We start from the raw sequence: 55,733 nt of genomic DNA, 5'->3' as shown, positions 1-55,733 counted from the left end.
GAAGGTGAGCAGGGTCCGTACGTCGCCCTCGACCGTGGCATCGCCCCGGGCGATCGCGTCGGCGAAGGTGGTGGTCCTGCTCATCACGGCGTCCAGGACGGTTCGCGGCAGCCGCAGCGTCACATCCGGGTCCTCGCCGCGCGGTGCGCCGCCGCGCATCGGGGTGAGCGCGCCGTTGGACAGCAGAACGGTCCAGGTCTCGGCCGTGCTGGAGCTCCCCGGCGGCGCGGGCTCCGGTGCGGTGATCTCCCAGCGCAGGAGCATCCGGCCGGCCGCCGCCGCACGGGGGCCGTTGATCCGGACGGCCATGGACCGGAAGATCTGCTCGACCGTCAGGGCGGCGATGATGTCAGGTGCTCCTCGGGCGGGAGTGCCGCGTACGCCTTCTCGCAGCTCCGTCGCGCCCATGAGGTAGAAATTGCGCCACGGGCCGCACTCCGCCCCGTGGCCCAGTTGCTCGAAGGCCGAGGCCTGCAAGGCGATGGCCGCCACGTGCCGGGGCTCGGCGAGCAGCACATGGCTGAGCACCTCCGCGGTCCAGCGCAGGTCACCGGCTTCGAACGACGCCCGGGCCTTGTCGACCACCGCGTCCGCCCCGCCCATGAACGCGACGTACCGCTGCGCCCCCTCCCGCGGCGGGTGCTGCCACAGGTGCGCGGGGTTGCCGTCGAACCAGCCCATGTACCGCTGGTAGACCGCTTTGGCGTTGTGACTGAGCGAACCGTAGTAGCCGCGGATGTGCCAGGCACGCTCCAGCGCGGGCGGGTAGCGCAGCTCCTCCGCGATCTCCGCGCCCGTAAGGCCCGCGTTGATCAGCCGTACGCACTGGTCATGCAGGTAGGCATAGGCGTCGCGTTGCTCCTCCAGGAACCGCACGGCCCGGCCCTGTCCCCAGGTGGGCCAGTGGTGGGAGGCGAACACCACGTCGGTGTCGTCGGCGAACAGGGCCAGCGTCTCGGTCAGATAGCGGGCCCAGGCGCTGGGGTCACGGACCAGTGCTCCCCGCAGGGTCAGCACGTTGTGCAGGGTGTGGCAGGCGTTCTCCGCCACACACAGGACGCGCAGTCCGGGCAGGTGGAAGTTCATCTCGGCCGGGGCCTCGGTGCCGGGGGTGAGCTGGAAGACCAGGCGTACGCCGTCGACGGTCTCCGTCTGGCCGGTGGTGGTGATGTCGAGGGTGGGTGCGATCAGCGAGATGCTGCCGAGCGAGGTGGTCTGCCCGAGGCCGCAGCCGATCTGCCCCTCGGGCCCCTTGGGCAGAGCGGCCCCGTACATGTATCCGGACCGGCGTCCCATGGCCGGTCCCGTCATCACGTTCTCGCCGGCGGCGTGCTCCAGGAATCCGGCGGGAGCGATGACCGGCACCCGGCCGGAGGCGGCTTCGGCCGGGTCGATGATGCCGCGTACCCCGCCGAAGTGGTCCACGTGGCAGTGCGTGTAGACGACGCCCGTCACGGGGCGCTCACCACGGTGGGTGCGGTACAGGGAGAGGGCGGCTGCGGCCACCTCCGTGCTGATCAGCGGGTCGACGACGATCACTCCGCGTCGGCCCTCGATGAAGGTGATGTTGGAGAGGTCCAGGCCCCGCACCTGGTAGACGCCCGGTACCACCTCGAACAGGCCCTGCCGGGCCACCAGCCCGCTCTGCCTCCACAGCGACGGGTGCGCCGTTGGCGGGCAGTCCTCCTCCAGGAAGGCATAGGCGTCGGCGTCCCAGACGAGGCGTCCGGCGGCGTCGTGAACGGTGCCCGGTTCGAGCCGGGCGATGAACCCCCGGGCGGCGTCCGCGAAGTCCTCTTCGTCGTCGGGGCCGTGGCCAGGGGAGGGGTGGTCCTGCGAGGGGTGGTCCTGCGAGGTGTGGGTCATGGTTGCTGTCCCGTCTCGGTGCGGGGCCGGATCCGGCCTCATCAGGCGAGCGTCACCAGCGACTTGGCGATGCCGTTGCGCTGGATCTCGGAGGTTCCGGTCAGGACACGGAACATGCGCATCTTGCGGAAGAGGTACTCGATCTCGTTGCCCTGGGTGAGCCCGTCCTTGCCGTGGATCTGGACGGCGTGGTCGAGAACGCGGAACGCCGATTCCGCGACGAACAGCTTGCACATGAACGCTTCCGTGCGGACATCGGATCCGCTGTCCAGGGCGCCGAGAGCGGCGTAGGTCATCGAACGGGCCGCGTAGAGATCGGTCGCCATGTCGGCCAGCTTGTGCTGGATGGACTGCATCTCCATCAGGAGCCGACCGCCCGCGGCCTTGCGCGTCAGGGCCCGGTCGCGGGTCAGCTGGAGGGCGCGGCGGGCGGCGCCGATGGCGGTGGGGCAGTGCAGCAGCCGGTTGTTCGTCACCCGGCCCAGCGCGATCTTCAGGCCCTGGCCTTCTTCCCCCAGGAGGTTGGCGGCCGGGACGTGGCAGTCTTCCAGGATGATGTCGCTCTCGATGTGCTCGCCGGACATCGGGGTGGCGCCCTCCACCACACGGCAACCGGGGCTGTCCAGGTCGACCAGGAACGCGGAGAAGGAGTTCTCCGTGCCTGCCGTCCTCGCCACGACGATCGCGAAGTCGGCGAAGGGCCCGGCCGAGCTGAACACCTTGTGGCCGGTCAGGCGGTATCCGTCCCCGTCCGGTGTGGCGGTGGTGGTCATGGACCGTACGTCGGAGCCGGCGTCGGCCTCGGTGAGGGAGAAGCAGCAGGCCCTTTCACCACGTACGAGGGGCAGCAGATAGGTGGTGAGCTGGTGCTCCGTGGCGTACTTCAGGATGTCCCCGGCCCGGAGAGGTCCGCCCATGTCGCCGAGCACCGAGTGTCCGAGGACTCGTCCGCAGGCGCCGATCTCCTCCTTGAGCGCGGCGAGCCGGACGTTGCTGAGGGCCTGGCCCCCGTACTCCTCGGGGAGGTGGATGCCGTAGAAGCCCAGTTCGCGACTGCGCTGCCAGACGGGTTCGAGGTCGGCTCGGGTGAGCCGGGTCTCACGCGTGATGCCCCGTTCCCGCTCGTAGTCGGCGAGTTCACCGTTCAGGTAGGTGCGCAGACGGTCGACGAGCCCGGCGAGGTGCGGGTCGTCGTAGGTGGGGCGGAACGAGAAAGTCATGTGCGGTCTCTCTTGATGAGCCTGATGAGGGTGGGTGATGGTGTATCAGTGCACGCGTCGGTCGGCGCCGGCCCAGTAGGGCTCGCGCACGGCCTTGCGGTCGAGCTTGCCGTTGCGGTTGTGGGGGAGCGCGGTCACGAACTCCACCGAGCGGGGCTTCTTGAAGCGGTCGAGGCGCATGGCGCAGAAGTCGGTCAGTTCCTGTTCGCCGACGTGCTGTCCGGGGCGCGTCACGACGACGGCCTTGACCGCCTCGCCCCACTTCTCGTCGGGCACACCGACCACACAGGCCTCCTGCACGGCGGGATGTTCGTACAGGGCGGTCTCGACCTCGGTGCTGTAGATGTTGAAACCACCGGAGATGATCATGTCCTTCTTGCGGTCGACGAGGAACAGATAGCCGTCCTCGCGCATGAAGGCCAGGTCACCGGTGTGGACCCAGCCCTCGCGGAAGGTCTCCGCCGACAATTCGGGAGCGTGCCAGTACTCACGCACGCAGTCGGGACCGCGCACGATGACTTCCCCGATCTCACGTGGAGGCAGTTCGCTTCCGCGCTCGTCGACGACACGGACCTCGGAGTCGTACGCGGGACGCCCGCACGACCGGAGGAGTTCCTCGTCCTCGGTCACTCCCCGCAGGACGTCCGCACTGGAGAGGCCGGCGACCACGCTGGTGGTCTCCGCAAGACCGTAGCCCTGGGCCACGACCGGCCCGAACAGGGCGACGGCGTCGCGCAGCCGCTGAGGCGAGACCGGGGCCCCGCCGACGCGTACGCTCGTGAGGCTCGACAGATCGCGCTCCGCCGCGCTCGGGTGGGCCAGCACCATGTTGAGCATGGCCGGCACGAGGAACGTGGCGGTGATCCGCTCCCGTTCGACGGCATCGAGGAAGGCCTCCGCGCTCCACGTCGGCAGGATGTGGGTGGTCGCGCCACCGAACACACCGGCGAGCAGCACCATGCCGGTGGCGTGGGTGATGGGCCCGCAGGCCAGATAACGGGTGTCGGGGCCGGGCCGGGACTCCTCGCTCATCAGGGTCTTCCGCATGTTCGCGAGGCGGTTGCCGAACGTCTGCACCGCCGCTTTGAGAGCGCCGGTCGAACCCGAGGTGAAGTTGAGTACGGCCGGCTCGTGTTCGGTGGTCTCGACGGCGACGACGCTGTCATCGCCCTCGGCCAGCAGGTCGGCGTACGGGACCGGCCGGGGCCTTGCGCCCGGTCCTCCCTCGGCGACGGTGTCGAGCAGCACGGGCAGGCAGCCGGTACCCGCCGCCTCGATGGCGGCCAAGGCGTCCTCCCGGTGCGCCGCGTCGAACACCAAGACGCGGACGGGAGCGTCCCGGAGGATGTGCTCGATCTCCGTGCGGCCCAGCCGGGCGTTGACCGGCACCCGGATCAACCCTGCCTTGTAGAGGGCGAATTCGACCTCCACGAGTTCGGCGCGGTTCCACGCGAGTGACGCCACGGCTTCCCCGGGACGCAGCCCGCGCCGCCGCAGCGCGGAAGCCAACCGGTTGGCGGCGGTCTCCAGCCGGTCGTACGACCAGGTCTGATCCCCGCATACGAGCGCGGGGTGAGCGGGCCAGTGGCGGGCGCTGCGTGTGAGGTACGTACCGAGGTTCATCGGGCGGCTCCAGGGCAGGCTGTAAGTTTCCGGACAGTTTGTTCAGTAACGGTGGGACTGTCAAGGCTTCCGTACACTGAGCTGTCGCCCCCACGGCAGGGGGCCCGGGCACGGCAAGGAAATGGGGGACGGCGTTGGCCGAGGACAGGCGCGTCCGCAAGACGCGCAAGGCGCTGCGTGACGCTCTGGTGGAACTCGTGATCGAGCGGGGGTTCACCGCCCTGAGCGTCGAGGACATCACCCAGCGGGCCGACGTGGGCCGCGCGACCTTCTACAGCCACTTCCGTGACAAGGACGAGCTCTTCGCCCGGGTGACCGCGGACCTCCTGGCCGAACTCGACGTCCGGCTCCGTCCGGCGGTGCGGGACAGTGCGGTGGGCTTCACCGGTAAACCCATCCTGCAGATGCTGCGCCACGTGCAGGACGAGCGCGACCTCTACCGGATCGTGCTGCGCGGGGAGGGGGACGGCAAACCGCTGCGGATGTTCACGGACTCCTGCGCCCGCGTCGCCGCGCAGGAGTTCCGTGGCCGGTCCGAGCGGAACGCGGTCGAACCGAGGATCGATCCCGACCTGCTGGCCAGGGCCTGGGTGGGCGAGCAGGTCGGAGTCCTGCAGTGGTGGGTGGAGCAGGACACGCCCCCCATGCCGGCCGAGGAGGTCGTACGCATGCTGCTCGACCTCGCCCTGCGCGGCCGCTACTGGGCCACGGGCTTCGACACGCCCGCCTGACGAGGTGTCGGAGCGGGCGCCTCTGCGGGATTCAGCCTTCGGGCGTCCCGCTCGGGATGGATGGTGACGATCGCCAGCAGCCCGCACACGGCCATGACGCCCGCTGACAGCAGGAACGCCACGGTGTAACCGGCCGTCTCCGTGGTCGCGTTGTCGACCAGGTGGCCGGTCAGGTACGGCACGAAGAGGCCCGGCAGGGTCCCCGAAGCGGCTACGACACCGAAAACGGCGCCACGGCGGCCGTCCGGCACGACCGTCGCCGTGGTGACGTAGTGCAGCGGGAGGGCGACCGCGTGACAGCCGAACGCCAACGCGATCAACAGGAGTTGCGCCGGCTCTCCCGCGGCGAAGGGCAGCAGGGCCAGCGCGCCGCCCGCGACCAGGACCGCCACACCCTGCGGGATGCCGTCCGCACGCCTGCTGGACACGCCCCGGCGCTTGAGGCGGTCGACATAGGCGGGCACGGACAGCAGGAGTATCAGGCTGACCACCGACACCCCGCTGACGACGGTCGAGGCGCCGGTCGCGGTCATGTCCATCTGCGTCTGCAGGTAGACCGGCAGCCACGCGCTGGACAGGGCCAGCGCCCAGTGGGACCCGAAGGCGCTGAGGATGCCGCCCGTCACGGTGCCGTTCACCAGCAGGGCCCTCAGAGGCGGACCCGCCGCGCGCGGCGGACGGCCCGCTCCCTGAGCCGGCTTCCGCTCCCCGTCGACGGGCCCGTCCTGCCCCACGAACGGCCAGATCAGGCACCACGCGGCACTGATGAGCGTGAGGGCCACGAAAGCCGAACGCCAACCGTGGTCCACGATGAGCCAGGTCAGCAACGGGGCGGAGACTGCGGTCCCGAGCGCGGCGCCACCGATCTGCAGCGCGGACGGCAGGCCCCGCCGCCCGATCGGGAACCACTTGTACAGCGCGTGCATGGACATGGAGGCCGCGGGACCCTCCGCCATGCCGAGCAGGACGCGCCCGGCGATCAGCGAGGGCACGGCGGCCACCAGCAGGACCGGCAGTTGGGCAACGGCCCAGAGTGCGGCCATGGCGAGGAGCAGGGCGCGGCTGGAGATCCGTGCCGAGAAGAGCCCGACGACGAGCCCGGACACGCTGAACAGGAGGTAGAAGGAACTGGAGATCAGCCCGTACGTGCTCTTGCCGATGCCCAGCTCCTCCATCAGCGGCACCGCCGCGAGACCGAGGACGGCCTTGTCGGCGTAACTGATCATCATGAAGACCACGATCATGACGAGGACCACCCATGCCCGGCGTTCGGGGCGGGGCGGCACGTGTCCGGGCCGGGGCGACGATTCGGGGGGCGCGGTCGTGGTGGAGCGTGGCACGGGACTCCTTGCGGGCGCGTGAAGCGTAGTTCCAGCAACTGGGCAACTGAGTGACCGAGTAACTGAACAAGCTGTCTATTAACTTCCTGTTGGTTCGGCAACGTAAACGGCTCAGGCGGGAAGGTCAACGGTTCCGTGCCTGGGTCAACAGGAATCTCTGGGGCAAGCCCCAGCCGGTCGGACCTCGCCCGCCATCCGCCCGCGCCGTCACGCGCCGGCTCCGCACCCGCCCCGACGCCGTGCCCGAAGCCGATCAGATCCAGCTGAAGGCCGTCCTGGCCTCGGTCTCCATGGCGACCAGTTGCCGGCTTGGATCGAGGCGGTCACCTCCGCTACCGGCCTGCCCGGCCTTCGTCGCTTCGCCCAGCACCTCGATACCCATGAAGAAGCTCAGAGGCCGCACCACCGACGAGGTCGACAACCGCTCGACCGTCTCCGGCTCGGTCCGGCCGGGCCGACGGTCACGGGGGCCGTGCTTCCCGGCGCCGGGAACACGAAGCCCCGGCGCTCGTCGCGGCCGAGGTGGGCTACGTGCCCTTCGACATGCTGAGCTCGGAGTGTGGAGGCGTCCTTGATACTGATCGTCTCCCGGCAGCCTCGCGCTCGCGAAGTGCGGCACGCCGCGTGGCCGACGGCGAGAGGCTGCTCCGACCACGCATCCACCACGCATCCACCACTCAGCCGCCGCCGGACGCCGGGGCGCGCGGCACCGTAATGCGCGGCACGCCCACCTCCAGCAGCGGCGCCGATTCGCGGACCGTTCGCTTGAGCTGGGGGGCACGACCAAGCTCCATGGATCCGGCTGCCCCGGTTGACTTGCTCGCACGAGGCGATGCACGCGGCTGCGCCGTCGAAGTCGTCTTGCACGGCGAGGTTCTAGTACGGAAACCGGGTGTCCGTCGCCAGCACCCGGCGAGCCGACGCAGTACCCGTCCGTGGCAGGGGCATCGCCCTGCAAGGCGGGCCGGGACCACGCGTCTGGCATTCATGTCCCGCATGTGAATGTGGCAGATCTCGAACCGCACCCTGCCAGAGTCATCCCGGGGGGTGAACTGTTTCCGGACGGTCATCTTCCGTATGTCGACCGCCCTGTTATGCCTGTACCGGCAGCTAGTTAGAGCACGCCGCCGCAGAATTCCTTCCGGATCACCAGCGCCCCGAACATCACCTACGCGAAGTGGGACGTCGAACGCTTCGAGACCACCAGCACCAGTTGGATCAACGTTCCCGGCGCATCGGTCGACCTGCGCCTGGGGCAGGGAGCCCCCTCCTATGGCGCGATCTTCGTGGCCACCTTCTCCGCGGAGGCCCTCTGCAGCGACACGAACGGCAACGGGCAGGGAGTGCTGAACGCCACCGTCTTCTTCGGCGACCAGCAGGCCGAGCCGCTCAGCAACAACCACCGCTACATCACCGCCCGCGGCAACCCGGAATGGTCCAGCCATACCCTCATCCGCGTGGCCCGGTTCGAACCCGAGTTCACAGAGCGGCCGGTCAGCGCCCAGGTCAAGCTGCGTGTAAGCGAAGGAGACTCGGGCGGCGTGCAGAACTGGGTCCTGAAGATCGAGCGCTACAACCTCTGACCGCTCGCCCAGGGTGGCCACAGCGCCGCCGACCCGCCGACCCGCCGACCCGCCGATCCGGCGATCCGGCGATCCGGCGCGATTCGAGTCGACACGTAGGCGAAGCCACGATGGGCGCTGAAGAGCGCGGCAGCCGACGCGGGCCTCCATGAACCGCGTCGGCCAGCTGCTTGAACGGCGTCGGTATCAAGGCGCCGGATCGGTCCCTCCGTACGGTCGCGTCGTCCGCGCCCCTCGCGCCCCGGTCCGGTGAACCCGGGCGCGACGATGGCGCGAATGGCGTGTCTCCGCCTGGCCGTTCGGGCCGCCCGGTCGACCACCACGCTCACGGTTGCTACGAGAGCCACCTGAGCATCGGCAGTGGGACCAGTGGATCCGGATGCCGATGGCGCGGCTCCGTCAACCGGGCCACGCGGCCCCCCTATAACCAGTCCGCCGTAACCCACGCGGCCCAAGACTGATCGTTTCTGCTCCTCCCGTCCGGGTGGCGATGACCTCGCCGCACCCTTTCTTCGGCGCCTGGCGGAACAGACTTGGCGTAACTCTCACAGAAGGAGCTCCTCATGCGTCGTCGCACCTCCGTGGCTGCCGTGCTCAGCGCCCTTGCCCTGCTCGCTGCCACCCCCGGCTCCGCCTCTGCCGCCACCGGACAGTTCCGCTACACCTACACCACGGGCGAGGGCTACGAGGCCGTCGGGTTCCTCAACAACCCGCCGAGCAGGGAGTGCATCAACCTTTTCGGTGTCGGCTCCGACGACCTGGCGCCCGGCCACTCGCCGAAGAACCGCACCGACGCCGTCGCCACGGTGTTCCTGAACGCCGACTGCCAGGGCGACTCGTTCTTCTCCCTGCGCCCGCACACGGGCGGCGGATCCGAACGCCTGAAGGTGCGCTCCGTCGTCTTCTCCTGAGCTTCCTCGATCCCCGAGCACCGGAGGCCGCCCTCCGGCGCTCCAGGGCCGGCTCGATGCCGATCTGCTGCTCCACTCGGTGCCCTTGCGGGCAAGGCGCTGCCGGATACCGCGGGAAGCGAGCCGGCACCGCAGGTGGGCGTAGTTGTACCGGCAGGTGCCGGCCGACAGGGTCGCAGCCGAGCTCAACAGCCGCCCCCCGTGAGGTGCTCGGCTGGGAAACCCCCGCTGAGCGCCTGGCCAGGTCGCCAGGTCACTGTAAAACCCCACCCGTGGCCTTTGCAGGCCACGGGTGGGGTGCGATGAGTTCGAGGTCGTCAGACGTCGTACAGGTTGACTGTGACCGACCCGTCGGCACCGCTGATGGTGTACTCGCCGGGCCCTCTCACGGGCACACAACCAGCGGCCAGTTCGTCATCGGCGTTGATGCCGGTGTCGTCCTCGTCCACGAAGGCACACACCTCGGTGACGGGGTGATCGGCGTACCTCATCTCGTACGGACCATGGTCGGGGTAGCGCGGGAGGGTGGGTGTGTTGATGCCGACGTCCGGGTGCTCCCAGAGGGCGGTCTTCTGACCCCAGGGCGCCTGCACCCAGACCTTTCCGTAAGGCTCCGGCAGGTTGTTGTTGTCCTGTTCCTGAGGGTTGGAGAAGTCGATCGAGTACAGGGCGGGTCCAGGTGCCGCTGCCTGTGCCGAGGTGGCCGCCCCGCCGAGCAGCAGCAGTGCTGTCGAGGCAACGGCCGCCAGCCGGCCTACGGACTTAAAACGCATCCCTCTCCCCTTTCACGGAATGTAGCCAAGTGACTACAGAACGGAGCCTAAGGGGCGGCGGGAGCGGATCGTCGGGCACGATGGCTAAACCACTCAGGGGACTGACCCCGAAGCTCACCTTGCACGCCTTGCACGACTTGGGCGCCGCCCGGCGCAACGCATGGTTCTCGCGCAGCTCCTACGACGAGGCTGGCAACTACGTGGACGCGGCCGCGTAGGGAACGACGTGGGCGCGGGCGCGGAGGTACGTCCTGACGCGCACGGAACTCGCTCGCCTCAGGGCGGCCAAGTGGCCCTTCGCCAGGGCATTGAGCCGTTTCCAAGCCGGCGTGTCTGACCGCGAGTTGGACAATCCTGCGCAAGGGCGGAGCTCCTGGTAGGCGGGTTCTCGACCGAGATCACCCGTGTCCGCCAGGAGCTTCGCGTGCTTGTCCATCCGTCCTCGATCGATCTGTCCAGCCGCACTCTGTGCCCAGCTCGCCGCCGGGTTCGGCATCGGGATCGCCACCGTCTACCGCTACATACGGGAAGCCGTCGAGGGCAGCACGGGATCATCGAGGCCCTGGCCGATGCGGAACTCAAATGCTGGGCCGACAAGGCGTATCAAGGCGCCGGCGGACCCGTCCGCGTCCCGTTCCGAGGCCGCCGACTCAAACGATGGAAGCGTCGCCACAACACCACGCACGCCAAGATCCGCTGTGTCGGTGAACAGGCCATGGCAACCCACCAGTCCTGCGCTTTTGGACGCGGTCGGGGCGGCCGTCGCCAAGTGGGAGGACTTTCGCGTGGTAGCTGCGGCGAAGGATGTCACCGTTCTTGCTCATGCTGTCGAGCGCCTTCTGCGTCACATCGGCCAGAGCCAGAGCAGCGTCAGCGGTGCGCGGCGGAACATCTTGCCCTCACCGGGGCAGGCTGCCACGTGCTCGTGTCGGCGTCCGGCCGTTCCAGGCGCGCCGGTGCACGCGAGGTCTGCCGCTCGCAGCCGTCCCACTAGCCGATTTGCAGTATCGGCAACGTCCTTTTGCCTCACCGACCCCGGCTGAGTGAATCTTCCTGGCATGAACGCCGACCAGTCCGTGGAAGTGATCGTCATCGGTGGTGGTGCCGCCGGTCTGTCCGGGGCATTGACCCTGGCCAGGGCGCGCCGCTCCGTGGTGGTGATCGATTCAGGGGAGCCGCGCAATGCGCCGGCTTCCGGTATGCGTGGATTCCTCTCGCGCGATGGCATGCCGCCCCGCGATCTCGTCGCTCGTGGGCAGGAGGAGGTGGCCCGCTACGGCGGCAGCGTGGTGCCCGGTCGTGTGGTCTCGGCCGAGCGCGTCGACGGCCTGTTCGAGGTCACGACGGAGGCCGGCGAACGCTACGGGGCCCGGCGGTTGCTGGTGGCCACGGGGCTGACCGACGAGCTGCCTGAGGTGCCCGGTCTCGCCGAGCGGTGGGGACGCGATGTTCTGCACTGCCCCTACTGCCACGGGTGGGAGATCCGCGACCAGAGCTTGGGGGTGCTGGGGACGGGACCGATGTCGGTGCACCAAGCACTGCTCTTCCGGCAGTGGACCTCCCGCATCACCCTGTTCCCCGCCGACCGCATCGAGGTCACCGGTGAGCAGCGCGAACAACTGACTGCGCGCGGCATCGACGTCGTGGAGGGCGCGGTGGCGGCCATCGAGGTGGGCGAGGACCGGCTGACCGGGATTCGGCTGGCCTCCGGCCGGCTGGCCGAGGTCACGGCGGTGGCGGTGAGTCCGCGGATGCGTGCCGGAAAGGTGCTGACGAGCCTCGGCCTCGACCCGGTCGAGCACCCGATGGGAGTCGGCGAGCACATCGAGGCCGATGCGACCGGCCGCACTGCGGTGCCAGGCGTGTGGGTGGCGGGCAACGTCACCGACCTGGCCGCCCAGGTCGTCGGTGCGGCGGCGGCCGGCAACGCGAGTGCCGCCGCGATCAACGCCGATCTGGTGGCGGAGGACACCGGCGTCGCCGTGGCCGCGCTGCGGCGCGCCCAAAAGGACCGGGGGCAGGCGCGGAACCCGGGCTGTTAACGCCCGTCCAGCCAGCCCTGACCCCGCCGCGAGCCCCCGCTCGCATGCCGGTTGTCCCCGTAGGACCGGGCAGCTCTCGAAGGGCGGCCCCCACTCGAAAAGGAGAAGACATTGTCCAGCAATCCCCTAGAGGACGGCATCGCCGAATACGACAAGTGGCGCGTAAGCCGGTGGGAGGAAATCGCGGGCCCGGAGGGCAAGGCGCAGCTCGCCGTCCACGAGCCGATCACCGGGCCGGACCAGGTAGTGCCCGACGTACCGGGCCGGTGGAACTCCACCGGCGTCCCGGGGAGCCTGAGGCTGACGGTGGCTGTTGAGGAGGGTGTCCTTGTCGGTGGGCAGCCGGTGGACGGCACAGTGGAGCTGACCACAGCCAGCCGCCTGACCTTCCCCGGGGGCCGGCGCGGCACCATCGAGGAGATGCGGGGCTCTCACGTCCTGGCCGTGTGGGACCCCTCTGCCCCGACCTCCGCCGGCCTGCGCGGGATCGCGGCCTACCCGTGGGACGCCCGCTGGATCACCGAAGCCGAGTACCGCCCGGCAGAAGCCGGACGGAACATCGAGGTGACCCGTACGACCAGTCCGCCCGTGCGGGACGTCTTCCCGGCCGCCGGTAACCTCGTCCTCGACCTAGAGGGTGAGCGGCACATCCTTCATGCGCTCGTCGCCGCCCCCGGCATCCTCCTGGTGCCGTTCACCGACGGCACCAGCGGCGCGGACACGCCCGCCATGGGCCGGTGGCTGATCCTTCCCACGCCGACGGACGGCAGCGCCCGCATCGACTTCAACCGCGCCGTCCTGCCGCACCACGTCTTCTCCGCTGCCTTCCCCTGCCCGCTCCCGCCCGACGGGAACCACCTGCCCCTGCGTATCGAAGCGGGCGAACGCGCCCCTGATCTCGCTCAAGGGGACGACGGCGCAGAAGCCTCTGCCGCCGCGCACAACGTGAAAGGAAACGCCATGACATCAGATGAGAAGATCCGAGACACCGCCATTCGCTACCTTCGGCAGTGGGAAGTACGGGACTACGCCGGCATGCGGTCCATGTGCACCAACACCGCGACGGTGTGGCACAGCGACGGCAGTGGCGAGCAGACGATCGACGAGAACATGGAACTGCTGAAGCAGCTCGCCGCCAATGTCGACACACTGCGGTATGACATCGTCCGGCAGTTCCACCACGGCGAACAGGTGCTTCAGCAGCAGGTACTGCACCTGACCATGACCGACGGATCCCGCAGCGATGTGCACGCGGCGATGTACTTCCGGTTCGACGACGGACTCATCGACCGTATCGAGGAGTACTTCAACGTGGTTCCGATCGCCGCGTCCACGCCCCAAGGCCGTGACTGACAAAAGAATCACGGTCGGCGTCCCGGACCCGCCTGAGCCTTAGGGCGGCACCTCGTCACGAGCCTCCGTGACCACCGGGACACCCGCGCCCTCCCGGGCGACGACGGGTTAGTCCACGCTTGAACATACCCCCCGGGGGTATAGCTCCGCGATGTCCCGCGGAGACCGCCGGGGGTACATCACTGAATAAGGAGTCGCAGCCGTGTTCTTCGTCGACACCCTGGAGTTCGAGGGCCTGGGCAACCGCAGCTACCTGGCCGGTGGAGCCAAGGACGCGGTCGTCATCGACCCGCCGCGTGACATCGACCAGGTCATCGCCGCCGCGGCCCTGCGCGGGGTACGCATCGCCTACGTCGCCGAAACCCACGTACACAACGACTACGTCACCGGCGGCCTGGAACTCGCTCGCGTGACCGGGGCCCGCTATCTGGTCCCGGCCGCGGCGTCGGTCGCCTACGCCCGCACCCCGGTCGCCGACGGCGACACATTCACCGTGGACGAAGGCTTGGTGCTGCGGGCGATCGCCACCCCGGGGCACACCCCGCACCACACCTCCTACGCCCTTCAGGAGGACGGACGGGGGGTGGCGGCATTCACCGGCGGGTCTCTGCTGATCGGTACCGTGGGCCGGCCGGACCTGGTCGAGCCTCGGCTGACCGAGCAGCTGGCTCGCGCCCAGCACGCCTCCGCCCGTCGTCTTGCCGACGAACTGGACGACGAGGTGCCGGTGCTGCCCACCCACGGGTTCGGCAGCTTCTGCTCCTCCGGGCAGGCCGAGGGGGAGACGACCACGATAGGCAAGGAGCGTGCGACCAACGACGCGCTGACCCTGGACGTGGCCACCTTCGTCGCCGAGATACTCGCCGGGCTCGACGATGTGCCTGCCTACTACGCGCACATGGGCCCAGCCAACGCGGCAGGCCCGGCTCCCGTCGACCTGACTCCGCCGAGCCCTGCGGACGCCGGCCAGATCGCCTCACGCCTGGCCGCCGGGGAGTGGGTGGTGGACCTGCGCGCCCGGGTCGCCTTCGCGAAGGGGCATGTGGCCGGGGCGTTCAACTTCGAGGGCGGGGGCAAGCTCGCCACGTACTTGGCCTGGCTGATTCCCTGGGGCAAGCCGGTCACCCTGCTGGCCGACACCCCCGAGCAAGTCGCCGACGCCCAGCGGGAACTGGTACGGGTCGGTATCGACCGCCCGGCCGCCGCGGCCACCGGCGACCCCACGACCTGGATCAGCGCCGGGGAGCGGCTCTCCTCCTTCCCGCGCGCCAGCTTCGCCGACCTCGCCGAGACACGTGAGCGGGACGAGCCGGTGGTGCTGCTGGACGTGCGCCGAGAATCCGAACGCGCGGGCGGCTATATCGACGGCTCGGTGCACATCCCGATTCACCAGTTGCACGGCTCACCAGTTGCACGGCCGCCTCAACGAGGTGCCGGACGGAGTGGTGTGGGTGCACTGCGCCAGCGGGATGCGCGCGGCCATCGCCGCCTCCCTCCTCGATGCAGCCGGCCGTGACGTGGTCGCCGTCGACGACGACCTCACCGCGGTCACCGACGCCCGCCTCACCCTCACCCGCCCCGACGGCACCCACTGAGCCCCTCGACCCGCACCACCGGCACGGAGATCGCAGCATGTTCTCGCTTCCGCACCGCGGCCCCGGCCGCCTCACCCCCCAGCAGGCCCACCAGCACACCAGCAACGGCCAGGCCGTGCTGCTGGACGTGCGCGAAACAACCGAGTGGAGGGCAGGGCACGCGCCCGGCGCGCTGCATCTGCCGCTCAGCCGCCTGGCCACCGGCGCTCAGCTGCCCCAGGCCGCGCAGGGCAGGCCGGTGGTGGCCATCTGCCGCTCCGGACACCGCTCCCAGCAGGCCGCCAGGCTCCTGGCCGCCCGCGGCGTGGACGCCCGCGACGTCACCGGCGGCATGACCGCATGGACCCGCGCCGGGCTGCCGGTCACCGGCGAGGACGGCAGCAGCGGTGTCATAGCATGAGCGCTTTCATCCTCGCCCTCGCCGCCGGGGCGCTGGTCGGGTTTGCGCTCGGCGCGCTCGGCGGAGGCGGCAGCGTCCTGGCCGTACCGGCCCTGGTCCACCTGCTCGGCTTCACCCCGGCAGCCGCCACCACCGCCAGCCTCATCATCGTCACCGCCACCTCGCTCACCGCCCTGTACACCCACGCCCGCACCGGTAACGTGCGCTGGAAGGCCGGAGCCCTGTTCGCCGCGGCCGGACTCCTGCCCGCCGCCGCAGCAGGAGCCGTTGCAGCTCGCCTGCCGCAATCCTTGCTGACCGCCGCGTTCGCCGCCGTCACAGCCCTTGCCGCGGTGACGATGCTGCGCTCCGGCCGGATCGACGGCGGCCGCACCACTACGGTACGGCCGGCGAAGGCCGCTGGGACCGGAGCCGTCCTGGGCGCGCTGACCGGACTGCTCGGTGTCGGCGGAGGCTTCCTCGTCGTCCCCGCCTTGGTCACCGTGCTCGCCCTCGAGATGCAGGCTGCCGTCGGCACCAGCCTGCTGGTCATCTCCGCGAACTCACTCGCCTCACTGGCCACGCGAGGGACCACCACAGCCGGCGTCGACTGGGCGTTGATCGCCCCCTTCACAGGGGCGGCGATCCTGGGCGCTTGGGACGGCAAGCGCCTGGCTGCCAAGGTCACTGGCACCCTGCTGCAGCGCGTCTTCGCAGTCGTACTGCTGGCCACGGCCGCCTTCATGGGCATTGACGCCTTCACCTGACCGACGGCAACGGCCCACGAGGACCCAGGCGCCGGCCGCTCAAGCGAAGGAAGCACCTTCTCCAGAGCGGCCCACCTCTGCTCCCGGTCGCCGGACGCGGAACTTGACGTTGTCGAGGGCGGCACCGAGGTATTTCACCCACTCGGCGTGTCGGAGGCGGAGTCGATGCGCCGATGGGAGGTCCCGACGGACGACGAGGAGTGGGCCTTAGCAGTGCATTTCCCCTCGCTGCGTAGCTGGGCGTCCCGAAGGGCGCCTGCCGGGTGATTGCCCGGGTCAGGCGCCCTTTTTCGCGTCTAAAGATTGACGGGGTCAGCTCCGCTGGTCTGGCGGCGGCACGGTGAGTGGTGAGGGATTGCGGCTGAGCCAGTGGTGACGGTGGTGGCGAACATGGTTGTTGTGGATGTAGTGCCATCAGTGCCGTTTGAGTTCGGTGAGCAGGCGGCCCGCCACATGTCGACGACCGTGAGGTCGTCGGTCAGGACGTACGCTCCGGCGTCGAAGACGGCTGACCTCCGCTCGAGCGGAGGTCAGTCGATGCAGTAGTCGAGCACGATATCTATGGCTGCGGGCGTGGGCATTCGTCTGCGGCTTCGCCGCTGCTTGGGACGAGCCGTTGACCGAGGACGACGGCACGCCGGCAGCGGAACTGGCGCGAGCCGAGGCGACGCTCGGCTGCTCCCTGCCGGTCGCGTGCGCGAGTTCTACACGCTCCTGGGTACGTGGTCCGGCCTGATCGCCAACCAGGATCCGCTGCTGCCGCCCGCCGAGATGTTCGTGCATGACGAATGCGGCGGTGTCCTCGTCTTCCGCAGCGAAAACCAGGGCTGCGCCTTCTGGGGCGTGCGCCTGCGCGACCTTGATCAGGACGATCCGCCGGTGCTCGTCCAGGCGCGGCACGGCTGGGTGCCGTTCTTGGACCGGGTGTCTCTGGCCTGCGTCGAGCTTGTACTGAGCGAGGCGCTGTTCGGCGGTGGAGGCCGGCTGTACAACGCGTGCGAGCTGCCGGCGGATCTGCTTGGGGTGGTGCCCGAACGCTTCCAGCGGGTCGCACTGCCCGACTATCCGATGTGGACGGGGCCGGAGGACTTTCCAGTGCGTTGGTTCTTCGCACCGGGACCGTTGCTACGCCAGGACGGCTTGGGCGCCCACAGTTGGCTGCACGTTCGGGGCCGGACCCGGGCCGATCTGGAGGCAATCTGCGAGACCGTTCCCGGACGGGTGGTCCTGGGATACACCGAGTCACTGGACGCCGATCCGCTGGCCTTCTGAACCGTCATGATCCGGGCCTGTTGAGACGTCTCCAAGGGCGAAGGTCTGCTCGACGACGTAGCGGAGCGTGTCCAGGCCCTGGATGTTCGGGGCCCCCTTGCCGGAGATGACCGGCAGGATCCGGCGCGTGCGCAGCTCCTTGCGGTTGGCGTTGGAGTCGTAGCCCTTGTCGCCGAGCAGGGCCTCGGGGCGTCTGCGGGGACGGCCGGGGCGGCCCGCGACGGGCGGGACGCCGTCGACCAGGGCGAGGGTCTGGTGACGTCGTCGGCGTTTGCCGCGGTCGTGACGACCTTGAGCGGAGTGCCGCGTCTGTCGCAGATCAAGTGGTGTTTGCTGCCCGTCTTCCGCCGGTCGACCGGCGACGGGCCGGTGTCGGAGCCCCTTTTTCGCGCGGATGTGAGAGCCGTCCACGCAGGCACTCGACCAGTCGAGGCGGCCGGCCGCGGACGACGGCCTTGCGCGTGACCCTTGTGACGGTCGTGGCCCAGCGGCGGGCATGAGCGGCGAGCGCCAGGGATTCCACCCATCCGTCAGTGCCGGCATGCAGGGGCGTCCAACGAGAGGCGTCAATACCAAACGCACCGTCGGGACCGATCACGAAGCTGTAAGCCATGGTCACCCGGCAGTCTCCTGCCGGGAACGACCAGCCTTCTGCGGGCATCTCCTAGGGGCAGTCGGTGTCCAGGACGCGCGGACCGCCCTCGTAGAACGGGGCCGGCGGCAAGGCGAGGCCGCCCCAGCGGTCCTGGAAGGCAGTGGCCCGCTCGATCTCCGCAGCGGGGATCCCGTGCTTGATCCACGTATCGCGGTGTCGCCGTATGCCCTGCCGGCGAACACGGATGCCCTCCGTCTCGAGAAACCGCTGGGCCCTGCGGCTCAGGCAGGCAGGCGCGACCGGGACGGACGATACGGGCTGGTCAGCCATTACCGCTGCTCGCCGTCTCCGGCGTGGGCGTGGCCGTGTACTCGCAGCTGGAACTCGGCGAGGCCACCCAAGAGAACTGGAACCGGGTGATCGGCGGCATCCTCGGCATCCTCGGCATCGACCCCACCGACCTGATGCGCCGGGCGCTGGCCAACCTCCGTCCCGAGCCGTCCATCGTGGCGGCCGCGGAGCGCGCTCGCGCTGCCGGGATCAAGGTGGCGATGCTCTCCACCAGGATCGGCTTGGAGCCCTACAACCCGTACGAGCCGTTGGGGACGTGGGAGGACGCGTTCGACGCGGCAATCCTGTCCGAGCGGGACGACCACGCCGAGAACCTGCCGCCGGCCGAAGCGCTCGGCATCCGGACCATCCATCACACGACGGACCCCGATGGGACGGCCGCGCAGCTCGCGCCCGTCCTTCTCCGGCAGGTCAGCCGACCTCGCGTAGCGCTGCCGGGCGCCGCCGGGACCGAACCACTGCTGTCAGAGCTGGCGCGGGGTGCGTAGCTGGGCACCTTCGCCATCGCAAAGGCAGGTAGTTGTCACCCACCCCGCCACGTGTTCGCCAGCCGAACGAAAGATAGCCAGTGGGGCTGATTTGCTCCGCTATATACGGCGCACCATACGTGGGCATGAGCGCCTAATGGGCACTCTGTGCGCCCTCCCGGTGCCCATGGGTGACGGGAATGATGAGCGCACCGCACATGAACCAGGTGATCCGCGGTCCCCTGTCCCTCGGACGGGCGGACTGACGGCGGAAGGAGTTCACGGTGTTGCTTCTCATCTCCCCGGACGGTATCGAGGAGGCTCTCGATTGCGCGAAGGCGGCGGAGCATCTCGACATCGTCGACGTCAAAAAGCCTGACGAGGGCTCTCTGGGAGCGAACTTCCCCTGGGTCATCCGGGAGATCCGTGACGCGATACCGGCGGACAAGCCAGTGTCTGCGACCGTGGGGGATGTCCCGTACAAGCCCGGCACGGTGGCTCAGGCCGCACTCGGCGCGGTCGTCTCCGGCGCCACGTACATCAAGGTCGGCCTTTACGGGTGTACGACGCCCGACCAGGGCATCGAGGTCATGCGCGCGGTCGTCCGGGCGGTGAAGGACCATCGTTCCGATGCGCTCGTCGTCGCTTCCGGCTACGCCGACGCCCACCGGGTCGGCTGCGTCAACCCGCTCGCCCTGCCCGACATCGCCGCCCGTTCCGGAGCCGACGCCGCCATGCTCGACACCGCGATCAAGGACGGGACGCGGTTGTTCGACCATGTGCCGCCGGATGCCTGCGCTGAGTTCGTCCGGCTGGCTCACGCTGCCGGCCTGCTCGCCGCTCTCGCGGGCAGTGTCAAGCAGGTCGACCTCGGTCCGCTGACCCGCATCGGCACGGACATCGTCGGGGTCCGCGGAGCCGTTTGCGAGGGCGGCGACCGCAACGCCGGACGGATCCGGACCCACCTGGTGGCCGCCTTCCGGGCGGAGATGGACCAGCACGCCCGGGAGCCCGCAGCCGGCGTCACCACCGTGAGCTGACCGCCGGTATGCCCGTCGCCGAGCCCCACCATGTCCCCGGACGCCGGGCCGCGCGTTTCCCCGTCGTCAATCCGGCCACGGGGGACGATGAGGCCCCCGGCCGGCAGCCGGACGTACTGGAAGCCGTCGCCGACCGGGCCCGCCGGGCCTGGCGCGGCTGGCGCGCCGACTCCGCTGCCCGCACCGGCTCTGGCGGCCGGGGCCCCGGCGGTGGCCGATGGCCGGCGGCTGGCCGGGCCGGGATACTTCTTCGCCCCCACGATCCTCACCGACGTCCCGCCCGACAGCCCGGTGGTAACCCGGGAGCAGTTCGGGCCGGTCCTGCCGTACCGGAGCCTCGACGAAGCCGTCGACGCGGCCAACGGCACCGGCTTCGGACTGGGCGGCTCCGTGTGGAGCACCGACCCCGATCGGGCCGAGGCGGTGGCCGAGCGGCTCAATTGCGGCACGGCCGGGATCAACCACCACGCCGAACTGTCCCTCGCCCAGCCTTCGCAGGTGTCGAGGACAGCGGTGTGGGCGTAGCGGGCGGACCGTGGGGGCTGTACGACAACCTGCGGCCGTTCGTCATCCACCGCTCGCAGGAGGCGTGACGATGAGGTTCCAGGCAGCCGTACTGCGCTCGTACGAGAACCCGTTCACGGTCGAGGAGGTGGTTCTGCGGACAGAGCCCGCCGTCGGCGAAGTCCTGGTCGAGATCGCGGGCTGCGGGATGTGCCGGACCGATCTCGCGGTCCGGCGATCGGCCGGTCAGAGCCCTCTGCCCGCAGTGCTCGGTCACGAAGGTGCCGGGGTCGTGGTGCGGAGGGGAGATGGCCCGGACACCGCGATCGATGTCGGTGACCACGTCGTGCTGAGCTTCGACTCCTGCGGGCACTGCCGGAACTGCCGCGGAGCGGCCCCCGCTTACTGCGACTCCTTCGCTTCGCTCAACCTCTTCGGAGGGCGCAAGGAGCAACCGCCACGGCTCACCGACGCGACCGGTAGAGCGCTGGCCCCCCGATGGTTCGGGCAGTCCTCGTTCGCCGAGTACGCACTCGTGCCGGTCGGCAACGCCGTACGGGTCGACCCCGCACTACCGCTCGAACTGCTCGGTCCCCTCGGCTGCGGTTTCCTCACCGGCGCCGGAGTCGTGCTGAACACCTTCGCTGCGGGTCCCGGCGACACCCTCGTGGTCTTCGGCGCGGGAGCGGTGGGCCTGGCCGCAGTGATGGCGGCCACCGCCGCCGGCGTGCTGACCGTCGCCGTCGACCGGCATCCTGAGCGGCTTGCTCTGGCCGAGCGGTTCGGCGCGACCCCGCTGCACGCCGCCTCACCCAGCCTGCCCGAACGGATCCGGCGACTGACCGACGGCGGCGCCCAGCACGCACTGGACACCACGGCCTCGCCCCCGCTCATCAACAAGGCGCTCCGAGCCTTACGCCCCACCGGCAGTCTCGGCCTGGTGGCACGCCTCCACACCCCGCTGCAGCTCGAAGCGGGCACACTTGACCGAGGCCGCAGCATTCGCCACATCTGCGAAGGCGACGCCGTACCCGCAGTGCTGATCCCCCGGTTGATCGGACTGTGGCAGGCTGGGCGCTTCCCTTTCGACGAGCTGATCCGCACCTATCCGCTGGACGGCATCAACGAGGCCGAACGCGACTGCAACGCGGGCCGTGTGGTCAAACCCGTCTTGCTCCCGGAGAGGACAGGCCGATGAGCGAGGCACGCGGCACCAAGGACTCACCCTCTCCGGCAAGTGAACATCCCGCATCCCCCGCTTCCGCCAACGGAGGAAGAATGGCCGGTACGACGCCACAGCACACGGACGTGGACGGCGTGGACGAAGGTGTGGGCCTGACCGCGCTCCTGGTCGCCGCGGCACGGTCGATCGAGACCCACCGCAATGACAGCTTGGCGCGGGACTCCTACGCGGAACACTTCGTTCGCGCGGCCCCTGCCTGCGCGGACTGGCCAGTGCGCATCGAGCAGGTCCCGGACGGGGACAGCAACCCGCTGTGGGGGCGGTTCGCCCGCTACTTCGGCCTGCGGACGAGAGCGCTTGACGACTTCCTCCGCCGGACGGTCGGTGCGAGCGCCCGCCAGGTGGTCTTGTTGGGGGCGGGGTTGGACACCCGTGCCTTCCGGCTGGATCTTCCGTCCGACTGCGTCGTCTTCGAGATCGACAGAGTGGGCGTGCTGGCCTTCAAGCAACAGGTGCTCACGGACCTCGCGGCCGTCCCGCAGGTGAAGCGCGTCCCCGTTCCGGTCGACCTGCGCGCGGACTGGGTCAACGCGCTGACCACCGCCGGCTTCGACCCGGCCGCACCGAGCGTCTGGCTGGCCGAGGGACTCCTCTTCTACCTATCGGGCCCTGCCGAGACGCATCTCATCGACATGGTGGACAGGCTGTCCAGCGGAGGCAGTGCTCTGGCCTTCGAGGCCAAGCTGGAAAGGGATCTGCTGGCCTACTACGACAGCCCGATCTACACGGCGACGCGTGAACAGATCGGCATCGACCTGCTCCACCTCTTCGACAAGGGGCCACGACCTGACTCAGCGGGCGCCCTGATGGCCAAGGGCTGGTCCACCTCGATGTACACGCCCTTCGACTTCACCCGTCGGTACCGACGTGGCCCCCTCCCCGAGCCGAACGACGCGCTGGAGGGGAACCGGTGGGTATTCGCGCACAAGTCCCGGCCGTGACGCTGACGCGCGGTGTCAGACGGTCCCGACAGACACTAGGTGGTCGCCCGGGATTCCGGCCTTGTCCGGCGCGTAGTAGTCCTCGATGCCGGCGGCCCACGTAGCCACGGTGATGCGGTCCTCGGCGTCAGGGGCGAAGGCGTCGAAGAGGGCGTGGATGTTCGGCTCCTCGAAGCCGATCGCAGTCATCAGCGACACGAAGAGGGGGCGCTCGATCAGACCGTCCCCGTCGGGGTCGCCGAGTACGGCGAGCGCCTCGGCGAACTCGGCGATCGTGGGACTGAAACGCTCGGGGTCGAGCACGAACGGACGGAACTCGTCCACGGTGAGCACACCGTCGCCGTTGGCGTCCAGTTCAGCGGCCAGCGTTGTCCAGTAGCGGCGGAACGCGGCTCGGATGGCGGCCTTGGCGCCGTCGTCCGACGCGGCCGCCGCCTCTAGGACACGACCCGTCATCAGGTCGAAGTCGTCGGAGCCGATGACTCCGTTGCCATTGGCGTCGAAGAGGGAGAAGACCAGCTCGACCCGCTTGGCGGCCTCAGTTCGCATTTCCATCACCTGTCTTCTGCGGCCCGCAGATTACGGGCCTGTTCAATGAGTGCCTCTGCGCGACCGTGTTGGGGCACACGGGAAGGTTGCCGACCCAGCGCGTGTAACGGCCTTGACCCATGGAACCGCTATGAAGAGCCGCAGGTTCTCGATCTTCGCTTCTGGTGACAGAAGGACTGCTGAATGAGCGTGTGTGACAAGTCGGATGCCTCGCCTGTGATAACCAGACCGCTTCGGCCGATCCCATTCGCCGGCTCATCCGAGCCCGCCGGCGACAACTCCTGGGCTTTCGGCTCAGATCACGTCCGCCTGATCGGACCGGACTGCGAGAGGTTCGCGCAGGCCGGCGCGGTGTGTCGGCCGACGAGGCGTTCGACAGCTTCGGCCAGGTTGTGCGCCGATGATTTGCAAGGGGTGCAGGACCGGTTCGGTGGGTGTGGCCAGGCGCAGCCATCCGCCGGTCTCGGTGAAGGATTGGTGGGCGAGGAGGAAGACGTTGATGCCGCTGGAGTCCAGGAAGGTGACCCGCCGCAGGTCCAGCACGACACGGGGGCACGGATCGTCTACATCGTCCAGTATCTGACGCAACAGGGCACCGCTGTGGTGGCCGATCTCTCCGGCCGGGGCAACACATGCACGCCATAGGTGGCGGTCGCAGTGATGGTCAGCCCACCGGGGCCTGTGAATAATGCGGTTCTGTCGTCTCTGCCTCGGCCATGGCACCGGTCCTGGCACAGCAGCCCCGGACCCGTAAGGGCACCCGCGGAGCTGCGACCGACCGGCAGGGCCGGCGTCATATACGCCGCCGCGCGTACCCGTGAGTAGGCAGCTCGCAGGCGCGTAAAGGCTGAGCGGAACGATGGTTTCAGATCCTGACCAAGGCGATACGGTCCCTCACTCGTACGGGGAGGGCTGGCAATCCCCCGGTGGCCTCGGAGAGCGGCTCGTCGTGCATCGCCCGGGCTCGCCGTGTGGCCGTGGCCTTAGACCTGGGCGCCCGTCAGGCGGGTACCAGTCTGCGAAATCCTCGTCACACCACAGCCCATCGAGGCGGTCACGCACCCATATCGCCGTCGTGCCGTCCGGGTTGCTCGCCCGGGCGGGCCGCGCAGTCATCGGGACTACCCGAGCACGCCCGTTGGTCATGCTTCCGCACCGCGAAGCTCCAAGATCCCCGACGGAGCCCCAAGTCAGCGGCTTTCCGGAAGTGGATCTTTATGTGAGCTGCCTTACTCAGGAGGTAATCGTCTCGGCCGGACTGTGCGGGCTAGGTTGGTGATCTCGTCGCGTGAGCAGGACGCTGACCATACGGAGGGGCCAATCATGTCCATAGCCACATCTACGAACACACGGACCGTGGTTGAGGAGTTGCTGCGCAGGATCGGTGAGGGTGACCCCGAGCGCATCGCCGAGCTGTATGCCGAGCGGGGCGACTGGAAGCTGAGCTGGCCGGAGTCCGAGCACGGTCGAACTGCCACGCCGTGGATCCGCCATCGGTCCACCCGGGCCGACGCGGCCGCCCACTACCGCGAACTTGCCGAGCACCACGTACCGGAGCAGGTGGCGACTGAGGTTGAGCGCATCCTTGTCGACGGAAACGACGCAGTCGTGATCGGCGAGATTCGCCAGACTGCTCGGTCCACCGGACGTGCGTATCACGCGCGGTTCGCTATGCACCTCACCTTCGAAGACGGCTTGGTCACCCGGCACCATATCTACGAGGACAGCCTCGCCGTCGCCCAGGCGTTCGATGCCGAAGATCAGCGAGGGCCATCCGTATGAGCATGAGGGCCCTGGTCGCAGCCACTCGTTGATGGCTGCGACCAGTACGGTCGCTTCGTGGCGGACGGCGAGCTTGTCGTATCTCGTGGCTATCGCGCGATGCCGCTTGAGGCGGTGGTTTCCGCACTTCACCGCGTGGCCTTCTTTGTAGTCGGCCTTGTCGAACGTCGGCGGCCGGACGCCGTGAGAGTCACGTAACGAAGGACACCCAGGGGGAGCGGTGCACGCCAAGTAGTTCCGGTCTCCCTGGGAGGTGTCGGAAGCCTGCCAGTACAGGCCATACCAGCGGCGCAGCGGTGATCAGTTGTCGAGCCCGTCCTCGAGGCAAGGAGCTGGCCGGGGCCGGCAAGCTGTGCCGATCGGCCCCGGCCAGGCCCGTACGAAACCACGGCCAGCTTGGCGGGGTCTGGGCCGATGAGTGGCACCGCTGTGTCAGGTACGGGGGCGCTATCGAGCATCTCCGTCACGGCCAACAGCAGATAGCCCGGCAAACGAACTGTTTATCGCGAGGCGTCCAAAAAGCGAAAGCTCTACCACCACAGTAAGTCCGGTACACAAGACGCGACGCGAGCAGGGGTCGCAGACACTTGGCATCGAGGCAGCAGGCTGCCGGGTGGTGCGGCGCCGTCACGGGGTGCCGGTGGAGGAGCCCAGCGCGGTACGGGATCGCAACCACGTTCCTGCGGTCAGGAGTTCTGCCGCAGGGTGTGGGAGGGAGAGACGCCGTAGGCGGTGCGGTAGGCGGCGGCGAAGCGACTGGGCTGGAGGAAGCCCCAGCGGGCGGCGATGGCTGTGACGGTGGCGCCTTTGGCCGGGTCGGCTGCGCGCAGTGCGGCGTGGGCCTGGTCCAGGCGGCTCCGCCGCAGGTATGCCATGGGGGTGGTGGCCAGGTGCCGACGGAAGGCGTACTGCAGGGCACGGGTGGTCACGTGTGCGGCGGCGGCGATGTCGGCGACGGTGATGGGGGCGTCGGCGTGGCTTTCCATGAAGGCGATGGCGCGGCGTACGGTGGCCGGGTGGGCGTCACGGTGGTCGGTGGCGGTCGGCTCGGTCAAGGCGGTGCTGGGGAAGGTGGACAGCACGGTGGCGGCGAGCAGTTGACAGGTGGTGGAGACCACCAGCGGCTGCTGGCTGAGTGCCGGGTCAGCGCCAGTGGTGTCGCTCAGATAGGCAATGGTGCGCTGCAGATGCCGGCCGGCCGCTGCTGAGACCGGCCGGTGTCCGATCAGGCGTACTGGCTCTTGTCGGCGGCCGGGGGCGGTGGCGGCCACTTGGTCGAGCAACAGCGGGTCGATGTCCACCATCGTGTAGTCGAGGTCGCGGTGTTGTCCGGAACAGGGCTCGTCGGGCTGGGCGAACAACACCATGTCTCCCGCGCTGAAACTGCCTTCCCAACGCCCGGCACTATGGCGGAGAGCCGTGCCTGCGTGCACACTGCCCAGGACCAGCGTCCCGGTCGGGTCGACGGCGTATTCCAGCTCGAAGCCGAAGTCCACCTCGCTCAGGCTTACGGGCCCCAGCTCCGTACGTGCGATGCGCGCCCTCGGCCTTTCGCAACAAGTTTGCAGATGCATGCGTGCGTAGGCGCCGCTCAGGTAATCCTGAACGATGTCCAGGTCGACACTGTCCAAAACTGTGGCCATGCCGTCTCCTCTCTCACGCTGCTGCTACAGCCGGCTGCCGCTCAGCCGGCCGACGGTGTTGTCAATCCGCAGCAGTGCCCACTCGACTCCGGCCTGACACCAGAGTCTGTCTGTCCTACTGGTCTCCAGCGTCGGCACGGATGTTGGTGGCTAGGCTGCGCAGGTCATACTGCAGCCCCTGGCGCCGGGCCCATGTCCATGGCCTGGAGCAATTCGTCAGTGTTGTCACTGGGTCGGAGTGTGCTCATCGCCCCACTTTGTTCAACCGTCCCTGCCGGTGGCCATACCGCGAGGTCAGTGAGCTGGGCGCTGTCGTGAGCAGAGTGTGAGGACGCCGTACCAGACGCGGCACACGCCGGACTGCCCGCAGCGGACCATCATGCAGATCGACGGGGAGGAGAGCTCCCAGCGAATCAACCCTCCCTGGCTCTGACCAGCGCAACTAATCCTCGCTGGCACGAATTCGTGCCCATCAAAGCGTCGACAGACAAACCAGGAGTCTCCGGCCGCAGCAGAGATTCGGGCTGCTCCGTCCGCCCGGCACGGTGAGGCCGGACGAGTGCGCCATCCCAAGGGCGATGGTGAGCGACACGCCTCAGGCGTGGGAGAGCGCGAAGGAAACCAGGAACCCGGACACGGTGATCAGTCCCATGGCCAGATGCGCGTTCTCGAATGCTTCCGGGATCATCGTGTCGGCCAGCATGGCGAGGATGGCGCCCGCGGCGACGGCTGTCACCGCTGCCACGACAGCGATGGGCAGTCCTCCCACGACGGCGTAGCCCAGCACCGCCGCCAGAGTGCTCGCCGCTGCGATGGCACCCCACACGCCGAAGACGTATCCCTTGCCGCGTCCGGCCTTTCTCATCCCTGCCGAGCTGGACAGCCCTTCGGGCACATTGCTGATGAACACGGCGGCCACCGTGACCATACTCACCGCACCGCCGTCGAGGAGGCTGACTCCGATGACCGCCGACTCCGGGACGCCGTCGAGCAAGGCGCCCAGTGCCAGCGCCATGCCGGAGCCGGACTGCTGTGTCTCCGACGGCTGTGACTGGCCGTGCCCGGACCTTTTGCGATGCTGTGCCCCGCGGCGAGCCAGTACGACATTGCCGAGGGTGTACGCCATGGCTCCGGCCACCGTACCGATCGCTGCCGGGGCCAGGCCTGCTTGCCCGTAAGCCTCGCCGACCAGCTCGAACGACACGGCCGACAACAGGACGCCAGCGCCGAAGGCCATGACGGAGGCGATGATTTTCTGCGGAACATGCAGTCCGTAGCCGATCCACGCACCGACGAGCAGTGCGGAACCCGCGAACAAGCCCCATGCTCCCGCTTGAACTACTTCAGGCATGCCGAAGGTGTACCCATTGCCGCTCCTCCGCCCCATGCGAACCGGCATCCGGCCCACACTGTCTCGCAGGCTGCCCGCTTGCCGGCCTGGAACCACGCCGATCCCGGGCGGTCCTCCCAATCCGCCCGGCGATGCCTGACCGGAAAGCCGCGCTCTGACCGGTGGTGGTGCCTGCCATCGGTTTGACCACAATCATCGTGGCGGGGGCCCGAGGCTGGAGCGGCATCGGCCTCCAGTGCATCAGTGGGACCGGTGTAGGCCGACACCCGCAGGGTGCTCGACGACGAGACCCCGCTTCCGGACGGGGCCCGTGCCGGTGCCCCGGGGGGGGGAGAGAGGACAGCTCCTCAGGTTCGTCCCCGTCGGAGCCGGGGAGCGCGTGCTGCTGCGCTGACCGGCCGTCAATCAGGCAGCGGCCGGTCGACGTCGTCAAACCTGAGCTCGGCCAGGGGATGATCTTCCCGTCCGCCACCGCCTGGTCCGCGGCAAGAACGGCCTTCCGTCGCCACCTCATGCGGCACGGCACCAACGCCGTCCCTTCTGGACACCGCAACACCCTCGGCGTCATCTTCCGCAACGCCCGCTGAGTCCCCCTCCGGCCGCATGACGGCAGCCGAAGGCTGAAGACCCTCGAACGCACCCAGCTCCGCCCCCTTACAGGGGGCGGAGCGAATTCCTCGCCCGGGTTCGACCTGTGGAACCGGTCAGGATCGCTCCGCCGCGGCGAGGAGAGCCAGGGCGGCCTGGCAAGCCAGCTCACCCGCCCGCGCGGAGCTGTGATGGTCGGCCACGACGGTGGCACCCTCCGCAAGAATGAGCAGTTGCAGCGCGAGGCGGTGCGGATCGTCGGCGCCTGCTCCCTCGGCGATGCCGATGAGCAGCTCGAGGTAACGCTCGACGTGGCGCGCGGCGATGGCGCGGACGGCGTCAGTGTGGTGCTGCGTGGCAGCGTTAATCAACGCGCAGCCGCGGAATTCAGGACCGTCGTACCATCCCTGGAGAGCCCGGAACAGGGCCGTGAGCTGGTCGGCAGGACGGTCTCCGCTCGATGAGACCGTATCCGTCAGCCAGTGGATGACCCGGTCGCTTCGCGTGTCGAGCACCGCGTGCACCAGCCCGTCCTTGGTGCCGAAGTGCCGGTAGAGCGTCTCCTTGGACACGCCAAGACGTGCGCAGAGCTCCGCCACCCCGATGCCGTCCAGCCCTCGCTCGTACAGCACCTGGGTGGCCGCGTGCACGATCTTGGCGCGGGTTCGCTCGGGATCGATGGTCGAACCTTTGGCAACAGGCATGAGGTGATGGTACCAACCGGTTCGATCGTCGTGCTAGCCTCAGATGGTACTGATCGGTTCGATCCCTGGAGTGGGTATGACCACCGCCGCACCACTGGCCTGGACCGCCCTTCTGTGTGCTGGCGCGGCCGTGCTTTCGGCGATCCCGGGCAGGCCGGAACCCCGCACAGCTGCTCTCGACGCTGAATAACCGTGCGGTTCTCGCAGCACCACCGTGGGAGGAGAAGAGCCTATGACGACGAATCTTTCGCACTCGCGGCCCCAGTGGCACGAGGGTGAGGAAGCCATACACCGGCTTCTTGAGGTGCCGTACGAATTCAATCCCACGGCTCCCGGGCTGCCTGTGGAGTACGTGCCCTGGATGACGCGGAGCCCTCTCATCGCACTGGGAGCGGTCGACCGGAACGGCCGCGTATGGACAACAGTGCTCGGCGGGCAACCAGGTACCACGCTTCCCTTGGCCAGAGGCGTGTTGAAGGTGACTTCGCTGGCTCACATCGCACACCAGCCCGGGGGACAGAGTGCGGGCACGCTCGGATATGACCCGACACTGGAGGCGCTTTTCTCCGACGATGACGGCCACATGCACCGAGCAAACAGCGAGGAGCAGGACAGGGACGGGGAAGCGCACGACCGCGACGGGATCCTCGTCAGGCACGAGGACGGGGGAAGGCTGGCCGCCGGCCTGGTGATCGACCTGGAAACCAGGACACGGGTCAAGATTTCCGGGAGGGTGCTCGGCGGAGCTGTTCTAGCCAGGCCGTCGGAGAAAAATACGGCGGCCTGGAGGGCCAAGGGGCCTGCGGAAGTGCAGGTCGCCCTCGCTGTGGACGAGACGCTGGGGAACTGCCCGAAATACCTCAACAGGAAAACGGTCCAGCCCCATGAGGCATCTCCTCACCTGGTCAGCGACCGGCTCCCACTGCCGCCTGAAGCGGTGCGACTCATCGCCAAATCCGACCTGTTCTTCATCTCAAGCAGGCACGGCGCTGAGAGCATGGACACCAACAACCGAGGCGGGGCTCCCGGGTTCGTGCGAGTACACACGAACTCCGACACGGACGGTGTCGTCCTGGTGTATCCCGAGTATTCAGGGAATCGCCTCTTCCAGACATTGGGAAACATCAAGTCCGACCCTGCCGTGGGAATTACCTTTCCCGACTTCGAAACCGGCGACGTCCTCTACCTGACAGGACGGGCAGAGATCTTGGCCCGCGCCGACGCCACATCCATGATCCCGCACAGCAAGCTCGCTGTCCGCGTGCGGGTGGAGGCAGCTCGATTCGTGAAGGACGGGCTGCCGTTCCGTGGGCAACTGCTGGACCAGTCGCCCTACAACCCGCCGGTACGCAGGTTGGCTCACGAAATCAGCGGAGCGGAGTCTGGTTCAACCGACAACGTCGACGCGGACGGCCGACCGGTGGGGAAAGCGACGGCGACATTGATCCGCGCACACCATCTGACGCCGACGATCTCGCGATACACCTTCCGACTCGCCCCCGATCTGTCCACCCCACAGTCGAACGCAGAGTTCCAGCAGCTCGAACCATGGCGCGCAGGGCAACACGTCACCCTTGACTTCTCCGCCACGCTCGATCGCGGATGGTCACACATGCGCGACCACGACCCCCGGTCACTCAACGACGATTACATCAGGACCTTCACCATTTCGAGCCCAGCGCTTCCCACCCGTGAAGCCCTTGAAGCACTTGAAGGCCTTGAAGCCCTTGAAGAATGCACCGCGGGAACGGAACATCGTGGGCCGCTGAGCGAGGCCGAATTCGACGTCACTGTTCGGAGGAACGGGCCAGTCACGTCACTCCTGGCCAAATGGAATCCCGGTGCGCCGCTTTCCGCCACCGTTTTGGGCTTCGGTGGCGAAGAAGAGGTGAGATACGCCGAGGCAGCCAAGGGGCCGCACACCGATGACGACATCATCGTGGTGGCTGCTGGAGTAGGAATCACACCTCTCATGGCGCAGGCGCAGCCCGTGCTGGATTCCGGCCGGAGGATGAGAGTCCTCTGGAGCCTGAAAGCGGATGACCTGCCGCTAGCAGTCGACGTCCTGGAAAAAGTAGACGGTCTGGGAGCGGTAACAGAGCTGTTTGTGACCCGATCGGTCGACGGGAAACAAAACGCAGAAATCGACAGGATCCGCCGGCTCGGCACAGTGGTAAGCACCCGGCGCATCCAGAAGAACGACGTTCTGACCAAGAGCACAGCGGGTCGGCGGCGGTTCTATGTGTGTACAGGTTCCGGCCTGCGGAGATCGGTCCTGGAATGGACGGCAGGAGAATACCTGCGGTTCGAGAAGTTCGACTACTGACATAGGCCCGGTCAACCTCCCCCGGAACCCGTCCACAGGGTGGGTGAGGCCAGTTGGCGCCTCGCCTTCGCCCATCCCGGGAACACCGCAGGCCCCGTTCTCGAAACAGCAGAAAGGCAGAGTTGAGATGACTACGTCGCCGCCGCAGCCGGGAGCCCGAATCGTGGGCGTAGGCCACTTCCAGCCCCCGCGGGTGGTGAGCAACGACGAGATCGCGCGCATGGTCGATACCAGCGACGAATGGATCAGACAGCGCGTCGGGATCGTCAGCCGGCGCTTCGCGGACACTGAGTCCGTCGCGGACATGGCGTCCGAGGCAGCCCGCGCTGCTCTCGCCGATGCCCGTGTCCATGCTGAAGAAGTCGACCTGGTGATCGTCGCGACCTGCTCGAATGTGAACCGCTCACCCAGTACGGCGGGGAGAGTCATCGAGTCCCTGGGCCTGACGGACGCAGCAGGATTCGACGTCAATGCCGCCTGCTCCGGATTCGTCCACGCACTGGAGACTGCCCGGCAACTACTCGCCGGCGGCGCCACGCGCACCGCCATCGTAGTCGGCGCCGAGCGGATGACAGACGTCACCGACTTCACCGACCGCTCCACCTGCATCCTCGTCGGTGATGGCGCAGGTGCCGTTGTCCTCCGCGCGAGCGCGCACGACACATTCGGACCCATCGTCTGGGGCACCGTGCCCGGCCTCGCCGACGCGGCGCGCATTGAAGCCCCGGAGGGCACTTTCGCTCAGGAAGGCCGCAAGGTGTTCCGCTGGGCGATCACAGAAGCCGCCCCTCACGCCAGAAAAGCGCTGGAAGCCGCGAACCTCCGCCCCGACCAGCTCGCGGCGTTCATCCCGCATCAGGCAAATCTCCGCATCGTCGAGCACCTTGCCGACCAACTTCAGTTGACAGACGCGGTCATCGCGACCGACGTCCAGGAATCGGGTAACACCTCCGCAGCGAGTATCCCCCTGGCTCTGTCCAAACTGCTCCACCAGCACTCGATCCCGCCCGGCGCGCCCCTTCTCCTCTTCGGCTTCGGTGGGGGCTTCTCCTACGCGGGACTCGTCGTCGCCGCACCGCAACATCCGTCCGAAGAGGGCAGCTCGTGACAGTTCTCCCCGTACTTGCTGCGGATCTCGTCGCTGTCCGGCCAGGTCATCGGGTGGTTGGCCCAGGTCCAATCGGCGTCGATCTCTTCCTGCAGATGGTCGGTCTTGGCCGCAGGCGCCGTGCCGACGGGCGCACCGGGTCAGGCCCCGGTCGTGGCGGTAGGCGCCGCCGCGGGTGACGTGCGGATCGCATGCCCAGTCTTATGTGTCCGACACGTCGGCGGCGGCGCTGGGGTAAGGTGTCGCGCCGCTGGCGCGGCCGAGGTGGTCACGACAGAGCGGTCTGGCTCCGTGAGCCAGGAGACGAGGGCCAATGACCTGGTGACCCCTGACATCCTCTTTTCCGCGTCTTCTGCAACCCGAACGGCAACCATGGCAATGTCCTGGGCGTAGTGCACGTGACGGCCGCGCCTTCCCTGACGAGGAGTCCAGACTGGCCCTGGCCCTGGCCCTGGCTCGGGAACTAGGGCTCAGCGAAACGGTATTCATCGACGACGCCCACCGGGGCTTCGTGGACATCCATACGCCAGGGGTGCGGTTCCCGTTTGCCGGGGTATCCGCTCGTCGGCGTGGCCTGCTCCTCGGTCTGGAGGGGCTGTCGCTGCACCCCCTGGACCGTACGCGACCCGCTTGGGCACGTGTTCGTCGTGATCGTTTGGCTTCAGGGCGTGCTGGACACACCGGCCCCGGGCGAGGCCAGGATTTCCGCTGCAGATTACTACCGCCCGGACGATCGCTTTTCACCGCAGACCAACAGCGCCCGGATCGCGCTGGCTCAGGACCGGGCAGCAGAGTCGGCTGACGGTGCCACCTTCGCCGAGCGCTTCAGCGCGACCTGGCGGCGAGTCGACATCCTGTGCCAGGCCCAGCCGGCCAGCCGTGCCGTGTGGACGCGTCATGGTGACGCCATGCTCTTGTCGGAGTTCCTGCTCACCCGAGTCGTCGAAGTTGCTGTCCACGGCCTCGACCTGGCTGATGCACTCGGACGCGAACCCTGGCTCACCTCGTCAGCCGGTGACGCCGTGCTGGAGCTGCTTTTCGGCGCAGAGCAGATGGCGGCCGCCGACGCATTGGGTTGGTGCCAGCCGCATTTCCTGCGCAAAGCTACCGCCCGCGAGCCGTTGGACGAATCAGAGACCGCGCAGATCGAACGGCTCGGCTTCCGATGGCTCGCCCTGGGCTGACACCTGGGCTGGCCTCGGGACTGGTAGGCCCGCATGTCGAGGTGTCGCTACGGCCGCTGCGCGACCCGGACGTCGCGGCGCGCGATGACGATGACGACGATGCAGCGGAGTGAGTGTCCCGGCCAGTCTCCGCAGCCGGTCGCAGACTTTCTTTCGGCAGCGGCCGCCGAAGGGCCGACGGCCTACTCGTGGTCAATGCAGAGGTGGGCGATCAGGGCCGCGCAGGCCCACTCCTCCCAGGCGTCGGGTGACCAGCCCCGGTTGCGGACAAAGGTCAGGTACAGCTCCGGGCTGAGAAGCCCGTACAGCAGGTCGGCGGCGCGGGCGGTGTCGACGTCGGGGCGGGCGTCGGGCTTGGAGGTCAGTGCCTTCGCTGCGGCGTGCTGGACCGTGTAGCGCGGGTCGGGTCCGGCGGGCCACTGGGCGGCGATCTCCGGGTCCGTGGCTGCGGCAGCCGCGATCAGCGGCATGATCGGGGCGACACGGCCGAGGATGTCGCGTACACCCCGTACATGGGCGCGCAGTTGCCCGGCCGCGGTGGGCTCGGCGCATGCGGCGCGGAACCAGTCGCGGTCCATCGTGGCGACCGGTTCGACGTCGCCCGCGATGGACGTGTCGACGACGTCCTTGAACAGCGCCCGCTTGTTGCGGAACACGAAGTACACGGTCTGGACGGCCACACCCGCGCGATCCGCGACCTCCTGAAGGCTTGTCGCGCCGTACCCCTGCGCGACGAACAGCTCTCGCGCCGCCGCAACGATCCTTTCGCGGGTACGCCGAGAGCGCTCGGCCCGCTTGTCGGGGCGCTTCGCGTTCTGTCCGCCGGATCCCTTGACTCCATCCATGCCGGGAGTCTATCTCTAGAGTCGAACACTAGAGATAGGCTCTAATTTCTTGGAGGGGTAGCGATGGGTGAGATTCGGACAGCTGCGGAGCTCGACCAAGAGGCGTCTGTGCGCGGCGTGTTGGAGGACTTCTACCGGGACGGCAAGCCGCCGTGGGACAGCGGCATCACGCCGCCCGAGCTGGTGGCCCTGATCGAGGGGCCCGGTGCCCTGATGGCGGGCCGGGTGCTCGAACTCGGCTGCGGCACCGGGACCAACGCGGTGTACCTGGCCCGGCACGGCTGGCGGGTGGCGGCCGTCGACCTGGTCGACCGCGCGGTCCGGCAGGCGAGGGAGAAGGCCGCCGCGGCCGGAGTGGACGTCACGGTGCTGTGCGGGGACGCCACCCGACTCGACGAGGTGGGCGTCCCCGGCCCGTACGACCTGTTCTTCGACCTGAGCTGCTTCTGCGGGATTCCACCGCATCGCCGCGACGCCTACGCGGCCGGCCTTACCAAGCGTGCCGCCCCCGGTGCACGCTTGCTGATGTTCGGGTACGGGCCCGGGGCGTTCGACGACTCGTGGTCCGGCGTCACCGCGGGCGAACTCAGCGCCAGGTTCGCTGGGTGGCAGCTGGCCGACGTGACGCCCGGCACGAACCCGGTCCCGACTTTCTGGTTCACGCTGCACCGCGCTCCCGCCGCGGCGTGAGCTCAGCCGCGCCGGGCAGCTTCGGGCCGCGGACATCGCGCGCGGCCGTTCGTAGATGTGAGAGGCGTACTACTGATCTTTTCGTAAGTTCGGTGGGTGTGGTGGGCATGTGGGTGTGAGGCTGTCGGGGTGGCTTATCAACCTTCCTCTTTTGGTTGCCGGTTCCTCCCTTTCTCCTTTGTCGCGGCCTCAGTTGGCGGAGGCGCGTCGTGTCCGGGCAGTCGAGTTGTTTGAGGACGGCATCTCGAATGCGGAGATCGCGAGGGCGGTGGGGCTGTGCGCCGAGAGTGTGCGGCGTTGGCGGCGGGTGTGGGAGCAAGACGGTGCTTCGGGCCTGCGGAGACGGGCAGCCACCGGACGCCCACCCAAACTGGACGACGCCCAGGTCGAGATGGTCCGGGCCGCGTTGGAGCAAGGTGCCCAGGCTCATGGTTTCGAGGCCGACCTGTGGACCCTTAAACGAGTCGGCGCGGCCGTCACCCGGGCAACGGGGGTGGTGTTGTCCAGGGCGTCGGTGTGGCGGCTGCTGACCGGCCGGCTCGGATGGAGCCTGCAACGGCCCGAGCGGCGGGCGGTCGAGCGGGACGAATCGGAGATCGCTTGCTGGATCGCGCACGAGTGGCCGCGCAGCAAAAAGGGGCCGTGAACACACGTGCCTGGATCGTCTTCCTCGACGCATCAGGCGTCTCCCTGCTCCCTCAGATCCGCCGCACCTACTCGCCCCGAGGGCGCACTCCACTCCTGCGGCACCGCCTGAACTGGAAGCGCGCGTCGATGGACGGGGCCTTGGGCTACCACTCCACCGACCCCGATCGCGGGGCCCGCCCGTGCTTCCACCTCAAGCCCGGCAGCTACGACACCGCCGGACTCATCGCCGTCCTGGAGCAGATGAAGGTGTTCTACCGCGGCGAGCGAGTGGTCTCTGTCCGGGACGGCCTGTCCGCCCACGGGAGCCGGGCGATGCGGGCTTGGGTCGCCGAACAGGACTGGCTCACCCTGGAACGATTACCCGCCTACGCTCCCGAGCTGACCCGTGGAACTGCTGTGGTCCTCACTCAAGAAGCATGAACTCGCCACCCTCGCCGGCGACCACCTCGCCGATTTCGCCGACGCCACCGAGCAAGGAATCCACCGCATCAACGCCAACCTCCGACTGCCATGGTCATGCCTCGCCCATACCGGCCTGACCACCCGCCACCATACCCACCGAACTTACGAAAAGATCAGTAAGGCGGTTTCGGTGTTATAGAGATGTGCCTCGGCGAGAGCGAGGTGCGGTTCGACGGGGATGCCGAGGTGGCCGGTGCTCTGGTGGATAGCGCCCTCACTTGGCGATGGCGATGGCGACGGTTCGGCGGCGGTAGTAGGCGATCGCAAGAGCGAGGGTGATGGGTCCCCAGGCGGCGAGGGGGGTAACACACAACGTCGCCACCGCCTCCCAGACGGCATTGCTGTATTCGACGGTGTCGATGACGCCGTAAAAGGTAAGCTCGCGACCCCCGCCGATCGGAACAGTGGTGAACAGAAGCGTGAGCATCAGGCCGCCGAGGGCAGCCGGGCCGAATGCCGCCACCGGCCGAACGCGTCTTCCGCCGATGATCGGGATTCAGTCGGGCGCCACCTCCCCCCAGCCCCGGACCAGCCCGATGCGATCACTTCCGACAACACACTGAGCCCGAGGATGTACGGGATGCCCACCCAATAGGCCGGCATGCCGCCCTCTTGAACCTGCCCCATGTCGAAGTGGAGAGCGAAGGGCAGCCGCCACAGGCACGACGGCAGCAGAAGTAGCGGAAGCGCATAGGCCAGGCGCATCGCCCAACGAGGAACGGGCCGCTCGGTGTCACTGACGGACGGGGGCCGGTGAAGGATCTTCAGGGTCATGGCTTCATCCTCATCAGGCAGGCGCAACGAGAAATCAACCACGCGGGCCGAACCGCTACGCCGTGCGAAGGAGGCAGTCTGCCTCGCACGGCGTAGCGGTTCAGAGGACATTTCCTCCTGGGGCCTCACCCCGGGACGGCTCCCTCAATTCCGCCCGTAGGGAGTGCTGTTACAGCACGATCCACACGGCCTCAGTTCGATCCGCGCGCACAACGGCACACTCAGACCTATGCTCAGAAGATCCGAACGAAACCGCCTAGCCGAGTTGAAGTGGGTAGCGCTTGGCGACATCCCGGAACTGGTTCCGTACGGTATTCGAGCCGGTACAGGAGCACCTCGACAGCGTGCTGAGCTAGGGCCTGTCGTTTGGATCATCTCGGCGTCGCGGGGTCTGGCACGCACTCCCCCACGTCTGAACGGCGCGGGGGGACCCCCATCGCGTTGTCGCCCTCCTCCGCCTTGCAGCTGCACGCACCAGACCCTGCTCCGGCCAGGCTCAAAGGCACCGCCCCTGCAGCCGACCTGATCCAAACGACAGACCCTGCGCGAAGCAGGATGGTCCCACCCCCAAGCAGCCGCCGCAGTCGCTCGCGTGGCGACGGAGAGCGGTGTACGCGAACTGGAGGCCATCTCCCGCTGACACATCGCCATGTGAGTCCAAGGCACCAAGCCCAGCGGACGAGCGCCTCATAGTCTGCGTGAGACGCTGTCCCGCAGACTCGGCCGCCGCCTCACCAACGCCGACCTCGGGCTGGAAGATGAGCCGGCAGGTACAACCGTCGGCAGTTCTGACTGGAGCGTCGACCCTTGCTGGCGACTACCGCGTACTCGGCAGCCGGAGTGGCCCTGCCCACCGCTCCGTGGTGGGCAGCCGCCCCGGCCGCGGCGGCATCGCGCCCCGCAGTCTCGTCCCGGCTGATCACGCATGCTGACATCGACGACATCCGCAACCTGACGGCCTTCTACTCCGCGCGAGACCAGCAGCGCGGTGGAGCCTCGGGGCGCTCGGCCCTGGCCGGTCACCTTCGCGACGAAGCAGTGCCGCTGCTGGGCAGCACGTTCCGAACGGAACGGCTCCGCCGCGACACGTACTCGGCTGTAGCGGAGATGACCTACCTCGCCGGCTGGATGGGGTTCGACGCTTCCGAACACCGCACCGCCCAGCGCTCCCTCACCCTCGCCGCACGCCTCGCGGTCGAAGCCGCCAGTCTCGGCGGCCTCCGTGAAACGGCTGTCGCTCGTCTGCCAGGACTGTCAGGCGGCCTCCACACGGTCCCGCAATGCAGCGGCCGGAACCGGGACGGTGCTGCGGGGCGGGTCATATCCGAGGAACGCACGACCGACCGCGGTCTCAGCCGTATCTGTCGACTCAGCCTCTACGGGCGCCTGTCGGACAGCAGTGCGGCGGCCGGCACTCCCAGCTCCGAGGCGAGGGCGTACAACATCGGCACTGACGGAACCTTCAGGCCGCGCTCGATCTGCGACAGGTAATCCGGACTGATACCGACCAGCCCAGCGACTGCGTCCTGCCGACGCCCGCCGCGGTAGTGCCTGATGCGGTCCCCGATGGGGAGGTCTGCCGCAACCATATGTCCGCTCCTCACTGCTTCGTCCGAGCGTAGGGTGCCGCATTCAAGGGGACCCTGCTGTTCCGAGGAAAGGAGATGCCGGTGCCAGAACGGGTGCTGTGGGACATCGACCACACGCTCGTGGCCATAGGCGGGCTGGGCCGCGAGCTGTGGGCCAACGCCTTCGAACAGGTGACAGGAGCCGCGATGCGCCAGCAGGCGTCGGTCACCGGATCGACGGAGCGTGTGACCCTACGGGAGACCGCCCGCCTCCACGGACTCGACTTCGACGAGCAACTGTTTGCCCGGTTCGCTGACGCACTCGGCAGGCGCACGTTCAGCGCTGAGCCGAACTGCGCGAGCGTGGCCACGCACTGCCCGGTGCCGCCGCGGTTCTCGCTGCCCTCGATGAGCGGGGCATGCGGCAGTCGGTCGTGACCGGCAACGTTCGGCCCGCGGCCGAGGTGAAGCCGGCCACGTTCGGTCTTGACTCGTTCCTTCGGCTCGACGAGGGCGCCTACGGGGAGGACGGTGAGGAGCGCCCCGAGCTGCTACTCCTGCCTGTCAGCGAATTGGAGGAACCCGATGCCTTGCGCAGAGGGCTCGACGCTTTGTGCCGCAAGGTCGATGGGACGGCAGCTGTTGCGAAGACTGTGAAGCGTAAGAAGGCCGCTGTCAACGAAGTCTTTGGAGTGGTAGTCGAACGCGGGTACTTCAGCCAGAACCCGTTGACCGGCCTTCGCCGGTCCGTCCCTGAAGTCGCTGACGAAGTTGATCCCGACTGCGTGCCGAACCCAGCGCAAGTCGCACGGCTGCTTGCCGCTGCCAAAGCTCTCCCAGGCCGCGGCCCACACCTGTACGCGTTCTTCGGTTGCATGTACTACGCCGCCATGTGCCCGGCTGAGGTGATTCATCTGCAAAAGTCCCAGTGCCGCTTGCCGGCGAGCGGTTGGGGATTGCTCAACCTGAAGGGTGGTGTTGTGACGGCTGGCAAGAGGTGGACTGATGACGGTGACGTTTGCGAGATTCACTCGCTCAAGCGCCGAGCAGCCAAGGCGATGCGGCCGGTGCCCATTCCGCCCGTGCTCGTCCGTATGTTGCGCGAACATATAGAACGCTTCGGAGTTGCCCCAGATGGACGTCTCTTCCGCGATGCGGCGGGCAATTACGCTGATGCCGCGGCGTACGGCATCACTTGGGGAGGGGCGCGCGAGGCTGCTCGCACCCTCGGTGAGCATGCCCTTGAGTTGGTGAAGCGCCCCTACGACCTCCGCCACGCAGGCATTTCGTTCTGGCTTGCTTCCGGCGTCGACCCAGCTGAGTGTGCGCGCCGAGCCGGACAAAGCATTCAAGTGCTGTTCCGCTACTACGCCAAGTCCCTGGCTGAGGCGCGGAACCACGCCAACAGCTTGATCGAGGAGTCGATGCGCCGATGGGAGGCCCCGACGGACGACGAGGAGGGCGCCTGCCGGGTGATTGCCCTGGTCAGGCGCCCTTTTTTCGTGTCTAGAAGAAGCCCAGTTTCTTCGGCGAGTACGACACCAACAGGTTCTTCGTCTGCTGGTGGTACAGGCTTCCTGGTGACCTGACCTGCGGAAATGGAGACAATCGACTCAGGGGGCGGGGGCTGGTCCGTAGGTGGTCCGGATCTTGGCGGCTGGGAGCCGCGTGAGCTGCAGTGGGGAAGGGCAGGGCGGCAGGACCGCGGCGGCTGCGGAATGAGAGCAGCGGTGACGAGGCGGAGCATCATCCGTGCTCGAGGCACGCTGAGTGACTGCCGAGAGGGCTGGGGCGCTCCCGCTGGCGAACTGGGTGAACTTGTGGCCCCCGCCTCGGCAGGAAGGGTGTGTAGGACCTCGCTCGTGCCTCTTATGCCGGCGGAACGCCCCCGCGTCGGCGGGGAGGACGGAGGGGTCATTCACGTCCTGCCGGGCCTACTTCAGCGTGCCGTTCTTCTTGAGTTGCTTGATTTATGATCACGCCCGCTTGATCTTGTCGATGTTCTCCTTCGTCGCTGCGGTCCTCCGCTGTGCGGCGCACATGCGCGTCTGTCAGAGCGGTGTGAACAGTTGTCGGAGAATCGAGTGCTTCGCATTGCGGGACCTCGGGATGTCACCCATGGCGTCACTCTTTCGGTTGCACGCAGGGCACTGCCGGGTTCATGTCGAAGTGCCCCTGTGCATCGCTCGGTTAGACCTGAATGGGGTCCGTTTAGAGCTCGTAACATGATCATGTGCGGGTCTTCTTGAGACGTCTCCAGCAGATCAGGCTGCAGGCCAGGGAAACGAAGGCGTCGTGGAGTTCGGCGCGGCGTTCCCAGCGGACGGCGAGACGCTTGAATTGGTGGAGGAGCGCGAAGGTCTGCTCGACGACGTAGCGGAGCTTGCCCATCCCTTTGATGTTCGGGCAGCCCTTGCGCGAGATGACAGGCAGGATCCGTCGCTTGCGTAGCGCGTCCCGGTTTGGGTTGGAGTCGTAGCCTTTGTCGCCGAGCAGGGCGTCGGGCCTGCGACGGGGCCGGCCCGGGCGGCCTGCGACGGGCGAGATCCCGTCGACCAGGGCGAGCGTCTAGGTGACGTCGTTGACGTTCGCCGCGGTGGTGATGACCTTGAGCGGGATGCCACGTCCATCACAGATCAGGTGGTGCTTGCTGCCCGTCTTCCGCCGGTCGACCGGCGACGGATCGGTGTCGGGTCCCCCTTTTTCGCGCGGATGTGGGAGCCGTCCACGCACGCGCGTGACCAGTCGAGTTCGCCGGCCGCGTTCAGCTCCGCGAGCAGGACTTGGTGCAGTTGGTCGAAGACTCCTGCCTTCTGCGACCGGTTCAGGCGACGCCAACAGGTCTGGCCGGAGCCGAACCCCAGCTCGAGAGGTAGGAGTTGCCACGCTATGTCGTTGTGGAGAACGAACAGGATGCCTTGGAGACAGAGCCGGTCCGACACTGGCCGCGGCCCCGGCGACCGTTCCGGCCACGGCGGCAGCAGCGGTTCGATCAGTGCCCACAACTCATCGTCCACGATCCACGGCCGAGTGCTCACACCATCACGAACGGCCGAATCGTCAGATCGGTCACGCCCCACCAGGACGATTCGGCAAGATCGCGTTACGAGCTCTTAAGATCCGTTAACGCTGACATGGCCGACGAACTGATACACCTGGAGCGTTCCGCCGAGGAAGCGCGCGCACGGCTCGCGGGCTTCGACGGCGAGGCGTACACCGCGCAGCGGCGCAGGTGGGATACCGCCGAGGCGTTCCAGGCCGCAGTCACCGCTACCGCCGAGGCGTCGGGCTAGGCGCTGCACGAGGTCGAGCAGGCGCCGGCAAGTGCAGTCGGGGCGGGCTGTGGTGACGCGGGACGTCATCCTCTTTAAGTATGGTGGGCCCGGACCTTGCCGCTCCGCGTAATGAGCGGCTCACCTCCGCTCGCGCGGAGAAGGCTGGTAGCGCGCCAGATCTCCCGTCTGCCTGAATCGGCTCACCTCCGCTTACGCGGAGAAACAAACCGATGGCAGGGGAAGCGGTGACTCGTACGAGTCTCGTTGGCAGTTACCGTATAACTTCCAGGACTAATTGGAGCATAGCGACGAGGAGACTCCAAAAGGCCCAGTCTCGTTCTTCGTCTTGCACTCGCCCTCCAGAGCGCCAGCTTGGCTGACACGAGGATCAATAGTATCTGGAAAAGATTCAAGCAGAAGGAAATGGGATGAGGGCATCGTAAAGCGAAAGGGGCACCCGGCGTAGTGACACCTAGATCGCTAGTCCGATTTACTCACGGATGGGTCGATGGGTGAGGAGCGGACAGATGCACCGCTTCTAATTGAGCGTTCAGCCCGTTGATTCGTGTTTGGCCCTGGCCAGGTTTCGTACCAGTTCATGGTGGCGTCGCCGGTGAGTCCTCGGACCATGAGGGCAATCAATAACGAGGTTGGAACGAAACGGCCGTGGCTACCTCCGCTCACGCGGAGAGCACTCGGGCGTGTAAGGGCGAGGGACGGAGGTCGGCGGCTCAATTCCGCTCGCGCGGAGAGCACCGCTTGGTCTCGGCCGCGCTGCGGAACATCTGCGGCTCACCTCCGCTCGCGCGGAGAGCACGCCCGGGAGCTGACCGCCATGGCCAACCACGTCGGCTCACCTCCGCTCGCGCGGAGAGCACAACGCCCGCGGCCCCGAGCCGGAGCCGGACAGCGGCTCACCTCCGCTCGCGCGGAGAGCACCCGACCCCCTTGGCGACCTTGCCGAGTATTGGCGGCTCACCTCCGCTCGCGCGGAGAGCACCGGACCCAGGCCGAGTCCGAGGCCCGCGACGCCGGCTCACCTCCGCTCGCGCGGAGAGCACATGACGTTCCGCATGCTGACGTCGTTCCACTACGGCTCACCTCCGCTCGCGCGGAGAGCACACCGACGCCCCGGCCGAGGACATCGCGGAGCGCGGCTCACCTCCGCTCGCGCGGAGAGCACCCTTCCTTCCGAAGGCGCCGGACGGACAACCTCGGCTCACCTCCGCTCGCGCGGAGAGCACTTCGACGAAGAAGAAGCCGAAGAGGTCGACTTCGGCTCACCTCCGCTCGCGCGGAGAGCACTCATGTGCCGAACTCCCTGTCAGTCGACGGTACGGCTCACCTCCGCTCGCGCGGAGAGCACCCGGCCGCAGCGGCTACCTCTACGGCGGGGAGCGGCTCACCTCCGCTCGCGCGGAGAGCACACCTCACCTAGGGCGACCAGGTCCGTGCCCTGCGGCTCACCTCCGCTCGCGCGGAGAGCACCTGCCCGATCCCGGGCCGGAGGACCCTCTCGCCGGCTCACCTCCGCTCGCGCGGAGAGCACCCCGAGTACCTGCGCGAGCAGCTGGCCGCACGCGGCTCACCTCCGCTCGCGCGGGGAGCACGTTCCGATCAAGACAAAGTCAGGAGACCTGATCGGCTCACCTCCGCTCGCGCGGAGAGCACCACAGCGTGGCGTCGGTCGTGATGTATTCGATCGGCTCACCTCCGCTCGCGCGGAGAGCACAACTCGCCGGGGTGGGCGAGGAGGTAGCGGAGCGGCTCACCTCCGCTCGCGCGGAGAGCACTACGTCACCGTGCCGGACTCCGGGATGCCGGTCGGCTCACCTCCGCTCGCGCGGAGAGCACTGGCACCGCCGTATCCGCATCATCGGCAACAGCGGCTCACCTCCGCTCGCGCGGAGAGCACGGCGACACGACGGCGACCGGAACCCGTCGCGACGGCTCACCTCCGCTCGCGCGGAGAGCACTCCACAAGAAGTCACAGAAGACGGCCGACGAGAGGCTCACCTCCGCTCGCGCGGAGAGCACGGCGGAGAGGGGCACGACGGCCGTGCGCTCGGCGGCTCACCTCCGCTCGCGCGGAGAGCACAGGTCGGTGAGCGCGGCCGAGGCGTCGCGGGCCGGCTCACCTCCGCTCGCGCGGAGAGCACGACAACGACCTCTTCTGCCGTGTACTGCTGTACGGCTCACCTCCGCTCGCGCGGAGAGCACGCGTACGCCGAGTCCGCCCGAGCCATGCCCCGCGGCTCACCTCCGCTCGCGCGGAGAGCACGAACCAGATCGCGGCGAAGCGCACTGCGGATTCGGCTCACCTCCGCTCGCGCGGAGAGCACCCTTCGTGACCTGGGGCGTTAGAAGGGGTTTGCCATTTCTTGACCTTCTCTCTGGAAGGCGATCAGAGTGAGGCCATCGAAGTCGATCGGTTCGCGACGGCGGGCGCCTGCTGTTCGCAGTTGGAAGCCTTGTTCGTTGTCAGCGGGGTGGGCGAGCACGGCTATGCCGTCGTTGGTGCAGGCGGCGACGGCTGACCAGAGTTCGTCGCGGACCTTGGCGGAGACGGTGCCGACATACAGCTCGGGTGTGACTTCGAGTAGCCAGCGGGTGAGGGCGCCGCGGAGGTGGTCGGGTACGGCGGTGGCTGAGATGACGATCATCGAGGATATGGCCGGTGTCCTTCCGTGGGCAGGGTCACGGCTGGTTTCCGTGGTGGATGCCGGCGGGTACGGAGCCGGTTACGGGGTCCCAGAGGTCGACCATGTGTTCTGTGGGGTCGGGGGGTTCGTAGGTGTGGTCGGGGTCGAGGAGTTGCTGGATGTCGGTGACTATGCGGGGGAGTAGTTGGAAGAGGCGTAGTTCGTGGCGGAAGGAGCGGCGTGCTTCGCCTTCGGGGTTCGCTGAGGCGTGGAGGGAGAAGGCGAGGGGGATGGTGAGTTCTGCTTTGTAGAGGTCGGCGATGTCGTAGACGAAGGCTTGCTGGTTGCCGCTGTGGACGAATCCGAGGGCGGGGGAGCAGCCGAGCGCTGTGATGGCGGCGTGCACGATGCCGTAGAGGCAGGTGTTGGCTGAGGAGAGGGCGAGGTTGACGGGGTCCTGGCTGTCCCAGGAGGAGGGGTCGTAGGAGCGGCGGAAGCGGCCGATCTTGTACTGGCGGGCGAGGAGTTGGTAGTGGGCCTTGACGCGTTGGCCTTCCATGCCGCGGAGTTTGTCGAGGGTGGTTCCGTTGGTTGCGGTTTCGTTTCCGAAGCGCAGTTCGTACATGGCCTGGGCGATGGTGAGGCGGCGGGTGTCGTTGGCCCAGGCCCGGGTCTGGTGTTCGAGCCAGAGGGTGGTGAGGGATTCGGGGACGGCGGCGGAGTAGCAGCGGACGCCTCCTGATCCCGTGGTGAGGACGGTGGTGCCGTTTCTGGCGAAGGTGGTGAGGGCGCGGGCGGTGATGGAGGTGCCGGGGCCGAGGAGGACGCAGCTGAGGGCTGCGGTGGGGAGGTAGACGGTTTCGGTTCCGCGTTGTTCGCTGGTGACTTCTGCGCAGACTCCGGTGTCGTCCTGGTGGATGCGGACGATGTCGAGGTAGAGGAAGGACAGGGAGTCGGCGGTGCGGGGGAGCATGGCAACGGTGGGGGCGGCGAGTCTGCGCCGGGCGTTGCTGTTGGTGAGGGGCTTGGTGGCCGGTGGTGGGGTCATGGGGTCTGCCTTGCGGGGGCGATGCTGAGGAGGCCGCAGCCGTATGCCTTGCCTCTGCCGATGCCGTTGAGGATGGCTGTGCGCAGGAGGTCGGTGTCGATGATGGCGGCGGTTCCGTCGAACTGGGTGCGGGCGTGTCGGATGTTTTGGGGCGGGGCTCCGTCGGGGCGGCGTTGTCCGCGGATGGCGTCCAGGGGGTGGGAGTGGTGGGTGAGGGGTTTGATTCCGCTGTGGTCGGCTTGGCGGAGCCACCATTCGTCGGCTGCGGCGCCGGTGAGGGCGACGGCGGCCGGCAGGTTGTGGAGGGCGCGGGTGGTGGCGCCGGGTTTGCGGACGGGGCTGGCGGCGCAGCGGTAGCGGATGGTGAGGCCGGGGCGGATGGCGTCGATGAGTGCGTCGAGGGGGCGGGCGAGGGTGGTGCCGTAGCCGTCGGGGAGGCGGGCGGTGTCGGGTTCGTGGGTGGACTGGAGCAGGAGGTGGGGGCCGGCGGGGGTGTCTTCGGCGCGGAAGAGGATGCCGAAGCGGGCGCGGGGGTCGGGGCCCGCGTTGGACGGGAAGAGGCTCATGATGCGGCGGTGGGTGCCGATCGGGTCGCCCAGATCGCGGCGGGCTTCACGCGAGCGAGCGTCGGGGATGATCCGGGTGAGCCAGAGCGTCATCGTCGGCTCCCTTCGGTGGTGTGCAGCCGGGTGTCGAGGTAGCGTCCCAGCGCGGTGAGCTGCTGGGCGCCGAATCCGGCGAACTGGGCATAGGGCAGGAGCAGGGTGCGCCGGTACAAGGGGCGTGCGCGGTAGGAGCGTTGGCTCGGGTGGTAGCTGATGGGCTGGTCGTTGAGCTGACCTGAGGCGTGCGTGCCGTCCTCGTGGGTTTTGCTGGTCGTGCGGGCGGGGGCGGGCAGGAAGGTCAGCGGGCGGTCTGCCAGGAATTCCACGGGTGCGCCTTCCGCTGCCTTCTTTCTGGGGGGTGGTGCGGCGAGTGGCAGGTGGATGAGGTGGTGCAGGGCGTCGTCGCTCTGTCCGAGCAGTAGGGGGCCTTCGGGCGGGCAGGAGCGGCGGCCGAGGTGCAGGGGCCACTGGGGGTTGCGCAGGGCGTTCGCGCAACGCTCGAGGAGCGCCTGGGTGTCGGGGGTGGGCTGGGGGGTGGTGAGGGCGAGGGTGAAGGCGGCGTCGGCGAGGTAGTAGCGGTGGGTGAGGAGGGTGCCGGTGTCGCCGGTGCGCTTCTTGCCCTCGGCGGTGGTCACGGTCGCTTTGCCGGGGAGACCGCCGCCGACGGTGTGCAGGTCGCGCAGCAGGACACCCGGCCGGTCGGTGCGTACGGTCAGATGCAGGGTGGTGAGGTCGTCGATGGGCTGGTCGCGGCGGCGTCCGAGAGCGGAGGCGAGCATGCCGATGACGCCGGAGCGGGTCGGGAAGGAGGCGGTGTCACGTTCATTGAAGTGGCTGTGCAGGCCCCAGGACTGCAGGGGCCCGGTCAAGCGGAGCAGCAGTCCCGGCTCGGGTGCGGGGGCCGGGGTGGTCATGCAGCACCGCCGGAGGGCAGGGCGTGGGTGAGGGCGGTGTCGATGAGGGTGTCGTAGCTGGTGTGGCGGGTGCCGAGGCCGTCGAGGCCCTTGGCGTCGATGCCGGCCCAGCCTGCGTTGAGGATGCCCCCGGTGCCGAGAAGAAGGTTGGCGTCATCAGCGTACTCGGACAGCGTGGTGCGGGACGGGGCCGCGTAGCCGCCCTGGCCTGATGCGATGACGGGATTCTCGAACGCGGCTGCGTAGGAGAGAGGCCGGTCGGTGCGTACGGAGATGTGGGCGAGGTCGGGGATCGTGTGCGGGGCGGTGGAGTTCTTCTTCGCCTGTGGAAGGGACAGGATGAAGGCACTGAGGAAGGCGGCGGTGAGTTCGCGGAGCTCGTCGGGGTGGTCGCCGACGTTGCGGGCGAGGTCACGCAGGTCGACGGTGGCGAACCGGTAGAAGGTGCCTGCGCTGAACTCGGTGTGGCCCATGTGGCCGCTGCCGCTCTGGTCGCCCCAGTGGGCGGTGACGTCGTCGACGGCGGAGAAGTAGTCGAGTTCGACGTCGGTCTCATGGGTGGTGAGGGCGTGGGCGACCTGGACGGCGCCGTCGACACCGGCGTTGTCGACTTCGGCGAGCATGCGGCCGAAGAGGTTGATGACGCCGTTGCGGGAGCGCAGGATCGCCTCGACGCGGTCGGCGGGCAGGATGCTCTTGTCGGCCGGCTTCTTGATGTCCTTCGCACTCTGGAGAGCCTCGCGGAACTCTTCGGCCAGGTCGGCGAGTTCGGACACGGCCGTGTCGGGAACGTAGACCATCGCGTTGGTGAGGACCTTGTTGGCAACATTTTGCTTCTGGTCCTTGGGGTCCTTCGCGAAGTCGAACTTGATGCTGCTGGCCGCGGCCGTGTGCGCACCGGCCTTCTCGGCGAGGTCCTGAGGCCAGCCGCGGGTCTCGGTGAGGAGGCGGGTGACACGCTCACCGATGCGGCGGGTGCGCAGCGCCGCCTGGCCGATGCGGTCCTCGAACACGCCGCGGATGGCCCGCTTCCAGGACTGGCTGCTGACCCGGGTGCGCAGCACGTTGCCGTACTGGACCGTCTTGACCGAGTTCGTGTCGTCGCGGTTCAGGTTGGCGAACGGGATGCTCTGGAGGACGTGGATGTCGATGAAACGGGCGGCCATGGGCATGCTGGTGTGACTCCTTCGTACGGGGTGCGCCAGGTGTGCTGAGCGGTCTACGGGGATGGATGGTGTGCGGTCAGGGAGAGGCGGGGGCCGCCGGGTTTGCCACCACTTCCTTCTCGTCGGCCTCGTCGGCCTGTTGCGCGGTGGCCTTGTTCCGCAGGCGGTAGAAGTCCTGAAGCCAGGTGCGGGAGATCCGCCCGGAGCGGGTGCGCCAGCTGCCGAGGTCGTCGAGGAGCTGGGCCCAGTCGACTTCCACGCCCAGCGAGCGCAGGTAGCCGACGGAGGCGGGAAGATGCCGGTGCAGGCCCTTGACACTCTGGCGGGTGAGGAGGTTGAGGCGGCTCTCCGCGGTTCCTGCCCGCATCTCCTTCTCCCGGCCCGGCCCCTCGGTGACCGCCGTGGCGAACGCCGTGCCGAGACTGGCGCGACGCAGCCGAGGCGTGCTGCGGGGGGACTCGTGCCCGCCGGACTGCACCAGGTCGTCGTCCGAGCGCTCGGCGGACGTCAGTGCGCTGCGGGGCTGGGCCGCGATCATCGCCGCGACCGTGTAGTACGCCCGCTCCATATCCTGGGAGCGCTGCTCGGGGAGCCACGGGGCGACCAGGCGGTGCATGCGCCGGACGGAGTCGAGGTCCTTGCGCAGCCCGCTGCGCAGAGCGCTGCGGGCGCCCGGATCGTCGCGGCAGACGTGCTCGACCCAGTCGGTGAACGCCCGTGCGCCGCCGTCCCGCGGTGTTCCGCTCTGCTGCGGGACGGCCGGTGCCGCCCCAGCGGGTGGGGCAAGCGGTGCGTCCTGAGTACTGGGCGGAGGAATGGCGGTCATCCGGTGGGCTCCTTGGTCTTCGCGTGCGGACTGGGCGAGGTCGCCGGCTGGGCTTTCGGCCGTGTGCCGTACAGGTCGAGGCGGGCCTGCGATACGGCTTTGGCACCGCGGACGGTGCGCGTCACGGGCTCGGTCACCGCGTCGTACGCCTCCTGGGCCAGGAGGAGGAAGGCCCGGCGGGTGGCTGCCGGGTCGAAGCCGCCGTCGGCCACGTCACCGGTGCCGTCCAGGAGACGGAACCGTGCCCAGAACTCCGCCTCCGCGCGCGGCCAGTAGCGGGCACCGGCCTCGGCCGCCCAGGCGCCACCGTCCGCTTTGGCGTCCCTGACATAGGCCGACCAGGCCCTTTTGACGGCCCGCTCCAGACGTCGCCCGTACATTTCTCCGAACTGCCGCAGCCGGCCGACGGCCGGGACGGTGCGCGGGTCGTTGTCCTCGGCATATGCCAGGACGGCGGGGGTGCTCGCGTCGATGAACTGCGTGTCCTTGGCCTGACCCTCCTGGTCGAAGCCGAGCGCCCGCACCCGCAAGTCCTCGGAGACCTGGACCGCTGTGCGGAAGACGCGGGGCTGCTGGGGGTGCGCACTGCCTGCCGGCGGGTGCTGCAGCAGCAGCGCGTCCAGGTCTCTCCACAGCGCACGCCCGGCGTCCGCGGGGCGCGGGTAGCGGTTGTTCTGCTGGCTGGTCTGCCAGATCAGGTAGTCGTCCTCCCTGGGCATCCGCTCACCCCGGTAGGCCCAGGTGATGAAGGCGTCCCGCACATGCGTGCCGTCCTCGTCGGGAAGCAGGAGCAGCGCGTGCTGGGAACGGCCGGTGTGCCGCGAGCGCGGCCCCCGGGACTGCCTCGGAGGACGGTCAGGGTCCGGGAGGTCCTGCTCCTCCCACGGGCACAGGTCATCCCGCCCGACCACCTCGTCCTCCGGGGGGACGAGGCCGGCGAGCAGTGTCTCGAAGAGGGAGTCGCCTTCGGGGTGGTAGGACAGGGCTGTGCGGAGCGGGCCGGCGGTGGCGCTCGCGCTCTTCACCCCGTTCACTTCACGGGACGAGCACCGGCCTGAGGGCCCGTGGTAGTGCCATACCAGCAGGCTGAGGAAGGCTTCGGGGGCGGTCGGCAGTTCGGGGGCGGTGTCGGTGTCGTGCCGGAACCAGGAGTGATTGTTGCCCGAGGGGCGGGTGACGATGAGCTTGTTGACACCGGCGGTGTTCGCCCCGTCGCACTGTTCCGTCAGCCGGGGATCCTGCATCCAGGGACGGCCGCCGGGAGCGAACAGGAAGAACCGGTCCTCGAAGTCCCGGAAGTACGCCTCCACCTCGTCGGGCGGAAGCCGGCCGGCGTCCAGAACATCCAGCCGGCGTACGTCCCAGTCGCCGTCCGGGCCCTGCTCGGTCAGGTCGGCCACCCTGGCCGTCAGCGCGTACAGGATGCGGAGCAGGGCTGCGTGCGCGGGTGCGTCGGCAATCGCCAGGCACTCGATGTCGTGGCTGCGCAGCATCAGTTCACGTAACCCCACGAGATCCGGGAGCCGCCCCGTCTCGGGCGGGGCGATGCCGGGTCTCCACCGGACGGGGACACACGGTTGATGGATCAGGTTGTAGCCGTTCGGCATGGAGGTGTCCTGTCGTCATTCAGGCAACGCTGCAGGTCGGAGAGGAGAGCGCGGCCCAGGCCACGCAGGGCATACCGTGGTCGTGCGTCAACTTGGCGATGATTAACGCTCTTGCAATGTAGTGGAGGCGTGAAAGCGAAGTGATGAAAGCGGGAAGGTCACTGAGCTTCGAGGCCGACGTTCGATATCGAGATCGTGTAGCGCCCGTGGCGACACGTCCAACGTCCCTCTGCGGCAGGGCTCATACGCAGCACAACGAGGTCGCGAAGCGAGGGATGCGTCCCCCACTTCTGCGGTACTTCGCCACCGGATGCATCGCCGCGCAGCCATCGCCCCGGGACCGGGGCCACCCGCCGTGCGACATCAGCCAGCTCCGCCGCCCGGAGGCCGTGCCGCCCGCCAGCGGGGATCTCAGCCTTGCCGTGCGGGTCGAGCGTCATGGTTCCCTCTGGCTGCTCGTACAGGCAGAGCACCCGACCCGTGTCGGCTCCCAGACGTGTCGTCAGCAGCTCCTGGGTCACTCCCGCCTCCCGCGCGGACAGCTTGCTCAGATCGCCCTTCACGTCCGCCGGGGAGCAGATGCTGGTCCAAGCCGCCAGATGCCGCTCGGCGGCCTCGCCAGCCAGCCGCTCCTCGTCCAGCCTCACCAGCTCCTCACGGGCGGCGCCCTCCAGCCGGTCGACGAACTCTTCCTCGTACACCTCGTCGACCAGCCGTTGCACGTCACCGGGTACCGCGATGCCGCCCGGCGCGCACTCCTGCAGAGTCCGTGACGTGCGCAGGAGCAGCCCAGCGTCGTAGACCATCCCCCACGAGCGGGGCGGTACGGCCCCCTCGGAGCCTGTCAGCGGGTCGAGGACCACCAGCTCCGGTTCGCTCTCCGCAGCCGCCCACCTTGGCCGGCCGAGAGATCCGCGCTGGTGCCGCCGTCCACGTCCGCCGCGCTGCAACAACTGGGCGAGCGGCGCCAGATCGCTCACCACCAGATCGAAGTCGAAGTCCAGGGACTGCTCCACCACCTGCGTCGCCACCAGAACCGACCCGGGCCGGACCGAGAGCGGTTCCCCTCCCGGCTTCCCGTACGCGGCCTCGCACTGGGCCGTAATCTTCGCCCGCTCGTCAGCCGGGTAGCGGGAGTGCAGCAGCCGCACCCCGCCCGCGGAGGCTGCAAGCCCCGGGAAAGCCGCACAGACATCCCGATAGGTCTGCTGAGCCTCGGCCACCGTCGTGCAGCACACCAGCGCGGTACCACCTTCCGCGGCAACAGGCGCCAGCACCTCCCGCAGCGCCGCGCGCCGACCGCCCTCCCGCGCCGGCGCGCCGACCGGGTCCAAGGCGTCCCAGACCACCGGCCGACGGGTCACCCGCAACGTCCGCGCACGATTGCTCTGCGTGCCGCGCGCGGGCAGCACCACTCCCAAGGCTCCGCTCGCGAACAGCCAACCGGGATAACGCGGTACCACATGTGACGGCTCGCGAATCCCGGCACCACGCCGGTAGGCGTCCACCAGCGAGCCGGCCGTCCGGCCCGTGAGCGTGGCGGACAGCAACACCACCGGTGCACGCATCTCACCCAGCCATTCGAGCAGCCGCACCAGGAGCTGATGCATCCACGGCCCGTACGCGTGCGCCTCATCGACGACGAACACCTTGTCCGACAGCCCCAACAAGCGCAGCACGTTGTACCGCAACGGGAGCACCGCGCTCAAAGCCTGATCGATCGTCCCCACACCCAGCGGAGCGAGCAACCCACGCTTGGCACCCCGCAACCATCCATCCGCCTCAACCGCGGTCTGTCTCCCCGCGCTCACAGCGCCCTCACCGCCCTCACCGTCGGACACGTCAGTACGGTTGTCACTGCCCGGCGAACTCAGCCACGCCATCGAGTGCAGCAGCATCAGCGCTCGTTCCCCGGACAGCGCCCTGCCGGCGAACGCTCCCACTCGCGGCAGCATCGCGTCCGCAGTGCCCATCGTCGGCAGCGCGAAATACAACCCCCGGGCACCGGCCGCCCGACCCAGCAGGGAGGCCGCGAACAGAGCAGCCTCCGTCTTGCCGTCACCCGTCGGGGCCGTCACCAGCACCAGACCCGGCCCATGCTCCGCCACCATCGCGGGAAGATGCTCCACGAGATCCCGTTGCAAGCTGTTGGGCGCGAAGGGGAACATCGCTCCGAACTCCCCGGCAGAGAAACTGGCTCGGCCCAGACGTGCCACCCTCACCATCTCCGGAGCTGCCTTCACAGCAGCCTGCCAATGGCCATCCACCTCGGCCGCCGTTCCCGACCACCCAGGGCCAGGAGTCCGCCGTCCGATCGCAGACGTCTGACTTGCCAGCCAGTCCGCCACCACAACCAGCCCTGCCACCACCACAGCCAGCCCCGCCGGCAATCCACCCTGAGGAACCGCGGACGCCCCCGTGACCCGTCGCAGCTCATCGAAATGCACCTGCCGCTGCTCAGCCCAACCACCACGGCCCAGGCCGGGGTTGTAGTCACTGGCCCGAGCCGCCTCCTTCGCCTTCAGCACCGCGCCGAACACGCCGTGATGACCGCCCAGCAACTGCGCGATCTGATGGCTCACCGACCTGTGCAGCAGACGCCCGCTCCCGGAATACCCGGCTCTCGCGAGAAGCTCGTAGAGCGACCAGTGGGAAGCGATCTCGTGGCGGAACCCCTTCTCGCCTTCGGCGCCCGGCGCACTGACGTACGCCGGATCCTCGCGAACTGCCTTGTAGAGGGAGGGGACTTGAGCCTGGAACGGAGGGGTGATCTTGCCGATGTCATGCAACCCGGCCCAGAACGAGACCACTGACCGTGCCTCTGCCACGCTCAGGCCAAGCGCACCCGCAATAGCCGCCTTGGTCTCGTCGCTCAGAATGACATCCCAAAGCTCCTGGAACACCGCACTGGTATCAAGGAGATGGCACACCACCGGATACGGCTGCGACAGCCCGCTCTCCTTGCCCCACAGTCGAACATCCAGAACACAGTCCCCCGAGGCTCCCGCCTCGTCGCGCTTCAGCATGTCCACAGAGGTAGCACGCCCCACTGACAACAGCCCCAAATGGCCCAAGTTCACACCGGCGTGAGGGGCGGGTCTTACACTCGCTGCGCGACGACAACGAATCGAGACGCATGCACGACGAGGCTCTGCAAAGAGATGGCAAAGCGGCCGAGTAAGGCCAGGTCGCGAAGGGTGCTCTCCGCGCGAGCGGAGGTGAGCCGTCGCCCATGTCCTGGTAGAGCCAGGAGGCGAAGTGCTCTCCGCGCGAGCGGAGGTGAGCCGCGCACCACCCGGGCGGGCCGTAAGGCGCGGGCGTGCTCTCCGCGCGAGCGGAGGTGAGCCGTCAGACGACGTGACCGAGGACGATGTCACGCAGTGCTCTCCGCGCGAGCGGAGGTGAGCCGACAGTAGGCGCGACGGTAGTGCGGGCCCGGGTGTGCTCTCCGCGCGAGCGGAGGTGAGCCGGCATCAACCTCGGCCGCCTGCCGAAGCAGCGCGTGCTCTCCGCGCGAGCGGAGGTGAGCCGGCGCAGCGCTCCCTTCAACACTTCGGGTCCGCGTGCTCTCCGCGCGAGCGGAGGTGAGCCGACACCGAGCCTGAGAAGACCGCCCGCGTCCTCGTGCTCTCCGCGCGAGCGGAGGTGAGCCGGACACCGGGTTCGCGCGCATCGACCTCCGGCAGTGCTCTCCGCGCGAGCGGAGGTGAGCCGAAGGAACCAGCCGAGGTGCCGTCGAGGGAGTAGTGCTCTCCGCGCGAGCGGAGGTGAGCCGAAGTGGCGGCCGATGCTGTCGGTCATGTCGTAGTGCTCTCCGCGCGAGCGGAGGTGAGCCGATCGTCTTATTTAGGTTCTGAAAATGTAGGACGTGCTCTCCGCGCGAGCGGAGGTGAGCCGCCGGTCGATATCGGGCCGGACGTGTTCGCCCAGTGCTCTCCGCGCGAGCGGAGGTGAGCCGTACTCCGCGAGGCCCTCGGCCTGCTCCCGCGCGTGCTCTCCGCGCGAGCGGAGGTGAGCCGCTGGAGCCGGACAACGACCCGTTCAGCCCCGCGTGCTCTCCGCGCGAGCGGAGGTGAGCCGAAGAAGGGCAGCCCCTGGGAGTGGAACCTGGAGTGCTCTCCGCGCGAGCGGAGGTGAGCCGGCCAAGATCCAGGCGGGCAAGGCCGAGGAGCATTGCTCTCTGCGTGAGCGGAGTGAGCCGGACGGTGCGCACAGGCATTGCGCCGCTCTGCGGTGCTCTCCGCGCGAGCGGAGGCGCGACGGCTGGAAGGCTCACGGCGAAAGAATCCAACGTGCGTTGTATGAGGCGGAGACGAGAGCAATACGCGGAAGGTGGAGCATGTGTCCGGGCAGTGCCGCGTGGCGGTCGGCCGCAGCCGCAGCCTCAACGTTCAAAGACTCTTTGGAGCCCGAACTGGAGGAGGCGGCTCGTGCGGCTTCCTCGGAATGTGTCGCGCTGTATGAGGCAATCAGTGGCAGGGGCGGAAAAGGCAGGAAGCTCGGCAAGGACAGCCAGAGGAGGGTCGAAATCGGCGGGCCCTTGTGGCATTTCCTGCGACAGGCGGAGGAGCGGCTGACAGCCATCCTGGCTTCGCGCAGAGCGCGCAGCAGGCCGGGCGCGCGGTCGGCGAGCAGGTCGATGTCGGCTGCTGTGTAGGCGTGGGCGGTTCCACGAAGATGCCGAAGCCGACGGCGAGCTGGGCGAGGGTGCCGTGCCTGTGCAGGTACACCAGGCCGACCAGGGCATGCTGGTGTGACGGGAGCTTGCAACGGCGGTCACCCTCACGGGTGACGATGAGCATGGTGACCCACTCGACCAGAACGTGAGGCAG

At 68.4% G+C, this 55,733-nt stretch carries 49 protein-coding genes, 8 pseudogenes and 2 CRISPR repeat arrays (1 of these 59 running past the window's edge); of the genes and pseudogenes, 29 read left to right on the top strand and 28 right to left on the bottom strand.

Going from position 1 to position 55,733, the window contains the following annotated elements; all coding sequences use genetic code 11:
* The 3 genes in view from ACZ6JY_RS15715 to ACZ6JY_RS15705 are tightly spaced (at most 45 nt apart) and all read right to left on the bottom strand, a layout consistent with a single transcriptional unit that may run on beyond the window.
* Window positions 1–1,866, bottom strand: partial view of an alkyl/aryl-sulfatase gene (locus ACZ6JY_RS15715; protein ID WP_469196267.1) — the 5' portion only. Its footprint begins 51 nt before the window's first position; 1,866 of the gene's 1,917 nt are visible here — the first part of the coding sequence; it begins with the start codon at window positions 1,864–1,866; its stop codon lies off the left edge, out of view.
* Between the two features lie 41 nt (window positions 1,867–1,907).
* Window positions 1,908–3,086 (bottom strand): acyl-CoA dehydrogenase family protein, encoded by a 1,179-nt coding sequence (locus tag ACZ6JY_RS15710; protein WP_469196265.1) that lies wholly within the window; start codon window positions 3,084–3,086, stop codon window positions 1,908–1,910.
* 45 nt (window positions 3,087–3,131) lie between these two features.
* Window positions 3,132–4,709, bottom strand: a complete 1,578-nt coding sequence (locus ACZ6JY_RS15705; RefSeq protein ID WP_469196263.1) for a class I adenylate-forming enzyme family protein — start codon at window positions 4,707–4,709, stop codon at window positions 3,132–3,134.
* A 134-nt stretch (window positions 4,710–4,843) separates the two neighbouring features.
* Between ACZ6JY_RS15705 and ACZ6JY_RS15700 the strand changes: the two genes are divergently transcribed.
* A complete protein-coding gene (locus tag ACZ6JY_RS15700) occupies window positions 4,844–5,440 on the top strand; it encodes a TetR/AcrR family transcriptional regulator (RefSeq protein WP_469196261.1) in 597 nt (198 codons plus the stop codon).
* On the opposite strand, the gene ACZ6JY_RS15695 is transcribed toward ACZ6JY_RS15700, so the two are convergent.
* Together ACZ6JY_RS15695 and ACZ6JY_RS15690 are read right to left on the bottom strand one after the other, a co-directional pair.
* On the bottom strand, window positions 5,407–6,780 hold the full coding sequence (locus ACZ6JY_RS15695) for an MFS transporter (protein WP_469196259.1): 1,374 nt from the start codon (window positions 6,778–6,780) through the stop codon (window positions 5,407–5,409). The two genes, ACZ6JY_RS15700 and ACZ6JY_RS15695, sit on opposite strands and share 34 nt — an antisense overlap.
* Before the next feature lie 253 nt (window positions 6,781–7,033).
* Window positions 7,034–7,162, bottom strand: a complete 129-nt coding sequence (locus ACZ6JY_RS15690; RefSeq protein ID WP_469196257.1) for a hypothetical protein — start codon at window positions 7,160–7,162, stop codon at window positions 7,034–7,036.
* A gap of 904 nt (window positions 7,163–8,066) precedes the next feature.
* On the opposite strand from ACZ6JY_RS15690, the gene ACZ6JY_RS15685 reads away from it, so the two are divergent.
* Complete coding sequence (locus ACZ6JY_RS15685; protein WP_469196255.1) at window positions 8,067–8,363, top strand: hypothetical protein; 297 nt, start codon at window positions 8,067–8,069, stop codon at window positions 8,361–8,363.
* 563 nt (window positions 8,364–8,926) lie between these two features.
* Complete coding sequence (locus ACZ6JY_RS15680; protein ID WP_469196253.1) at window positions 8,927–9,274, top strand: hypothetical protein; 348 nt, start codon at window positions 8,927–8,929, stop codon at window positions 9,272–9,274.
* A gap of 317 nt (window positions 9,275–9,591) precedes the next feature.
* Here the strand turns inward: ACZ6JY_RS15680 and ACZ6JY_RS15675 are convergent, their stop codons facing one another.
* The gene (locus ACZ6JY_RS15675; RefSeq protein WP_469196251.1) at window positions 9,592–10,047 is read right to left on the bottom strand and encodes a hypothetical protein; all 456 of its coding nucleotides are present in this window, start codon (window positions 10,045–10,047) and stop codon (window positions 9,592–9,594) included.
* An 80-nt stretch (window positions 10,048–10,127) separates the two neighbouring features.
* On the opposite strand from ACZ6JY_RS15675, the gene ACZ6JY_RS15670 reads away from it, so the two are divergent.
* From ACZ6JY_RS15670 to ACZ6JY_RS15635, 8 genes and pseudogenes are all read left to right on the top strand, one after another.
* Window positions 10,128–10,265, top strand: coding sequence for a hypothetical protein (locus tag ACZ6JY_RS15670; RefSeq protein ID WP_469196249.1), 138 nt, complete (start codon window positions 10,128–10,130; stop codon window positions 10,263–10,265).
* Between the two features lie 326 nt (window positions 10,266–10,591).
* Window positions 10,592–10,780: pseudogene (locus ACZ6JY_RS15665) on the top strand (IS5/IS1182 family transposase); the annotation flags it as partial.
* 325 nt (window positions 10,781–11,105) lie between these two features.
* Window positions 11,106–12,089 carry an NAD(P)/FAD-dependent oxidoreductase gene (locus ACZ6JY_RS15660; protein WP_469196247.1) on the top strand — a complete coding sequence of 328 codons (984 nt, stop codon included), beginning with the start codon at window positions 11,106–11,108 and terminating at the stop codon, window positions 12,087–12,089.
* Between the two features lie 111 nt (window positions 12,090–12,200).
* A complete protein-coding gene (locus ACZ6JY_RS15655; protein WP_469196245.1) occupies window positions 12,201–13,442 on the top strand; it encodes a DUF1684 domain-containing protein in 1,242 nt (413 codons plus the stop codon).
* Between the two features lie 202 nt (window positions 13,443–13,644).
* Window positions 13,645–15,037: pseudogene (locus ACZ6JY_RS15650) on the top strand (rhodanese-like domain-containing protein).
* A 37-nt stretch (window positions 15,038–15,074) separates the two neighbouring features.
* A complete protein-coding gene (locus tag ACZ6JY_RS15645; protein ID WP_469196243.1) occupies window positions 15,075–15,437 on the top strand; it encodes a rhodanese-like domain-containing protein in 363 nt (120 codons plus the stop codon).
* Window positions 15,434–16,183, top strand: coding sequence for a sulfite exporter TauE/SafE family protein (locus tag ACZ6JY_RS15640; protein WP_469196241.1), 750 nt, complete (start codon window positions 15,434–15,436; stop codon window positions 16,181–16,183). The genes ACZ6JY_RS15645 and ACZ6JY_RS15640 overlap by 4 nt, the downstream gene beginning before the upstream one ends.
* Window positions 16,184–16,876: 693 nt before the next feature.
* Window positions 16,877–17,455: an SMI1/KNR4 family protein gene (locus tag ACZ6JY_RS15635; protein ID WP_469196239.1), complete on the top strand. Its 579-nt coding sequence runs from the start codon at window positions 16,877–16,879 to the stop codon at window positions 17,453–17,455.
* On the opposite strand, the gene ACZ6JY_RS15630 is transcribed toward ACZ6JY_RS15635, so the two are convergent.
* Together ACZ6JY_RS15630 and ACZ6JY_RS15625 are read right to left on the bottom strand one after the other, a co-directional pair.
* Complete coding sequence (locus ACZ6JY_RS15630; protein WP_469196967.1) at window positions 17,426–17,866, bottom strand: hypothetical protein; 441 nt, start codon at window positions 17,864–17,866, stop codon at window positions 17,426–17,428. The genes ACZ6JY_RS15635 and ACZ6JY_RS15630 overlap by 30 nt on opposite strands.
* A gap of 37 nt (window positions 17,867–17,903) precedes the next feature.
* Window positions 17,904–18,380, bottom strand: a pseudogene (locus ACZ6JY_RS15625) (hypothetical protein); the annotation flags it as partial.
* Window positions 18,381–18,403: 23 nt separating this feature from the next.
* On the opposite strand from ACZ6JY_RS15625, the gene ACZ6JY_RS15620 reads away from it, so the two are divergent.
* From ACZ6JY_RS15620 to ACZ6JY_RS15600, 5 genes and pseudogenes are all read left to right on the top strand, one after another.
* On the top strand, window positions 18,404–18,889 hold the full coding sequence (locus ACZ6JY_RS15620; RefSeq protein WP_469196237.1) for an HAD family hydrolase: 486 nt from the start codon (window positions 18,404–18,406) through the stop codon (window positions 18,887–18,889).
* A 263-nt stretch (window positions 18,890–19,152) separates the two neighbouring features.
* On the top strand, window positions 19,153–19,908 hold the full coding sequence (locus ACZ6JY_RS15615; protein ID WP_469196235.1) for a (5-formylfuran-3-yl)methyl phosphate synthase: 756 nt from the start codon (window positions 19,153–19,155) through the stop codon (window positions 19,906–19,908).
* 186 nt (window positions 19,909–20,094) lie between these two features.
* Window positions 20,095–20,501: pseudogene (locus ACZ6JY_RS15610) on the top strand (aldehyde dehydrogenase family protein); the annotation flags it as partial.
* A 2-nt stretch (window positions 20,502–20,503) separates the two neighbouring features.
* Window positions 20,504–21,610, top strand: a complete 1,107-nt coding sequence (locus tag ACZ6JY_RS15605; protein ID WP_469196234.1) for an NAD(P)-dependent alcohol dehydrogenase — start codon at window positions 20,504–20,506, stop codon at window positions 21,608–21,610.
* A gap of 80 nt (window positions 21,611–21,690) precedes the next feature.
* Window positions 21,691–22,596 (top strand): SAM-dependent methyltransferase, encoded by a 906-nt coding sequence (locus ACZ6JY_RS15600; protein WP_469196232.1) that lies wholly within the window; start codon window positions 21,691–21,693, stop codon window positions 22,594–22,596.
* Window positions 22,597–22,611: 15 nt separating this feature from the next.
* Here the strand turns inward: ACZ6JY_RS15600 and ACZ6JY_RS15595 are convergent, their stop codons facing one another.
* Window positions 22,612–23,145, bottom strand: coding sequence for an EF-hand domain-containing protein (locus ACZ6JY_RS15595; protein WP_469196230.1), 534 nt, complete (start codon window positions 23,143–23,145; stop codon window positions 22,612–22,614).
* 294 nt (window positions 23,146–23,439) lie between these two features.
* The gene (locus ACZ6JY_RS15590) at window positions 23,440–23,733 is read right to left on the bottom strand and encodes an STAS domain-containing protein (protein WP_469196228.1); all 294 of its coding nucleotides are present in this window, start codon (window positions 23,731–23,733) and stop codon (window positions 23,440–23,442) included.
* 735 nt (window positions 23,734–24,468) lie between these two features.
* On the opposite strand from ACZ6JY_RS15590, the gene ACZ6JY_RS15585 reads away from it, so the two are divergent.
* Window positions 24,469–24,927: a nuclear transport factor 2 family protein gene (locus ACZ6JY_RS15585; RefSeq protein WP_469196226.1), complete on the top strand. Its 459-nt coding sequence runs from the start codon at window positions 24,469–24,471 to the stop codon at window positions 24,925–24,927.
* 686 nt (window positions 24,928–25,613) lie between these two features.
* Here ACZ6JY_RS15585 and ACZ6JY_RS15580 read toward each other — a convergent pair.
* Both ACZ6JY_RS15580 and ACZ6JY_RS15575 read right to left on the bottom strand, forming a co-directional pair.
* Window positions 25,614–26,570, bottom strand: a complete 957-nt coding sequence (locus ACZ6JY_RS15580; protein ID WP_469196224.1) for a helix-turn-helix transcriptional regulator — start codon at window positions 26,568–26,570, stop codon at window positions 25,614–25,616.
* A 595-nt stretch (window positions 26,571–27,165) separates the two neighbouring features.
* Window positions 27,166–27,921, bottom strand: a complete 756-nt coding sequence (locus tag ACZ6JY_RS15575) for a ZIP family metal transporter (RefSeq protein ID WP_469196946.1) — start codon at window positions 27,919–27,921, stop codon at window positions 27,166–27,168.
* Window positions 27,922–28,082: 161 nt separating this feature from the next.
* Here ACZ6JY_RS15575 and ACZ6JY_RS15570 point away from each other — a divergent pair, with 161 nt between their 5' ends.
* The gene (locus ACZ6JY_RS15570) at window positions 28,083–28,508 is read left to right on the top strand and encodes a 2OG-Fe(II) oxygenase (protein WP_469196222.1); all 426 of its coding nucleotides are present in this window, start codon (window positions 28,083–28,085) and stop codon (window positions 28,506–28,508) included.
* A gap of 117 nt (window positions 28,509–28,625) precedes the next feature.
* Here the strand turns inward: ACZ6JY_RS15570 and ACZ6JY_RS15565 are convergent, their stop codons facing one another.
* Window positions 28,626–29,213 carry a TetR/AcrR family transcriptional regulator gene (locus tag ACZ6JY_RS15565; protein ID WP_469196220.1) on the bottom strand — a complete coding sequence of 196 codons (588 nt, stop codon included), beginning with the start codon at window positions 29,211–29,213 and terminating at the stop codon, window positions 28,626–28,628.
* A gap of 232 nt (window positions 29,214–29,445) precedes the next feature.
* On the opposite strand from ACZ6JY_RS15565, the gene ACZ6JY_RS15560 reads away from it, so the two are divergent.
* Both ACZ6JY_RS15560 and ACZ6JY_RS15555 read left to right on the top strand, forming a co-directional pair.
* Window positions 29,446–31,539 (top strand): hypothetical protein, encoded by a 2,094-nt coding sequence (locus ACZ6JY_RS15560; protein WP_469196218.1) that lies wholly within the window; start codon window positions 29,446–29,448, stop codon window positions 31,537–31,539.
* Between the two features lie 127 nt (window positions 31,540–31,666).
* On the top strand, window positions 31,667–32,647 hold the full coding sequence (locus tag ACZ6JY_RS15555; RefSeq protein WP_469196216.1) for a beta-ketoacyl-ACP synthase 3: 981 nt from the start codon (window positions 31,667–31,669) through the stop codon (window positions 32,645–32,647).
* Window positions 32,648–32,734: 87 nt separating this feature from the next.
* On the opposite strand, the pseudogene ACZ6JY_RS15550 reads toward ACZ6JY_RS15555, so the two are convergent.
* Window positions 32,735–32,887: pseudogene (locus ACZ6JY_RS15550) on the bottom strand (formylglycine-generating enzyme family protein); the annotation flags it as partial.
* 398 nt (window positions 32,888–33,285) lie between these two features.
* Between ACZ6JY_RS15550 and ACZ6JY_RS15545 the strand changes: the two are divergent.
* Entirely contained in the window at window positions 33,286–33,831 is a 546-nt protein-coding gene (locus ACZ6JY_RS15545; RefSeq protein WP_469196214.1) for a maleylpyruvate isomerase N-terminal domain-containing protein, read from the top strand.
* A gap of 182 nt (window positions 33,832–34,013) precedes the next feature.
* Here the strand turns inward: ACZ6JY_RS15545 and ACZ6JY_RS15540 are convergent, their stop codons facing one another.
* Window positions 34,014–34,676, bottom strand: a complete 663-nt coding sequence (locus ACZ6JY_RS15540; RefSeq protein ID WP_469196212.1) for a TetR/AcrR family transcriptional regulator — start codon at window positions 34,674–34,676, stop codon at window positions 34,014–34,016.
* Between the two features lie 63 nt (window positions 34,677–34,739).
* Here ACZ6JY_RS15540 and ACZ6JY_RS15535 point away from each other — a divergent pair, with 63 nt between their 5' ends.
* From ACZ6JY_RS15535 to ACZ6JY_RS15520, 4 genes are all read left to right on the top strand, one after another.
* Window positions 34,740–35,366 (top strand): SAM-dependent methyltransferase, encoded by a 627-nt coding sequence (locus ACZ6JY_RS15535; RefSeq protein ID WP_469196210.1) that lies wholly within the window; start codon window positions 34,740–34,742, stop codon window positions 35,364–35,366.
* Window positions 35,367–35,475: 109 nt separating this feature from the next.
* On the top strand, window positions 35,476–36,012 hold the full coding sequence (locus ACZ6JY_RS15530; RefSeq protein WP_469196208.1) for a winged helix-turn-helix domain-containing protein: 537 nt from the start codon (window positions 35,476–35,478) through the stop codon (window positions 36,010–36,012).
* Entirely contained in the window at window positions 36,009–36,434 is a 426-nt protein-coding gene (locus ACZ6JY_RS15525) for a transposase (protein WP_469196206.1), read from the top strand. Before ACZ6JY_RS15530 ends, ACZ6JY_RS15525 begins: the two co-directional genes overlap by 4 nt.
* Window positions 36,400–36,615, top strand: coding sequence for a hypothetical protein (locus ACZ6JY_RS15520; protein WP_469196204.1), 216 nt, complete (start codon window positions 36,400–36,402; stop codon window positions 36,613–36,615). Before ACZ6JY_RS15525 ends, ACZ6JY_RS15520 begins: the two co-directional genes overlap by 35 nt.
* A gap of 75 nt (window positions 36,616–36,690) precedes the next feature.
* Here the strand turns inward: ACZ6JY_RS15520 and ACZ6JY_RS15515 are convergent, their stop codons facing one another.
* The gene (locus tag ACZ6JY_RS15515; RefSeq protein ID WP_469196202.1) at window positions 36,691–36,903 is read right to left on the bottom strand and encodes a hypothetical protein; all 213 of its coding nucleotides are present in this window, start codon (window positions 36,901–36,903) and stop codon (window positions 36,691–36,693) included.
* Window positions 36,903–37,250, bottom strand: a complete 348-nt coding sequence (locus tag ACZ6JY_RS15510) for a hypothetical protein (RefSeq protein ID WP_469196200.1) — start codon at window positions 37,248–37,250, stop codon at window positions 36,903–36,905. Before ACZ6JY_RS15510 ends, ACZ6JY_RS15515 begins: the two co-directional genes overlap by 1 nt.
* A 649-nt stretch (window positions 37,251–37,899) precedes the next feature.
* Here ACZ6JY_RS15510 and ACZ6JY_RS15505 point away from each other — a divergent pair.
* Window positions 37,900–38,468, top strand: a pseudogene (locus tag ACZ6JY_RS15505) (Tat pathway signal protein); the annotation flags it as partial.
* 158 nt (window positions 38,469–38,626) lie between these two features.
* On the opposite strand, the gene ACZ6JY_RS15500 reads toward ACZ6JY_RS15505, so the two are convergent.
* Window positions 38,627–38,839: a helix-turn-helix domain-containing protein gene (locus ACZ6JY_RS15500; RefSeq protein ID WP_469196198.1), complete on the bottom strand. Its 213-nt coding sequence runs from the start codon at window positions 38,837–38,839 to the stop codon at window positions 38,627–38,629.
* Between the two features lie 75 nt (window positions 38,840–38,914).
* Here ACZ6JY_RS15500 and ACZ6JY_RS15495 point away from each other — a divergent pair, with 75 nt between their 5' ends.
* Window positions 38,915–39,256, top strand: a complete 342-nt coding sequence (locus tag ACZ6JY_RS15495) for a hypothetical protein (RefSeq protein WP_469196196.1) — start codon at window positions 38,915–38,917, stop codon at window positions 39,254–39,256.
* The gene (locus ACZ6JY_RS15490; RefSeq protein ID WP_469196194.1) at window positions 39,238–40,407 is read left to right on the top strand and encodes a hypothetical protein; all 1,170 of its coding nucleotides are present in this window, start codon (window positions 39,238–39,240) and stop codon (window positions 40,405–40,407) included. Before ACZ6JY_RS15495 ends, ACZ6JY_RS15490 begins: the two co-directional genes overlap by 19 nt.
* Window positions 40,408–41,047: 640 nt before the next feature.
* Here the strand turns inward: ACZ6JY_RS15490 and ACZ6JY_RS15485 are convergent.
* Window positions 41,048–41,856 (bottom strand): annotated as a pseudogene (locus ACZ6JY_RS15485) (IS5 family transposase).
* A 96-nt stretch (window positions 41,857–41,952) separates the two neighbouring features.
* Between ACZ6JY_RS15485 and ACZ6JY_RS15480 the strand changes: the two are divergent.
* A complete protein-coding gene (locus tag ACZ6JY_RS15480) occupies window positions 41,953–42,111 on the top strand; it encodes a hypothetical protein (RefSeq protein WP_469196192.1) in 159 nt (52 codons plus the stop codon).
* Between the two features lie 709 nt (window positions 42,112–42,820).
* Window positions 42,821–44,435: direct repeats of the CRISPR family, unit length 29 nt; unit sequence CGGCTCACCTCCGCTCGCGCGGAGAGCAC.
* Window positions 44,436–44,453: 18 nt separating this feature from the next.
* Here ACZ6JY_RS15480 and cas2e read toward each other — a convergent pair.
* The 9 genes and pseudogenes from cas2e to ACZ6JY_RS15435 all read right to left on the bottom strand — a co-directional run.
* Window positions 44,454–44,765, bottom strand: a complete 312-nt coding sequence (gene cas2e, locus ACZ6JY_RS15475; protein WP_469196945.1) for a type I-E CRISPR-associated endoribonuclease Cas2e — start codon at window positions 44,763–44,765, stop codon at window positions 44,454–44,456.
* Between the two features lie 25 nt (window positions 44,766–44,790).
* The gene (cas1e, locus tag ACZ6JY_RS15470; protein WP_469196190.1) at window positions 44,791–45,783 is read right to left on the bottom strand and encodes a type I-E CRISPR-associated endonuclease Cas1e; all 993 of its coding nucleotides are present in this window, start codon (window positions 45,781–45,783) and stop codon (window positions 44,791–44,793) included.
* Complete coding sequence (gene cas6e, locus ACZ6JY_RS15465) at window positions 45,780–46,442, bottom strand: type I-E CRISPR-associated protein Cas6/Cse3/CasE (protein WP_469196188.1); 663 nt, start codon at window positions 46,440–46,442, stop codon at window positions 45,780–45,782. Before cas6e ends, cas1e begins: the two co-directional genes overlap by 4 nt.
* Complete coding sequence (gene cas5e, locus ACZ6JY_RS15460; protein WP_469196186.1) at window positions 46,439–47,302, bottom strand: type I-E CRISPR-associated protein Cas5/CasD; 864 nt, start codon at window positions 47,300–47,302, stop codon at window positions 46,439–46,441. Before cas5e ends, cas6e begins: the two co-directional genes overlap by 4 nt.
* Window positions 47,299–48,474 (bottom strand): type I-E CRISPR-associated protein Cas7/Cse4/CasC, encoded by a 1,176-nt coding sequence (gene cas7e / locus ACZ6JY_RS15455; RefSeq protein ID WP_469196184.1) that lies wholly within the window; start codon window positions 48,472–48,474, stop codon window positions 47,299–47,301. Before cas7e ends, cas5e begins: the two co-directional genes overlap by 4 nt.
* Window positions 48,475–48,544: 70 nt before the next feature.
* Window positions 48,545–49,294, bottom strand: coding sequence for a type I-E CRISPR-associated protein Cse2/CasB (casB, locus tag ACZ6JY_RS15450; RefSeq protein ID WP_469196182.1), 750 nt, complete (start codon window positions 49,292–49,294; stop codon window positions 48,545–48,547).
* Window positions 49,291–50,901, bottom strand: a complete 1,611-nt coding sequence (gene casA / locus ACZ6JY_RS15445; RefSeq protein ID WP_469196180.1) for a type I-E CRISPR-associated protein Cse1/CasA — start codon at window positions 50,899–50,901, stop codon at window positions 49,291–49,293. Before casA ends, casB begins: the two co-directional genes overlap by 4 nt.
* A gap of 158 nt (window positions 50,902–51,059) precedes the next feature.
* Entirely contained in the window at window positions 51,060–53,927 is a 2,868-nt protein-coding gene (gene cas3 / locus ACZ6JY_RS15440) for a CRISPR-associated helicase Cas3' (protein ID WP_469196178.1), read from the bottom strand.
* 171 nt (window positions 53,928–54,098) lie between these two features.
* Window positions 54,099–55,042: direct repeats of the CRISPR family, unit length 29 nt; unit sequence GTGCTCTCCGCGCGAGCGGAGGTGAGCCG.
* A gap of 449 nt (window positions 55,043–55,491) precedes the next feature.
* Window positions 55,492–55,733, bottom strand: a pseudogene (locus ACZ6JY_RS15435) (helix-turn-helix domain-containing protein); the annotation flags it as partial.

The sequence above is a fragment of the Streptomyces sp. NPDC046335 genome, from assembly GCF_055587985.1.
Note: the sequence above shows the minus strand (reverse complement) of the source record. Positions and strands in the feature narration are given on the sequence as shown.

Bases quoted from the DNA above. Each gene is read 5' to 3' on its own strand.
- ACZ6JY_RS15640 (WP_469196241.1), top strand. From the start codon at position 15,434: ATGAGCGCTTTCATCCTCGCCCTCGCCGCCGGGGCGCTGGTCGGGTTT.
- ACZ6JY_RS15675 (WP_469196251.1), bottom strand. From the start codon at position 10,047: ATGCGTTTTAAGTCCGTAGGCCGGCTGGCGGCCGTTGCCTCGACAGCA.
- ACZ6JY_RS15660 (WP_469196247.1), top strand. From the start codon at position 11,106: ATGAACGCCGACCAGTCCGTGGAAGTGATCGTCATCGGTGGTGGTGCC.
- ACZ6JY_RS15690 (WP_469196257.1), bottom strand. From the start codon at position 7,162: ATGGGTATCGAGGTGCTGGGCGAAGCGACGAAGGCCGGGCAGGCCGGT.
- ACZ6JY_RS15670 (WP_469196249.1), top strand. From the start codon at position 10,128: ATGGCTAAACCACTCAGGGGACTGACCCCGAAGCTCACCTTGCACGCC.
- cas3 (WP_469196178.1), bottom strand. From the start codon at position 53,927: ATGCTGAAGCGCGACGAGGCGGGAGCCTCGGGGGACTGTGTTCTGGAT.
- ACZ6JY_RS15555 (WP_469196216.1), top strand. From the start codon at position 31,667: ATGACTACGTCGCCGCCGCAGCCGGGAGCCCGAATCGTGGGCGTAGGC.
- cas1e (WP_469196190.1), bottom strand. From the start codon at position 45,783: ATGACCCCACCACCGGCCACCAAGCCCCTCACCAACAGCAACGCCCGG.
- ACZ6JY_RS15500 (WP_469196198.1), bottom strand. From the start codon at position 38,839: ATGGTTGCGGCAGACCTCCCCATCGGGGACCGCATCAGGCACTACCGC.
- ACZ6JY_RS15490 (WP_469196194.1), top strand. From the start codon at position 39,238: ATGCGGCAGTCGGTCGTGACCGGCAACGTTCGGCCCGCGGCCGAGGTG.
- ACZ6JY_RS15510 (WP_469196200.1), bottom strand. From the start codon at position 37,250: ATGACCCTGAAGATCCTTCACCGGCCCCCGTCCGTCAGTGACACCGAG.
- ACZ6JY_RS15585 (WP_469196226.1), top strand. From the start codon at position 24,469: ATGTCCATAGCCACATCTACGAACACACGGACCGTGGTTGAGGAGTTG.
- ACZ6JY_RS15540 (WP_469196212.1), bottom strand. From the start codon at position 34,676: ATGGATGGAGTCAAGGGATCCGGCGGACAGAACGCGAAGCGCCCCGAC.
- ACZ6JY_RS15535 (WP_469196210.1), top strand. From the start codon at position 34,740: ATGGGTGAGATTCGGACAGCTGCGGAGCTCGACCAAGAGGCGTCTGTG.
- ACZ6JY_RS15575 (WP_469196946.1), bottom strand. From the start codon at position 27,921: ATGCCTGAAGTAGTTCAAGCGGGAGCATGGGGCTTGTTCGCGGGTTCC.
- casA (WP_469196180.1), bottom strand. From the start codon at position 50,901: ATGCCGAACGGCTACAACCTGATCCATCAACCGTGTGTCCCCGTCCGG.
- ACZ6JY_RS15565 (WP_469196220.1), bottom strand. From the start codon at position 29,213: ATGCCTGTTGCCAAAGGTTCGACCATCGATCCCGAGCGAACCCGCGCC.
- casB (WP_469196182.1), bottom strand. From the start codon at position 49,294: ATGACCGCCATTCCTCCGCCCAGTACTCAGGACGCACCGCTTGCCCCA.
- ACZ6JY_RS15595 (WP_469196230.1), bottom strand. From the start codon at position 23,145: ATGCGAACTGAGGCCGCCAAGCGGGTCGAGCTGGTCTTCTCCCTCTTC.
- cas7e (WP_469196184.1), bottom strand. From the start codon at position 48,474: ATGCCCATGGCCGCCCGTTTCATCGACATCCACGTCCTCCAGAGCATC.
- ACZ6JY_RS15515 (WP_469196202.1), bottom strand. From the start codon at position 36,903: ATGCTCACGCTTCTGTTCACCACTGTTCCGATCGGCGGGGGTCGCGAG.
- ACZ6JY_RS15680 (WP_469196253.1), top strand. From the start codon at position 8,927: ATGCGTCGTCGCACCTCCGTGGCTGCCGTGCTCAGCGCCCTTGCCCTG.
- ACZ6JY_RS15605 (WP_469196234.1), top strand. From the start codon at position 20,504: ATGAGGTTCCAGGCAGCCGTACTGCGCTCGTACGAGAACCCGTTCACG.
- ACZ6JY_RS15645 (WP_469196243.1), top strand. From the start codon at position 15,075: ATGTTCTCGCTTCCGCACCGCGGCCCCGGCCGCCTCACCCCCCAGCAG.
- ACZ6JY_RS15580 (WP_469196224.1), bottom strand. From the start codon at position 26,570: ATGGCCACAGTTTTGGACAGTGTCGACCTGGACATCGTTCAGGATTAC.
- ACZ6JY_RS15600 (WP_469196232.1), top strand. From the start codon at position 21,691: ATGGCCGGTACGACGCCACAGCACACGGACGTGGACGGCGTGGACGAA.
- ACZ6JY_RS15560 (WP_469196218.1), top strand. From the start codon at position 29,446: ATGACGACGAATCTTTCGCACTCGCGGCCCCAGTGGCACGAGGGTGAG.
- ACZ6JY_RS15480 (WP_469196192.1), top strand. From the start codon at position 41,953: ATGGCCGACGAACTGATACACCTGGAGCGTTCCGCCGAGGAAGCGCGC.
- ACZ6JY_RS15705 (WP_469196263.1), bottom strand. From the start codon at position 4,709: ATGAACCTCGGTACGTACCTCACACGCAGCGCCCGCCACTGGCCCGCT.
- ACZ6JY_RS15710 (WP_469196265.1), bottom strand. From the start codon at position 3,086: ATGACTTTCTCGTTCCGCCCCACCTACGACGACCCGCACCTCGCCGGG.
- cas5e (WP_469196186.1), bottom strand. From the start codon at position 47,302: ATGACCACCCCGGCCCCCGCACCCGAGCCGGGACTGCTGCTCCGCTTG.
- cas6e (WP_469196188.1), bottom strand. From the start codon at position 46,442: ATGACGCTCTGGCTCACCCGGATCATCCCCGACGCTCGCTCGCGTGAA.
- ACZ6JY_RS15495 (WP_469196196.1), top strand. From the start codon at position 38,915: ATGCCGGTGCCAGAACGGGTGCTGTGGGACATCGACCACACGCTCGTG.